The following is a 55514-nucleotide window of genomic DNA, read 5'->3' as shown; positions in this document are numbered from 1 at the left end:
CGTAGGCGTCGAGCGCGCCGTCGGTGACGCTGGCGGGCACGCTGACCACTTGGATGCTGGCGAGCGCCAGATACGCCTGGAGCGCCTCCCTGGCCTCCGGGATCGGCAGGCCGAGGCTGCGGGCCACCACGACGGTGTTCGCCCATACCGCGGGCGGCGTGGTGATGCGGCGCGGCGCCCGCTGGAGGCGGGCCACAAGAATCCGCGCCTCGGCTTCGTCGGTGAGGATCGCGATCAGCGCGGAGGCGTCGACGAACATCAGCGGCCTTCGCCGTAGAGGCTGTCGATGAGCGCCTTGTCGACGGGCTGTCCCGGCCCGGAACCGGCGCGCTGCTTCAGTTGGCGCACGAAGGCGACCGACTGCTCGACGAGATCGGCCTTGCCTTTCTCGCGGGCGATCTCATTCTGAAGCGCCTGCCGGACTGCTTCGGTCTTGGTGCTGCGCGCCAACGCCGCGAGCTCATCGGCCAAAGCATCGACCTGCGGATCCTTGACGTAGAGCGGCATGAATATCCCGCGCGGGCCGAAAGGCTCGAAAGGGTAGAGCAATGCCGAGGTGGCCCGCCGACCAGCTTCTCCGGCACGGCCCGGAACTCCCGCTGGCGGAGCAGGTCCGGCGCTACCAGCACAACATTCGCACGATCCGGGAGGTCGGCTGCGTGGTGCCGCGCTCGGCCTATGTCGACACGCTCGATCCGGTCGAGATCGAGATGTGGTTCGTCGACAGTGCGGAGAGGAAGCACCGACTGAAGGCGGCGATCCAAGGCTTGGCCGCCCTGCCGCCGGAGCCCGAACCGGAGTGAATGGAGGCCTCGGCCGAAGGCGGAGCAATTATAGATTTGACTTCTATCGCTTACGCGCGACGATGGCCTGCATCCGGTCGATGGTTACATCTATCTCGACAGAGAAACCTATCGTGCGTAATTCACTAGAGATCGATGATGGAACAAGACGGATCTTTCGATAGCTGCTTTTACGAAGATGCCATCCATTGTTCGAACGGAGATAAACAAGATCGTTTACTACGACATGCTCGGGCTCATACAGCAGCGCGCATAGCATAATACGCCGGTCGTCTGCGCGCACTGGTATAAATCGGTCGGCACCGGTCAGCTCAACCGAGAAATCTCGAAACGTCAGTGCGAGCCGGCCATTGGGACGTAATGTGTGGTAGGCATCGTGCAACAGCTTCGACACATCGGCTCGATCATCAAGGTGGGTGAGTGTATCCCCCATGCAGACAATGGCGTCGGCACCCTCTGCACCAACGATTGACTTAAATTCACGCAAGTCTGCAAGTTGAGCATCGATGGATCGACTGCCGGTAACAGACTTTAACTCATCAAGCAGTGCCTGACTTGTATCTAAAGCAATAACTGATTGGCACCCAAGATCACATAGAGCCGCTGCTCGATAACCTGGACCGCAGCCAAGATCGAGAGCCACGCCTTTCGACACGGCTAGCATTACAGTTGCAGGGTAAGACTCCTATTTGAGGGTTTTCGGATGGGAGAGTGCGATGCCCTCAGCCTCGCTCGAGCCCACGCTTGAACTCTGGTCGACGACCCTGCGGCAGACCAAGCAGCGCATCCGCCCGCTGTTTGCCGCCCCGAGTGTCGCCGCCTCGGCCAACGCCTTCCTGGACGGACTGCTCGGCGGTGAGCGGCGCAAGACCGGCTGGATGCGCGCCGAAGCTGCCGGTGACCCGGGTCCCTGGCGTCAGCAGGCCATCCTCGGTCGCACACACTGGGATGCAGAGGCGCTGCGCGACGTGGTGCGCGACGTCGTCGTCGAGACGCTCGCTTCACCGGATGCGGTTCTCGTGATCGACGAGACTGGCTTTCTCAAACAGGGCAAAGCCTCGTGCGGGGTGGGCCGGCAGTACACGGGCTCGGCCGGCAAGATCACCAACTGCCAGATCGGAGTGTTTGCCTCCTACGTCTCGGATCAGGGCCATGCCTTCATCGATCGCCGGCTGTACCTACCCAAGGCTTGGACTGAGGATCCAGCCCGGCTGCGAGCCGCGCATGTGCCCGAGGCTGTCGCGTTCGCCACCAAGCCGAGATTGGCGCTCGCTATGATCGAGCGGGCCGTCCGGGCAGAGGTGCCGTTCGCGTGGGTAGCGGCCGACAGCATCTACGGCGTGGGCGAGATCGAACTGGCGCTGCGGCGGGCCTACAAGGGCTACGTGCTCGGCGTCACCGGTCAGCATCGGTTCTGGTCCTGGGACGCAAATCTCGACCTTGCGGGCACCGCCGAGGACATCGCCAAGGGTATCCCCGACCAAGACTGGCTGCGCCTCTCGGCCGGAGCGGGCACCAAGGGAGCGCGGCTGTTCGACTGGGCCTATCTACCGCTGGCCACACTCCGGGCTGACGCGCTCGACGCCGCGCTCGATCAGAGCTTGTGGACGCGCGGCCTGCTGGTGCGGCGCAGCCTGTCGGATGGGGCGCTGGCGTACTTCACGACTTGGTGCCCGGCCGGTACCCCGGTCGAGAAGCTGGTGATGGTAGAGGGCCGCCGCTGGGCGATCGAGGACGCGTTCGAGACCGCCAAGACGGAACTCGGGCTGGCCCACAACGAGAGCCGTTCGTGGCACGGCTGGCACCGGCACGTCAGCCTGGTGATGCTGGCCTTCGCGATGCTGGCGCGGGTGCGCCGGCTGGCCAACGGGCCACCCCCAAAAACGACGCTCATCGCCAAGCTCGCAGGTGCCGTGGTCCATTCAGGAGATCCGGCGCGTGGCGATGCGGCTGGCGCAACGGCGCATTGAACCCGCCTTCGTGCTCGCATGGTCAGCTTGGCGACGCGCCCATCAAGCTACCGCTCGACAGGCCCATCTCAAAGCGCGAATGCAACTGTAATGCTAGGGTCTGTCGTCGCCTGAACGTCCTGGGAGTGTGAGCGTTTTCCGTCCTCTGGATGGAGCGGGCTGATGCTGAACGACGCGCAGTGGGCGGCTCTAGAGCCGCTGGTGCATGCCTGCCGGCCGAAGGCGAAGACCCCGCCGCAGGACCTGCAACGCACGCTCTCGGCCATCCTGTGGCGGCACCAGAACGGGGCCAAGTGGCGCGCCATTCCAGACGAGTTCGGGCCGTGGTGGCGGGCGGCGCAGATCTTCATCCGCTGGGCGCGCGCCGGGGTGTGGGAGCGCCTGCTCGCCCTGGTGCAGGAGCGCGGCGTGCAGCTCGGCATGGTGTTCCTCGACGGCACCAACATGCGGGCGCACCAGAAGGCGGCAGGTGCGGCCAAAAGGGGGGATCTGCGACCGAGCGAGACGGTCGTGAAGCGCTTGGCCGGTCTCGTGGCGGGTATGGCACCAAGGCCTGCGTGATCGCCGACGGCGCGGGCCGCGCCGTCGCCTTCCGCCTCGCGCCGGGACAGGCGCACGAACTGCCCCACGCCGTGCCGTTGCTCGACCAGTTGCCCGGCGTGCCGCTGTGGGTCGTGGCCGACCGCGGCTACTCCAGTCACGGCTTCCGTCAGCACATCCGCGACGTGGGCGCCAAGCCGGCCGTCCCCACCAAGCGCAACGAAGCACCCACCCGCTGCCCGGACTGGATCTACACCAACCGCAACCGCGTCGAGCGCCTCTGGGCGCGGCTGAAGGAATGGCGGGCGGTGGCCACCCGCTACGAGAAGACCGCCGCCAGCTTCACAGGCGTCCTCTGCCTCGCCGCAGCCTGCGATTGGATCAAGTGACAACAGGCCCTAGGAAGCCAAGCACCTCCAACAACTTGCGCTGCTCCGCAACCTTGTCCAAAAATGTCATTCCACTCATCCATAAATAATGACTGGCTAGCAAATCTTCGTAGTGGCGCTGAACTTCGCTCATGAGCGGTGCTCCATGGATCAGATTGTCGGCTCGCGGCTATCGACGATCTCCGTCTCTTGTCCAAGCCCATGGGACGGGGAGGCCCGACGACATGCACGACGGGCGAAGGCTCTGCCGCGGCAACGAACCGATCCCGTCCTGCTCACCGACTGAAGAGCACGGTCCAGGGGCAGGCCGCCCTGCCGCGTGAACCCGAGGCGGATTGAGCAAAGGCCTCGGCCGGGGCAATCCCCCGGCCCGGCGCACGCCGCTCTCATTCGCCGTGGGGGTCGAACTCGTGGATCACGCTCGCCGGGTCGCCGTCGAACTCGTCGCTGGGCATGACGCCGTAGCCGCCGTCGGTGACAAAGAGGGTGACGCAGACCATCAGCGACTGGGCCAGGTGGTAGGCGCTGCTGCGGGCGAGGGTGAGATCGTGCGCCATGGTGCGGCTCCCGTCCTGCGGCGGGGACCGTCCCCGCTCGACAGGCGCCCGAGCGGAGCGGACCCCTTGAGGGTTGATCGTGGAAGGCCCCGGGAGTGACCAAGGGTCAGCGCCGATCAGAGCGGGGTGGCCCCTGCACGACGCGCCGAGGTATGCGCCGTCGTCGGCCTCTCGTGATGTCGTCGCCAGCGTTGCCGGATCTGAGCGGGTCGGGCATCTCTCGGATGGAGCGCCAGAGCTCTGTTGCCGTCACGATGGCCGCGAAGGCTTGGTGGCGGGGGCGATCCCTCGCGCAACCAAGCGTGGCAAACCGCAGCTTCGGACTGGATCGCGTCCGCACGAGCGCCTACGATCCGGTCAGGGTGGTACGCGCCGCCCTGGGGCGTGGAAACCCCTTGTCTGACGGTATGGCGCCGGCCGTGACGGCGCCGGATTCCTTGACCTTCTTGGTCGGGGAGCCTGCGACGCATGTCCAGGCGCCCCGCTGCTAAAGGTCGTAGGGACCGTTCAGACACGGTTTTCCAACTCCCCGACTATGGGTGGTCGAGTCTCGTTAGCGGGGGCGCACCGCGGACACGGGCCTGCAGGGGTGGTTCGATGCACCGCCCGCACGATCGCGAAACCCTGGAAGCGCGGACGATCGAGGCCCAGCGCCTCTACATCAAGGCCCTCGTCGAGCTTGAACGGGTGCAGGACGGGATCGATGAAGGGTCGCGGATCGTCACCCATGGCGACCTGATCCAGGCCGAATGCCTGCTCGCCGAGCGTCGTTTCGCGCTCGTGGATCTGCTGAGCGAGCTCGGCTACACGCCGAAAGGCTTCACCGCCAAGCTGCCGCGCAGGTCAGGCAAGGGCGGCCACCGGCTGGACGCGACGTCCGATCCGGACATCGCCGCTCTGCGCCTCTGCTACCTCGCATGGCGGGGCAATTCCGTCTCGGTGGACACCGGACGGTCGATCCGCTCGATGCTCAACCTCGGCAGTGTCCTGATCCTGCTCGGAGCCCTTTCCGAAGAGGACATGGCGGCGGAGGAGCCGAGCGGAGAGGCCATCCCCAACTGACCCCTGCGAGGCGGGGATGTGCTGGCTGCGCCAAGCGCGGGACCGTGCGCGGGTCCGGGCAAGAGCCCGGATCATGGTCGCGCGCTATGGCGGCCCGGCCTACTGGCTGGCCCGGGATCGGGCTCGGGCCGCGCGCGGCGCGGATGCGGCCCGGGATCGGTTCTGGGGGAAAGTGGCCGTCGAGATCGCCCCGCTCGACGGTCGGGTGATCGGACTCGGGACCGGCGAACGCTGGCGCTAGGGCCCGGCCCCGCAAGAGGATCGGCGCGCCCCTCGTTCGAGGAGCGCGCCGTAAGTCGGTTCAAGTCTTGGGACAGAACGAGAGCGGATATAGGTAGATTTCTGCCCTCAAGCTACATTTATCAGTCACTTCCGGCACCATTATCACGCAATTAATTTGCGCATCATGCCTTTGGATTGTTCATGTCGTCATTCTATTTTCATTTAGTTCAGAATGCAGCAACGGGAGACGTAAGGCCGCCAGTCCTCACAAATCGAGGTCCTGTTGGAGGAAGCGGGCCGGGATGTCCTCCTCCCTGCCCTGCCAAGCGATGCGTCCATCCTGCCAAATCGTGACGAAGCCGCCGCTGCGAGGGATCGGGGGCGGCGGAGCCGCCTCGAAGTTGTCGCAGCCGAACTCGGCCGAGGTGGCCGAGAAGGGCGGCCGGGGATTGTTGCCGACCAAGACGCGGTCGCAGGCGCCCGTCGGCCGCCGGACGCGGCGGCGGGACAGACCGAGGTGGAACCACTCGTAGGCCCGCTGCTCCTCGTCCGAGGGCGCCATCCAGTGCCGGCAGTGCTTGCACCGGCCGGGGCGCGTGTCGGCCGGCTCGTCGAGGGCCGGCCCGCCGTTGTGCCCGACGCGAGCGGTCATGATCGCCCTCCCCGCTCCGAGGCGGCCTCGATCAACCAATGTCGAAGATCTCGCCGCATCAAGCCGATCGGCCCGTTGATGACGGTGATGCGGGCGTCCGGCCGGACGCAGCCCATGGTGACGAAGCCCGCCACGAATGCCTGCATGACGTCGAGGTAGAGCCGTCCACCCACCAGCGCGACATCCTCGAACGGCTCGGCGCCATACCCTGTCATCGAGGCGATCTCGGCGCCGGCGTGCATGCCGCAGGTGTCGGGCCGCCGCGGCGAGGGCGGGCGCGGCCATCGCGTCGTCACGCCGCCGGCGATCATCCGCTCGGCGAGATCCTGGGTCAGCCGCGCGTCGTAGTCGGCGATCGGCGTCGCCGCGTCGCGGAAGCCGTAAAGCGCCGACAGGAATGCGACCCGGGCCCGCCGGCCCTCCGGGTCGGCGGCGCGCAGGGTCCGCCACAGCGGGCCGTCGTAGCGCGCGAGTGCCGGGATGCGGTCGGGATCGGGGCGCTTGGTTGCCGAGCAGGCAAGGACGAGAAGACGGGGCACCGGCTTAGCTTTCGCGACGGGCACCGGAGCCTCTCTCCGGTCGATCATCCCATCGCGAAGCCCCTGGCCTCCTCCGACTCTTGAGCCCGGTCCCAGTTAGGACCGGGCGACCGGCCTGAGGTAAGGGGCCGGGATGTCAGCTCCCCACCCCGTCGCCACCGACCCTGCACCGAATTTTCACTCCTGGCGCGACCGCATCGAGCGCATGAACCCGGCGACGTCCCCCTGCCCCGGCCTGCATGGCGAGACGTGGCAGAGGGTCCACGCGGCGATGCTCGACTTCCTCGAGCGCTTCGGAGCGGAGGCGGTGGATCTCGGCTGGAGCGAGCTCGACCTGTTCGGGATCCATCCCACGGTCGGCACCGTCCGGGTGGACCATTGTGGTGCCCTGGTGCTGGGCGGGCGCACGGTGCAGTGGATCAATTCGACCCGGATCGGCTTCGGCGACCTGACCTACTATCGCGACACACCCGGTCGGCCGCGGGACATCCCGATCTGGGCTTATGGGGGCTGAGGCGATAGGCCGGGCGCGAACACCGCGAGCGTGAGGGAACTGCGATGAGCCGTCGGATGTGGGCCGTGCTGGGGCTGGCCGTCGGCTGTATGAGCACGCTGGCGAGCCGGCCGGCGTCGGCCGAGCGGTTCGATGGCGACCGCCTGATCGTCATCGACGGCGATACCGTCGCCCTCCCCTGCGCCGTGCCCGTGCGCGGCTGTGCCGAGAAGGTCCGTTTGAGTGGGATCGACACGCCGGAGGTGTCTCGGCCGCGCTGCGAGGCCGAGCGGATCGCTGGCCTGAAGGCGAAGGAGCGCTTGGCCCGCCTGATCCGCGGACAGGCCGTCGAGCTGGCGCGCGCCGGCGAGACCGATCGCTACGGCCGGACGCTCGGGACGTTGCGGGTGCCAGCGGGAGAGGTCAGCGCGATCCTGATGCGGGAGGGCCTGGCGGTGGCCTACCGGCCGGGCCGGAAGGCTTGGGAGGAGCGGGCGGATCACTGGTGCCGCTCGGATCGGCGCTGAGGAGCCGGGCGACCGAATTCCGAGGGACGACGAGGCGCCGGGGGGATTCCTCGGACTCTCTGCCGTGCTAGCGTGGCCGGACCGTGCCGATCCGCCCCGAACACCGCCACTTCTACCCGATCGACTGGCCGCAGCTCTCGGCGGTGATCCGCTTCGGCCGTGCCGGCGGGTTCTGCGAGCGCTGCGGACGCCCGCATGGGCGGGTCATCGTCTGCGTCGATGACGGGAGCTGGTACGATGCCGACGGCGGCGTCTGGCGCTCGGGCCGGGGGCGCATTCTGCGGCGCATGCCAGACCTGGCGAGTGCCCGGCTGACCCGGCCGATCCTGGCCGCCTGCCACCGCGAGCACGACACCAGCCGCAACGGCCCCGCCGATCTCGCCGCCTGGTGCCAGCGCTGCCACCTGGAGCACGACCGGCCGGAGCACATCCGGCGGCGACGCCTGACCTTCCTGCGCCGCCGGGCGCTGGGGGACCTGTTCCTCGGGCTGTATCCGGTGCTCTGATGACAGTCGAATCCGACAGGTCACGCCTAGCCGCGCTGATCGATGGGAAGGACCGTGCGCTGCTCGCCGCGTTCCTGCGCGACGAGGGGACCGACTTTGCCCTCAAGCGGCTTCCTATTACCCACATCCTGGTGATGCTCGGGCGAACGTGGCACCGAGCATGATGTCGGCGAGCCGGGCGAAGCCGCGCCACATGACGAGATTGCCGGGCGGCGGGTCCCGTGAGCGGGCGAGGTAGCCGCCGAGGCGCGCGACCTTCACCACGTAGGCCGAGAGAGTTCGCCCGCCGGCCGCCCGATCGGGGACGAGGCGATCGAGCAGCGCGATCTCGGCAGCGGTGACGGCCAAGCGCGGGTCCGCACCCGGCGCCGCGCGGCCCACCATGGTCGTCCAGAACACCCGCCACGCCAGGATGCAGAACACCGCGATCAGCTTGACGAGGCGCTCGGCCGTGCGCAGCCGTGCATCTTCGGCGCGGCAGCCGGTCTTCAGGATGTGGTGGAACACCTCGATCTTCCACCGCCGGGCATACCAGCGCAGTTTCTCGACGGCTTGGTCGGGATCGTCGACGGGCAGGTCGGTGATCAGCCGCCAGTCGATCGCGGGGCGGTCCTTCGGCGTCCCCGGCTCGCGGGCGTGGAGGACGGTGAGCGACAGCGCGGGATAGCATTTTTGCTTGCCGATCGGCGGCGGCACTGTGATGCGGCGGTAGCGCAGTTCGACCGCGGCCGTGCCGAGCCGCCCCGCCCGGTCGCGGACCTCGACGCGATGCAGGCCCTGGACGGCGACCTCGCTCATCGCGTCGGTGATCGTGTGCCGACCGTCGCCGGCCAGCCGGTCGACGCAGCTGCGCACTATGAAGTGCGTGCCGAGGCCGTGGGCCAAGCAGAACAGCTCGTAGATGTCGCTCTCGCGGTCGCCGACGTGGACGCAGCGGCTCGGCGCGCCGAACAATCCAGGGCTTCGAGGCCATGCTCTGGCTCCTCAAGGGCTTTGGGTTTGCCGGCGCGTGGAGTGTGCGCGAGCGGAATTGGTTGCTCGGGCTCTAGCTCAAAGTAGGGATAGATGTGTTACATGGTGTCGACGCCGTCAGAGGCGGATAGAACGCTACCGAATTTTACAGTTGACGTTCGGCCGAGCTGCAACAAGCCGGGTTCTCAGAACCAATTGATCTCCCAGCCTTAACTATGAAAATTAGTCTAAGGTTATATTTGAACAGCGATTATGCCCGATCTGGACTGGACGAGCTTAGGAGATCCTCTCGAAACTTTGCGTCGAGACGCTGCATGAAGTGCTCAGCACAGCACATGTGTTTGTGCATTTCAACGCTGACCGCATCTGCATCCTCCGCGCGTAAGGCAGTGACAAGTGCCCGATGGCTGGCAACGTTGTGACTTCCAAAGGCTTCGTGTTCAACTAGGCTTTCACTGCGAAACTCAACCAAGTCGCGTAGCAGGCTGTTTAGGAACCGACACATAAACACTAGCAAGTGATTATCACTTGCATCACATAACATGTCGTGAAAATCGACCTCAATAATACGGCCAATCCTGCGCTGACCGCTCGTGTTAGCTGCCTCGCACTCTGCAATATTTGCCTCCAGACGTTGGAAGTCATGAGGCTTCAAGCGCCCGATCACGCTGATGCTCAGCGCTACCTCCAAACTGCGGCGTAAGGCGTAGACATGGGCAAAATCAAGTTCCTGGAAGTGGAAGAAGCGACGCAATTGTTGTGCGGCGGCATCAGTGGAGATCGGGCGGATTTCGGCGCCGCCATTCGGACCGGACTGCATCGCCACAAGGCCCTGGACCTCGAGAGCCTTCAGTGCTTCTCGGATCGTCCCCTTAGCGCAGCTATAATGCTCCATCAGGGCACGTTCGTTCGGCAGGCGGTCACCCGGCAGCAAACGGTCGCGGGCGATGCGCCTACACAGGTCCTCGGCAATCTGGTCGGAGAGTTTGATGCGGCGCATCGGCGCCGGGTTCTGCTTCATCCTTGGACCGGGCGCAGTCATTGCGGATTCCAGGCCACGTTTTGGTCCAGAGGAAAGATCGGGCGGGCGAGCTTCTCGAACGTGAACAGCCCGTAGTCGGAACTGGTTACGCCGCGGCTCGCGCACTCCACGACGGTACATGCGATTGGCTCGAAGACGGGTCGACAGTACATCCGCGATTTTAGGATCAGGACTCGTGCCGTGGCCGGGTTGATTCCGCAAGCGGTGAACACGCCGAGGTCCCATGGCTCGTGCGGCTGCTCACTGACAAGGATGCGGGCCCTCCCCGTATCGATCACCGCCGCCCGGCCCATGCTGCAGCGCTGTCCCGTATAGGTCGGGCCGGTGATACGATATTCGCCGTCGCCGACCGCTGCCACGGTGCCGGCGACTGTGAGGGGCAACCTAGGGCCGAAACCCGGCAGGGGGACGCGATTGCCGATCTCCAGTTCGACCCGGGCGCCGACGCCGGCCGCGTGCAGGATGGAGACGGCGCGGGGGTCGCAGATCGGGCCGGCAACGATGCCCTCGAGGCCGGCCTCGAGGGCGTTGGCGAGCACGTCCATCACGTCGCAGGTGCCCCCCGACATGCAGTTGTCGCCGTGGTCGAGGAGAAGCACCGGGCCGTCGCCCGGCCCGGCTAGCGCAGCCTGTGCCGCTGCGATGGACTCGGCCAGGGGCGCCTCGTCATAGACGAAGCTTTCGCGGTTGCCCCAGAGCCCTGCGGCGAGGTCTCGGGCTGCCTCGTCGGCGGCCTCCTGACTTTCCGCCGTGACCGTGACGGAGACACCGGTCTCGGCGAGATCCGCAAGGGAGAAGCCGCCGAAGATCGTGGCCGCCAGTACGCCGGGACGGGTCTCGACTGTCTGAGCCGCCAGGACGGCGTCTCGCATCGGTCCCGCCACGCGGGTGTCCATGCGCAGGGTGTGGGCGAGCATCGGAGGATGTATCCAGGCCCTAGCCGGCCGTAGCCCCTCGTCGAGCATTCGTCCGACGATGCCGGCCACGCGCTCGCCGGTCTCGGCCATGTCAACGTGCGGGTAGGACTTGAAGCCTGCCAGCACGTCGCAATTGTCGACCACCCGGCCGGTGATGTTGCCGTGAAGATCCAGAGCGACCCCGATGGGCGTGCCGGGCGCGATTTCGCGGATGCGGGCGAGAAGCTCGCCCTCCCCGTCGTCGTGGCTCTCGGTCACCATCGCCCCGTGAAGGTCAAGGAGGATGGCGTCGCAGCCGGGGCGGATCGCCTCGAGAAGCGCGGCGCAGAGCGCCTCGAAGGCGGAGTCCGCCACGGGTCCGCTCGGATTCGCTTGAGCCGACACCGGCACCGAAACGACTGCCCCGCGCGCCTGCGCGAACCGAATGAAGGCGCCTAGCGCCGTGGAGGCGTCCCGCCCGGCCGCCAGGGCATCATCCCCCCAGAGCGGATTGAAGCTGGTAAGCGGGGTCGCGAGGGGCGAGAACGTGTTGGTCTCGTGGTTCACCCTGGCTGTGACGATACGCATGAACGCGCCTTCTTGAGCGGCGCATCAGGCCGCCGAGCTGCTTGTGCGGGAATCATAGTCGAGCACGGCGTCGAGGAGAACCTGTGCGCCGGCCGCGCATTCCGATGGCGTCGTCGATTCCGCCGGGTTGTGGCTGAGGCCGCCGGCGCTCGGCACAAACACCATGGTGGTCGGCACGAGGCCCGCCAGATGCGCCGCGTCGTGGCCGGCGCCCGAAACGATATCGCGGGTGGCGTGCCCGCCCTTATCGGCCGCGCGCCGCACGGAGGCGATGCAGTCGAGATCGAAAGCGACCGGGGCGGTCCGGGCAATGGGACGCAGCTGCGAGGCGAGGGACAGGTCGCTGGCGATGCTGTCGAGCACCTCGCTCATGGCCGCCTCCATGGCGTCGAGCACGGCGTCGTCGGGGTGGCGCAGATCCACGGTGAGAAACACGTGGCCGGGGATCACATTGTGGGAGTTGGGCGTCACGCAGAGGTGGCCGACCGTGCCGACGGCGTCGGGGGCGTGCGCGTGCGCCGCGGCATCCACCGCTTCCACGAGGCGCGCGGCGCCGAGGAGCGCATTGCGCCGCATCGCCATCGGGGTCGAGCCGGTATGGGCGGACTGCCCCTCCAGGGTAACCTCGTACCAGCGCATGCCCTGCACGCCCTGCACGACGCCGATGGTAGCCCCTTGCGCCTCCAGGATCGGCCCCTGCTCAATATGGAGTTCGAACATCGCGCCGAACGGCACGGAGCCCGGTGCCGCCACGCCGCGATAGCCGATGGCGTCGAGCGCTGCGCCGAAGCAGGTTCCCGCCGCGTCCTCACGGGCCTCGGCCCAGTCGCCGGCATAGATGCCCGCATAGACCCCAGAGCCGAGCATGGCGGGGGCGAAGCGCGCGCCCTCCTCGTTGGTCCAGTTCACCAGCAGCAGCGGCGCCTCGGTGACGTAGGCGGCCCCGTCCAGGGTGCGGAGCACCTCGAGCCCGGCGAGCACGCCGAGCACACCGTCGAACCTGCCGCCGGTGGGCTGGGTGTCGAGGTGGCTGCCGAATGCGATGGGCTTCAGGTCCGGGTTCCGGCCGGGGCGCAGGGCGAACATGTTGCCCACCGCATCCACCGTGAGGGTGCAGCCGAGCGCTTCGACCTGGACCCGGAGCCAGTCGCGCACTTGGCGGTCCTCGTCGCTCAGGGTCAGGCGGGCAATGCCGCCGTCGGAAGTGGCACCGATGGCGGCGGTCTCGGTCAGGGTGTCCCAGAGGCGCTCGGCGTTGATGGTGAGGTTCGACATGGATGTCCTGGGTTCGCTGCAGTTCACGCCGCCTTGACGCCGAGGAAGCGGTCGCGCGCCGCCTCGTCGGCCATGAATTCGCCATTGGCGGCCGCGTAGGCGACGCGGCCGAGTTCGAGGATGTAGTGGCGGTCGGCCAGCGCGGTGCAGACGGCCAGATTCTGCTCCACCAGCAGAATCGGCACGCCCGCCGCCCGGATGGCACGGATCTGCGTCACGATCTCCTCCACGATGACGGGGGCAAGGCCCTCCACCGGCTCGTCGAGCATGAGGAGCTTCGGTCCGCTCAGGAGCGCGCGGGCGATGGACAGCATCTGCTGCTCGCCTCCTGAGAGCTGCGCGCCCCCGTTGCGGCGGCGCTCCTCCAAGCGTGGAAACATCGCGAAGATGTCCTTGAGCGCCCAGGGCGAGCCCTTGCGCTCGGCGATGGCCAGGTTCTCCTCGACGCTGAGCAAGCTGAAGATGCCGCGATCCTCCGGCACGAGGGTGAGGCCGGCCCGGGCGATGCGGTGGGCGGGCCAGCCGGCGACCTCGGTGCCCTGAAAGCGCACGCTGCCCCAGCGCGGGGTGATGAGGCCGCATATGGCCTTCAGGGTCGAGGTCTTGCCAGCGCCGTTGCGCCCGAGCAGGCAGACGATCTCGCCGTCCCGCACCTCCAGGCTGACGCCCTGGAGGATATGGCTCTTGCCGTAGAAACCCTGGACCCCGTCCAGGGCGAGGGCGATGGGGCCGCTCATGGCACGAGGTCTCCCGTGATCATGTTGCCGAGATACGCCCGGCGCACCTCCGGGTCGTCGCGGACCCGGCCCGGCGGCCCCTCCACCAGCACGCGGCCGGCCCGCATCACCGTGACGGTGTCGGAGATGTTCATCACAATGCCCATGTTGTGCTCGATGAAGAGCACGGTGTGGTCGCGTCCGAGGTCGCGAATCAGCACCGTCATCGCCGCAATGTCGTCGATGCCCATGCCGGAGGTCGGCTCGTCGAGGAGGATGACCTTCGGCGCCGCCGCCATCGCCATCCCGACCTCGAGGCGCCGCTGCTGGCCGTGCGACAGTTCGCCGGCCGCGCGCAGGGCCACCCGTGTGAGGTCGAGGCGCTCCAGCATCGCCTCGGCCATGGCCAGCGCCGGCCGGTTGGCTTCGGTCCGGCGCCAGGGGGGCAGCGCCTGCCAGGGCGTCTTGCCCTGCGCTGCCAGTCGCAGGTTCTCGCGCACGCTCAGGGTGGGGAACAGGCTGGTGACCTGGAAGGAGCGGGCGAGGCCGAGGCGCACGCGCTCGTGGTCCGACGTGCGGGTGATGTCCCGGCCGCCTAACGTGATGCGCCCGCCCGAGGGCGCGATCCGGCCGGTCAGCGCGTGGAACAGCGTGGTCTTGCCGGCCCCGTTCGGCCCGATGATCGAGTGGACGCTGTTCTCGGCGATGCGAAGGGTTACGTCTTGCAGGGCGACGAAACTGCCGTAGCGGACGCCGAGCGCTTCGGTGGCGAGGAGGGGCGCACTCATCGGGCGACTTCCGGTGCGTGGGCGACGGGGGGGGGCGTTACGACCGGCCGGGCCGGGTCGTCGGGCGGGGGCGCCTGCGTCACCAGGGCGATGGCGCGCTCGATCAGGCCCCAGAGGCCGCGCTGGAGGAACAGCGTGATGACGATGAGCAGGAGGCCGAGGGCAAGGAGCCACCGCGGCCAGATCTCCGAGAGGGCGTCGGCGGCCAGCAGATAGGCCCCAGCGCCGAGCAGCGAGGCGAACAGATTCGCGCTGCCGCCAATGATCGTCATGATCAGCAGGGTCTCGCTGGTGTGGTAGTCGATGTTGGAGAGGGGCGCGACGCCGATCAACATCGCGTGGAGCGCGCCGGCAAACGCGGTGACCGCGCCTGAGATCGCGAAAGCCGCGACCTTGAAGGCCCGCACCGGGTAGCCGATGGCGCCTGCCCGGGCCTCGTTGTCGCGAATGGCGAGCAGGGTTCGGCCGAAGGTCGACAACGCCACCCGCTGGAGTGCTGCGAAGAGGACGAGAAAGAGCACCGCGACGTAGGCGTAGTAGGTCCACGGATCGGTCAGGCGCGTGCCGACCAGGGTCGGGCGCGGAATGTCGAGGAAGCCGTTGTCGCCCCCCGTGATGCCGCTGAACGTGTAGGCCAGGAAGTAGAACATCTGCGAGAAGGCCAACGTCAGCATCACGAAGTAGACGCCCTGGCGGCGGATCGAGATCCAGCCCACCACCGCCGCCACGAGAGCGCCTACGCTCAACGAAACCGCAAGCATCACGGGGGCCGGCAGCCCGGCCCGGACAAGGCCGAGGCCGGCCACGTAGCTGCCGATCCCGAAGAAGATGCCCTGGCCGAAGGAGAGGAGGCCGGTATAGCCGAGCAGCAAGTTGCAGGCAGCGACCGCCAGCCCAAAGATCAGGATCTCGCTGGCGAGGGTGCCTGAGCGCATAACGAGCGGCAGGATCAGCACGGCGGCAGTTGCAAGGCCAAATTGGACAAGGGGCCGGTCGAGGACGGGGATCATAACAGATTTCTCCTCAGGCCCGGCCGAGCAGGCCGCGCGGCATCGCCATGATGATGCCGGCCATGCCAAGATAGATCACGAGGCGCGCGCCCTCGGGCCAAAGCGTCGCCATCAAGCTCTGAGCGACGCCCACTAGGATGCCGGCGGCGAGCGCCCCTGCGTAGCTGCCCATCCCGCCGATCACCACCACCACGAAGGCGATCCCGAGCGCCTCGACGCCCATGAAGGGCTCGACGCCCCGGATCGGAGCCGCGAGCGCACCGGCGAGCCCGGCGAGCCCCGCACCGAGGGCGAAGACGGCCGTGTTGATGCTCAACGTATCGTAGCCGAGCAGCGCCATGTTCTGCGGCGATTCTGATCCGGCCCGCACGATGGCTCCGAGGCGCGTCCGATCCAGGAGCCACCACAGGGCGGCGGCGAGAATCACCGTGAAGCCGATCACGAAGAGTCGGTACTCGGGATAGATGAAGTCGCCGAGGATCATGACGCCGCTCAGTTCGTCGGGCGCCACTACGTTACCGCCGAGCGGCCCCCAGACGATGATGACGAGTTCCTGCACCACGAGCGCGAGCCCGACGGTGACGAGGATGTGGAAGGTGTGAGGCAGCTTGTAGACCCGGCGTAGGAGCAGCCGTTCCGTCATTCCGGCAAGCGCCGCGACGATCACGGCCGCCATAGGCATCGCCACCCAGAAACTCAGACCCCGCTCGACCCCTTCGTAGGCCAAATAAGCGCCGAGCAGGTAGAATGCCCCGTGAGCGAAGTTCACGAATTGCAGCAGCCCGAAGATGATGCTCAATCCTACTGCTAGCAGGAAATAAAGCAACCCAAGTCCGACGCCGTTCAGGATCTGAAAGAGATAGGTCACGCAAGGTCCTAATGTTGGACTTCAACACTCACCCTTGCTGCATCTTGCAGCCGGCAGCTTCGGGAGAAAGGAACGACTTGCCGGCATTTACGACGTTGGCAAAGTCGTCCTTATCCTTCATTGCGGACTTCGCCTTGCCCTTCAGCAGGTAGTAGTCCTTGATGACCTGGTGATCGGCGGCACGAATCTCCTCATGCCCCGTCAGTCCAGAATAGCCGAGGCCCTCCAGAGCTTTGATGACAGCAGGACCTTCCGCAGAGCCGGCCTTCGCGACTGCGTCGAGGAGCAGCTTGGTGATCTGGTAGGAGCCGGCGAAGGAGTAGTTCGGCGTCATCTTCGCGCTTTCACGGAGCTTTGACACCAACTCCTTGTTGAGGGGCGAATCGATGCCGTGCCAGTACTGCGCTCCGAAGTATACGCCCTCGCACAGGTCTGCTCCCAGAGCCTCGAATTGCTCCAGGCCTGAAGCCCAGGCCAGCACAATGGTCATGCGCTTCTTGAGGCCGAAGCTGACGGCCTGACGGAGCGCATCCGAAGATTGCGAACCAAAATTGAGGAGCAACAGCACGTCGGGCTTGGCTGCGATGGCATTGGTCAGGTAGCCGCTGAATTCCTTCTCGGCCAGCGAATGGTAGCTGTTGCCGACATGTTCGATGCCCTTCTCCTGGAACACCACCTTGGCGGCGCTCAGCAGGCCCTCGCCGAACACGTATTGCGGTGTGATGGTGTACCAGCGCTTGGCCTGCGGCATCTGCTCGATCAGCGGCCGCACGGTCTGCGCGATAGCCCCGAAGGTCGGCACGCTCCAGCGGAAGGTGCCGCGGTTGCAGTCCGAACCGGTGATCTCGTCCGCCCCCGCCGTGGTGATGAAGACGCCCTCAGACTTCGTCGCTTCCTTGCCCATCACCAGGGCTTCCGATGATAGAATGCCGCCGGCGAACAGACGCGTTCCCTGCGCCATGGCCTCCTGCAGCTTGCGAGCTGCCGGTGCCGGCTTGCCCTCGGTGTCGATGTCCGTGACCACGATCTTGCGCCCGAGCGCCGCGGCAGCCTTCCGGGCGGCAAACGCAGCGCCAAGGGATGCGAATTTGCCGTTGGCGGCGAAAGCTCCGGAGATGGGCAGCGGTGCCCCGATGACGAGAGGCCCATCGGCCGCGCGGGCACTTCGCAGCAAACCAGGAAGCGCGACGCCGGAAACGGCGCCGGCACCGACAACCAAGGAACCCTTTAAAAATGCGCGACGATCTTGCATCCCACCTCCCTCGAACTCTGAATTTTATGAAATGATTCGAACTATACGCATAGAATGATGTTTGCTCCGCTCCGTCAAGCGGGGAGGCTATGTATGGCACCCCAGTAGTATGAAATTTGAGCGATTGCTCTGATTTCAGGCACGGTCGCCCTTGCAGGCGGCAAATCCGAAAAAATCGGCGTCAAAACAAATATAGCATCCGCTTTTATCAATACGGCACGGGCGTTCCGATTGGCGCCCGAGCCGAACTGCCGGGCTACGGTCGTGGCGGCCGAAGGTGGCATTCCTTCATTGCCTCACCCACTCCGGGATCAAAGGTGCCGAAAAGTTCAAAGTGGTTCGTATTGATTCAGAGTGCCTCATAAAACTCCCGATCATCGCCGCTTGCCCTGAACACGACAGCGCAACAGGAGTTTTGTGAGAAACAATCAGAACGTTGGCGGCGTGCAAGCACTGACCACCTCGCAGGCGACCGGACCGATGCAGCGGAAGCGATGAGGACGGCGGCTCTCGAAGAAGTAGGCGTCGCCGGGACCGAGAATCCGGCGCTCGTCGTCCACGAACACTTCGAGCCGGCCCGATAGGATGATGCCGCCCTCCTCGCCGTCATGGACGAGGGGCACCCGGCCCGTATCGGCGCCGGGTTCGTAACGTTCCCTGAGGATCTGCAGCGATCGGCCGAACAACGTATCTCCGACCTGACGGTAGGAGATCGGTCCCTTGCCGATCTCGGTGAGTTCGTCGGCCCGGTAGAAGGCCTTGCGCGGGCTCTCCGGCTCGACCGCGAAAAACTCGGACAATCCGATGGGGATGCCGTCGAGGATGCGCTTCAGGGCGCCGACGGAAGGGTTCACCCCGTTCGACTCGATGAGGGAGATCGTCGAGTTCGGCACACCCGTGCGCTTGGCGAGGGCGCGTTGCGAGAGGCCGTGAAGGCCGCGAACGTAACGAAGCCGTGCACCGAGATCGATGCTCATTGAAACCTCGCTGAGCCGCAGCCGTGTTAGGGATGTTCAGGATTTGCAAACATCTGTCATGGCGGCCCAAGCTTTTCAAGCACATGGCGCGGCAGAGAAAAGGACTTGTTCGCGATGCACGATCGGTGCTTTTTCCCAGCCCATCGACGTCAACCCGAAGGATTGCCATGGACCCGCACACCGCTACGAATTCACCGGGCCTTGACGCCTACTGGATGCCGTTCACAGCCAACCGCCAGTTCAAGGCGGCACCCCGGATGCTCGCATCCGCCAAGGACATGCACTACACGGCTACAGACGGGCGCAGCGTTCTCGACGGAACCGCCGGCCTCTGGTGCGTCAATGCCGGGCACGGACGCCAGGACATCGCCTCGGCGGTGGAGCGCCAACTCACCACCCTTGATTTCGCGCCCTCGTTCCAGATGGGGCACCCCGCCGCCTTTGACTTCGCCGAGCGACTGGCCGCCATCGCGCCGGGCGGCCCCGAAGCGAAGCTCGACCGGGTATTCTTTACCGGTTCGGGGTCAGAATCCGTTGATACCGCCCTCAAGATCGCGCTCGCCTACCAGCGCGCCATCGGCCAGGGCACGCGCACCAAACTGATCGGGCGCGAGCGCGGCTATCACGGGGTCGGCTTCGGCGGCATCTCGGTGGGGGGCCTCGTCAACAACCGTCGCGTCTTTCCGCTTCTGCCGGGCGTCGATCACCTGCGCCACACCCACGACCTGGAGCGCAATGCCTTCACCCATGGCCTGCCGGAGCATGGGGCGGACCTCGCAGACGACCTCGAGCGCCTCGTCGCCCTTCACGGGGCCGAGACCATCGCAGCCTGCATCGTCGAGCCCGTCGCCGGCTCCACGGGCGTGCTTCTGCCGCCCAAGGGCTATCTCGAGCGTCTGCGGGCGATCTGCGACCGGCATGGAATCCTGCTGATCTTCGACGAGGTCATCACCGGGTTCGGCCGCCTCGGCACGCCCTTCGCCACGGATTACTTCGGCGTCGTTCCCGACCTCGTCACCACCGCCAAGGGCCTCACGAACGGCGCCCTGCCGATGGGCGCCGTGTTCTGCGCGCGGGCGGTGCACGATGCGATGATGCACGGCCCCGAGGCGGTGATCGAGCTGTTCCATGGCTATACTTATTCGGGGCACCCGGTGGCCTGCGCCGCCGGCCTCGCCACCCTCGACATCTACGAGCGGGAAGGCCTGCTGACGCGCGGTGCCGAGCTTGCGGACGCGTGGGCCGGCACGATGCATGGCCTGCGCGCCGCCGGCCACGTCATCGACATCCGCACCATCGGCCTCGTCGCCGGAATCGAACTGGCGCCCCGGCCCGGTGCGCCGGGCGCACGGGCCTACGACGTCTTCGTCGATTGCTTCGAACGCGGCCTGCTCATCCGCGTTACGGGCGACATCATCGCCTTGTCGCCGCCGTTGATCGTGGACCCCGAGCAAATCGACACGATGGCGTCGATGCTGGGCGATGCCATCGCCCGCGCCGCCTGATCTTTCGTCAGTTTCTGCCCTTCAAGGATTCTTCAATGACCACTGTGATCAACCACTACATCGGCGGGAGAACCGTCGCCGGCACCAGCGGGCGCAGCGCTCCCGTTTTCAACCCCGCTACGGGCGAGGAGACCGGCCGCGTCGCCCTCGCCGACACGGCGGACGTGAACGCCGCGGTCGCGGCCGCCAAGGCCGCCGCCCCCGGCTGGGCGAAGACCACACCCCTGCGCCGCGCCCGCATCCTCAACGCCTTCCTGCGCATCGCCGAGGACCGCACCGACGAGCTCGCCGCCCTCATCACCGCCGAGCACGGCAAGGTGCTCTCCGACGCGCGCGGCGAGATCCAGCGCGGGCTCGAGGTGGTGGAGTTCGCGACCTCCGCGCCGCAACTCCTCAAGGGCGAGGTGACGGAGAACGTCGGCACCCGCGTCGACAGCCACTCCCTGCGCCAGCCGCTCGGCGTGGTGGCCGGCATCACGCCGTTCAACTTCCCCGTCATGGTGCCGATGTGGATGTTCCCTCTGGCGCTCGCCTGCGGCAACTGCTTCGTCTTGAAGCCCTCCGAGCGCGACCCGTCCCCCGCCCTGCTGGTGGCCGCCTGGCTCAAGGAGGCGGGCCTGCCCGACGGCGTGTTCAACGTGGTCCACGGCGACAAGGCGGCAGTGGACTCCCTCCTCCGCCATCCCGACATCGCCGCCGTCAGCTTCGTCGGCTCGACCCCGATCGCCCGATACATCTACGCCACGGCTACCGCCCAGGGTAAGCGCGCCCAGTGCCTCGGCGGCGCCAAGAACCACATGATCGTGATGCCCGATGCCGACCTCGACCAGGCGGTGGACGCCCTGATGGGCGCGGCCTACGGCTCGGCCGGCGAACGCTGCATGGCGATCTCGGTGGCGGTGCCGGTGGGTGAGAAGACCGCCGACGCACTGATCGAGCGGCTGATCCCGAAGGTGCGTGCGCTGAAGGTCGGCCCCGGCACCGACCCGGACTCCGAGATGGGTCCGCTGGTGACGCGCCAGCACTACGACAAGGTGCGCGGCTACATCGACCAGGGGGTGGCCGAAGGCGCCGAACTCCTCGTCGACGGGCGCGACCTCAAGCTCCAGGGCTATGACGACGGTTTCTTCCTCGGCGGCACGCTGTTCGACCGCGTGACGCCCGACATGACGATCTACAGGGAGGAGATCTTCGGCCCCGTCCTCGCCGTGACCCGGGCGCCCGACTACGCCACCGCCGCGCGCCTCATCAACGAACACGAGTTCGGCAACGGCACGGCAATCTTCACCCGCGACGGCGACGCCGCGCGCGAGTTCGCCCACGCGATCGAGGTCGGAATGGTGGGCATCAACGTGCCGATCCCGGTGCCGATGGCGTTCCACTCCTTCGGCGGCTGGAAGGCCTCGCTGTTCGGCGACCACCACATGCATGGCCCCGAGGGCGTCCGGTTCTACACCCGGCTCAAGACCATCACCACCCGCTGGCCGACCGGCATCCGGGCCGGCGCCGACTTCGTCATGCCGACGATGAGCTGAAGGCGGGGCTAGCATCAAGTACAGGGCGGGCTACGGAGGATCGGAGCCCGCGAACGTGATCGGCCGGCTGTTGCGACATCGTCAGCCGGTCGATCGAAGCAAAATCATGCGTTCGGTGCGCCCCGCACCTAAGATCATCGGGGCTGATGGTCTCATCAAGCTCGTTCAATGGCATGTCTGAGGCGATAGAGCATCGTCCCGAAAGGTGGTTGCCGGCTTCCGGAACAGATGATGCGAAAACAAGAGCCTAAAGCGTCGTCCTAAATCAGGTATCCAGGACGATGCTTTAGACATGACGACTATGCCGCGAGAACGCCCCATGGCACGCATCCCCCGGGCAGCCCTCGCAACGCTGCGGACATCGCGTGCTCGGCCATCGCGCCAAAGACCCGTGCTCGCTCGACCCGAGCGCCGTCCGTGCGCCGAAGGGTCTGTCGTAGGGGACACCACGGCCGAACGTTGCCGCGGCCTGCCCCGCCCGCAATGGCTCGCGGAGTTCCGCCACGTTCTCCCGTCTGCTCGAAACCCGGCTTGGGCTCGCATCCGACGGAGCGTGCCTTCGAGCATCATCCCGAAAGGTGGCTGCCGACTTTCGGAAAAGGATGATGCAAAAACAACAGGATAGAGCATCGTCTTGGATCCTATATCCAGGACGATGCTCTATCGCTCAGGCGAGAGAGCCCGAACTCCTCGGGCTCGACGAAATGACGTCCGTGGGCCGTCACACGCCCCTGGCGTAGCGGGCCAGGGCGAAATCTGCGGCCGGGATCGGCGGGGCGCTGCCCGAGACCACGTCGGCGAGCACGCGGCCGGAGCCGCAGGCCATGGTCCAGCCCAAGGTACCGTGACCGGTATTGGTGAAGAGGTTGGCGAACCGTGTCGGACCAACGATCGGCGTGCCGTCCGGTGTCATCGGTCGCAGGCCCGTCCAGAACGTGCCCGCCGTCGGATCGCCACCCCCCGGGAACAGATCGCGGACCGAGCGCTCGAGGGTCGCCCGGCGAGGTCCCCGCAGGGTGTGGCTGAAGCCCGCGAGTTCGGCTGTGCCGCCAACCCGGATGCGGTCGCCTAGGCGCGTGATCCCGACCTTGAAGGTCTCATCCATTACCGTCGAGACGGGAGCCCCCTCGGGGTCCATGACGGGCAGCGTCAGGGAGTAGCCCTTCACCGGATAGACCGGGAGGTCGATCCCGAGGGGCCGCAGCAGTATCGGCGTGTAGCTGCCCATGGCGGCGACGTAGGCGTCGGCGGTGAGCACGTCGCCCGTAGCGGTGACGATCCCCGTGACGGCCTCGTCGGCGTCGCGCAGGCCGGCGATGGCCGTGCCGTAGCGGAAGGTGACGCCGAGCTTCTCGCAGAGTGCGGCGAGGGAGGTCGTGAAGAGGTAGGCGTCCCCGGTCTCGTCGGCGGGCAGCCGCAGGCCTCCGACGATGGTTGCGCCAACCCTCGCCAGAGCCGGTTCGGCCTGGATGCAGCCGGCGACATCGAGAACCTCGTAGGGGACCCCGTAGGCGTCGAGCACCGCCGTGTCATTGCCGACCTGATCGAGCTGCTTGGCCGTACGGAAAATCTGGAGCGTGCCCTTCTCGCGGTGGTCGTAGGCGATGCCGGTCTCGGCCCTGAGTTCGCGCAAGGCATCGCGGCTGAACTCGGCGAGGCGGACCATCCGGCCCTTGTTGCGGGCGTAGGCCTCCTCCGTGCAGTTCGCCAGCATCCGCGCGAGCCAGCCGTAGAGCCGCGGCTCCACCCGGGGCCACATCACCAGGGGGCGATGCCGCATCATCAGCCATTTCAGCGCCTTCACCGGGATGCCGGGCGCGGCCCAGGGCGCCGAGTAGCCCGGGGAGACTTGGCCCGCATTGGCGAAGCTGGTCTCCAGGCCGGCACCGGGCTGGCGATCCAGAACCGTCACCTGATGGCCGGCGCGGGCGAGGTAATAGGCCGAGGTGACGCCGACGACGCCGCCTCCGAGGATCATGACGTGCATGGATGATGCCCTCAGGCGTCGAGATAGTGACGGTGGAAGCGATGGCCGAGGCTCGTGAGAACCTCGTACCCGATCGTACCAGCGGCGTCGGCCACGGCATCGAGGCTGCGCGCCGGGCCGACGACCTCGATCCAGCTTCCCGGGGCGACGGCGCCGGGGGGGGCATCCGTCGCGTCGATCACGATGCTGTCCATCGAGACGCGGCCCAGAATGGGCAGGCGGTGGCCGTCCTGCCAGACCTCGCCGCGGCCCGATGCGCTGCGCAGGAAACCGTCCGCATAGCCGATGGCCACCGTAGCCAAGCGGCTGTCGCGCGCGACGCGCGCCGTGTGGCCGTAGCCCACCGCGGTCCCGGCCGGCACCTGCCGGACCTGCATCACGCGAGCCGCGAGACCGACAACGGGCCGCATGGGGTTGGGGCGTCCGGGCTGGGGGGCGATCCCGTAGAGTGCGGCTCCCGGCCGGATGAGGTCGTAATGGAAGTCCGCGCTCAGAAATGTGCCGGAGGAAGCCGCTAGGCTCGCAGGAACCCCGGACAGGCGGGCTTGGAAGGCGTCGAACACCATCCGTTGCGCGGCATTCGCCGGATCGTCCGGTTGGTCGGCGCAGGCGAGATGGCTCATCACGAGGCGCAGGTCGAGGCCGTCGAACCCGCCCGTGTCGAGGCAGGCGGCGGCCTCGTCCGGGGAGAAGCCGAACCGGGCCATGCCGCTGTCGATCTGCAGGATCGCCGGCAGGCGTCGTCCGAGCCGGGACGCGAGGGCACACCAGGCGGCTCGCTGCCCGTCGTCGTTCAGGACCGGCGTGAGATCGTGCGCATGGCACTCCGCCTCGGTGCCGGACGGAAGGCCGTGCAGAACCGAGATCCCGGCGGCCGGTCCGAGTATCTTGCGCAACGAGAGGCCCTCCTCGGCATGGGCCACGAAGAAGGAGCGGCAGCCCGCCCGCGCCAGGGCGGGGGCGACGCGTTCGATCCCCAGACCGTAGGCATCCGCCTTGACGACGGCGGCGCACGCCGCCCGCGCAGCCATGGCCTGCAGGGCGCGGTAGTTGGCGGCGAGCGCCGCGAGGTCGACCGTCAGGACGGCGCTGGTCGTCGCCGGTACGGGAGGTCCAGCGGATGCGATGGGAGCGGTGCGGGCAAGGGCAGGCAAGGCGTCCGTCCGGAACGGGTTATCGGTACGGCTACGCTACTGCATGATTCATCGAATTTCTCATCAATCCGTCGAATAAGATATACGATTTGACGGAAAAAGGGTATATGCTTCGACGATATCGGACATTCTGTGATAAGGTCATGGACGACATCGATCGGCGGATCATCCGCATGCTCAGGGCGAACGGCCGCATCAGCAACGCGGACCTCGCAGATGCCGTGGGTCTATCGGCATCCGCTTGCCATCGACGGATGGGCTTGCTGGAAAGTTCGGGGGTCATCCGCGGATACACGGCGCTGATCGAGGCTCCGTCCGAGGAGGGCGGACTGGTCGTGCTCACGCAGTTCACCCTCGACCGGCAGACCGAGGAGTTTCTCAACCAATTTGAGGCCGCGGTGCGCCGCTGCCCGGAGGTTCAGGATTGTTATCTGATGACCGGAATCGCCGATTATCTGGTCAAGCTTAAAGTGAAAGATGCGGCCGATTACGAGCGCTTGCACAAGGAGGTGCTCTCTCGGCTTCCCGGTGTCTCACGGCTGCAATCCAGCTTCGCGATCCGGACGGTTGTGTCGCCAGCGAGTAGCATTTGATCTCGTAGAATTTTCAAATCCTTCAATTGAAGATCAAGCTCTCCCCAATATAAACATTCCAAATGTGAATAAACAGTGTAATGAAATCCAATGACAGCGATTTCAGACTGTGCACGATTGTTGAGGCAGAAATACTGTGCTCTGGTTACGTTTACTGGCCTGTCTCCTGAAATAGTCCTTCCAAAAGTACGGCTTCAAGCCGTGTGGAAGATGTCATCATGGAACGGAAGAAGCATAAAACTAAAGAGATTGTTGCGAAGCTGTGCTAAAACGGAGGTGCATCACGCTTAGTATCTGGGACCAATAGGTTCGCACCCTGGCCGATGTTGTGATGAAGCGGTGTGGGGCTCCCACTTTTATCTTATCCGCGAGCGAACGTTCCGCACCCGACTCTACGAATTCATTCGCGCTCGCTACGAAGCCGACCATTGGCGAGAGGCTGGCCCGCCTACCGGTCCGGAATGTCAGGCGCCCGTGCCGCCACCATTCGATTACGCCAAGCCCTTCGTCATCGGCACGTTGAAGATCTGCCAAGGCTTCGGATATGCTGATCCCCTTAACGAGCCTGCCGCGATCACCCGTTGATACCAAGACAACCACGACGCACCGTTCCGCGCAGCATCCCCGGTTGCACACCTCTTATGTCGGCAGGGAAGGCAGACTCGCACGGTACCAGCCAGGAGGTCGCGCGGAACAAACCACATGCCACGGTCAGCCGGGTCCGGACTCGGCGGGGGTCGGCTCGGCCCGATTGCGGGCGGTCCGGGGCCGGCCGCTCGGCTTGGCCGGCTCCGGTGCCTCGAACAGGTCCAGCGTGGCGCATGCGGCCAGCGCCTGCGTCATCTCGGCCTCCATGAAGGCGATGAACGCGCGCACCCGCCGGGCCTGATGCAGGCGGGCCGGATAGACGAGGCGGACCCACCGGTCGCGCCCGCCCCACCAATCCGGCAGGATGCGGACGAGGCGCCCGGCGCGCACGTCCTCGACCACGTCCCAGGCGGCCTTCATGGCGATGCCGCCGTCCGCCAGCGCGGCGGCGTGGCAGATCTCGCCGTCGATGCCGCCGACCGCCGAGCGGATCGACACGTCCACCGACTCCCCGCCGCGGCACAGGCGCCAGTGCGTCGGCCGGGGATCGCCCACCGTCAGGCAGGCATGGTCGGCGAGGTCGAGTGGGTCGCGGGGCGTTCCGACGCGGGCCAGATAGGCCGGGGAGGCGCAAAGGATGCGCGCGTCCGGCACCAGGGGCCGGGCGATCAGGCGGCTGTCGACGAGGGGGGCCTGCCGCATCGCCACGTCGATGCGGCGCTCGACCAGGTCGAGGACGTCGTCGCTGGTCAGGACCTGGACCGAGATGCCGGGATGGCGGGCGAGGAAGCGCGGCAGGCGCGGCGCGATCTGGCGCTGCGCGAAGGCCGCGGTCGCGGTCACGCGCACGACGCCGCTGGCCCCGTCGCCGGCGACGTCCTCCGCCGCCCGAATGGCCTCCAGGGCGGTCCGGCACCGCACGAGGAATTCTCCGCCCTCCTCGGTCAGGCCGAGCTGGCGCGTAGTCCGCTGGAGCAGACGGACACCGAACCGCCCCTCGAGGCGCTTGAGGCGCTTGGAGACGAGGGTGAGGGAGACGTCGAGGTCAAGCGCGGCCCCGGACAGGCTGCCCGCCCGCACGATGGCGTCGAACACGCGGAGGTCGTCGATGCTGTCCAGCCGGCCCATAGCCGCATTAGAGCGCGGGCGGAACGGACTGCAAGGCGCCGTCCGGGCCAACTCCTTCATTCACATTTGATAAGCGAAGAGATCGCGTGCGCATAGAAACTGCCGACGCAGCGGGCGCTTGGCCCGCGGGACTCGACCGACCCGGCGCTCAGAGCGCGGTGATCAGGGCGACCGCGCCGAGCACGACGCCCGGAGCATTGGCGAAGGAGACCGGCCAGTCCCGACGCAGCGCGCCATAGGTCGTCCACAGCCCGCAATTCACCACCGTGGCGAGCGGCTGGAGCACCGAGCCCTTCTGACCGGCGAGGTTGAGCTGGATCTGGTCGAGATAGGAAACGAACATCAGCACGCCGGTGACGGTCGCGATCCAGCCGAGCCAGCGCACGAAGCGCTCGGTGCCGCCGTCGCGGCGGTCCGGCGTGCCGGCAGCGGGGGCCTGACAGGTCGGCTGGGTATGGGCGAGGGTCATCGCGAACGGGGTCCCGTTGTGTCTGTCGAAGAATCGAGGGGGCCGGCCGCTTCCGCACGGTACGGTCCGAGAACCGTTCGCCGTCGTCGTGCCCGCGCTTCGAGCTTCAACGCCCTCAACGCGCGTCGAGGGCCTGGCGAACTGGCCGGAACGGAAAGACACCCTCCGCGATCCGGCGACGATGATCGTTGGGCCGACGCCCTATGTCGGGTACGGCAGCGGTTCGGAACGGGGCATGTCGAGGCGATGGACATCAGTCGGCGCGACCTGGGGAAAGCTCTCGGCGGCGTCGTGCTCGTGGGCGCGGCGAGCGATGCGCGGGCGGCCGACGGTCTGCCGGGCGGCGTCACACTGATCCGGGGCGGCTACGTCATGACCATGGATGCCGGGCTGGGCGATCTGCCCGGCGCCGACATCCTGGTGCGCGACGGACGGATCGCCGGGATCGGGCGGGGCTTGGCGGTGCCGGAAGGCGCCGTGGTGGTCGAGGCCGGCGGCATGGTCGTGCTTCCGGGCTTCGTTGATGCCCATACCCACGGCGCGATCAGCCAGATGCGGGGCCTGTACGGCAACACGCGCGAGACCGCCTTCTTCACCGTCACCAACCGCCTCCTGGCTCACTATACGCCGGAGGACACCTATATCGGCATGCTGCTGAGCGCGGTGGAGAGCGCCGCCTCCGGCATCACCACCACGGCGGACTTCTTCGACAACGTGCGCGACCGCGCCCATGCCGAGGCCGGCCTTCGGGCGCTGCAGGATGCGCCCGTCCGGGCCAGGCTGCTCTACGGCATGAAGAGCAAGACCGACGCGGACCCCATCGATCTCGCCCATGTCGCGGAGTGGCAGCAGGGATGGGCCGAGCGCTCCGTCGGCGGCCGCCTGTCGCTGGGCCTGGCGTGGCGCCTGCCGCAGGACCTCGACGATGCGGCGGCCTGGGCGATCAAGGCCAGGGAATGGGAGACGGCCCGCCGCCTCGACCTGCCGATGCAGGTCCATGTCAGCGGCACCGTCCCGGGCCGGGCGACGGCGATGTTCGATGCCCTGATCGCCCGACGGATGCTGCATGCCGGGCTGCAGGTCGTCCACGGAACCGATGCGCGCGACGACCAGCTCGCCGCGTTGGAGGAGGCCGGCGCCGGCCTGGTGGTGACGCCGCTGACCGAGCACCGGGTCGGTTACGGCCCGACCCGGATCGACCGCTTCGATGGCATCCGGCGTCGCGGCTTCGGCATCGACGGCAGCGCCCTCGCCGGCGCCACGGACATGTTCGCCCTCATGCGCCTCGCAGCGCTCACGCAGGCCGGCGCGGCGCGCGACGAGACCGCCGTCCGGCCCCGCCACCTCCTCGAATGGGCGACGGCCGGCGGTGCTCGGGCCCTCGGGCTCGACGCACAGACCGGTTCGCTCGTGCCGGGCCGCGCCGCCGACCTGCAACTCGTCCGGCTCGACTCCCTGAACCTCGCGGGCTTCGACGGGGGCGACCCGTCGGCCCTGCTGGTCTATTCGGCCCGCCCCGAGGACGTCGCCGCCGTCATGGTCGAGGGCCGCTTCGTGAAGCGCGACGGCCGGCTCGCCGGCTTCGATGCCGCGACGCTCCTCGACCGGGCGCGCCAGTCCCTTCGAGGCGTCCGCGCACGGGCAGGCTGACTACCCCCCGCGCTCGGCTAGAATATTACCAGCGGCGCCGCACTCTCCAGAGGCGTCGCGCCCTGGATCGCGCGATGGGGCACCCGGTCTGAGGGCCGGGAAGCCTCGCCACGGGCGCGCTTCACGGCCTCGTCCAGCGCCTGCGAGGCCCATCTGCGCGCCCCGGACGGGCGCCGGTCCGCAATTCGCCGGCCCCGTGATCCCATCGGCCGCTCAACGGCGGCGCCGACGAAGACTTCGCCCAACGGACCGAGGGCTCTTGCCCGGCGGCCCCGGTCCGGGCTCTCGCCGAACGTGCAAGAATCCCTTGCCGCAGTCGCGAGCAACGCGCGATGGCAGCCCCGGTTTCCGGACGTTCCCATCAACAATCAGATTGAGCAACACCACGGCCAAAGCTGCACCGAGATTTGCCAGGATGTGAAGGCCATCGCGTTTCCAGCGATCCGAACCGCGGCCTGGAAGGCCGAGGCCGGCACGCCTGTCTTAGAAATCGTACGGCACTCTTTCGGCTTGCGACCCATCCAGCCATGAAGACCGCCGTTGGCGCATCCCGAGAGCGGTCAGTCGTCAGTCGTCCAGCAACTCAGGCTGGCGGCAGTGAGCGGACCCCGACCATTTGACCAGAAGCGGGCATTCAATATGCGACCCAGGTGTGTTGTATAGGGTACAAACTGGCGCAAATTCATCTGTGTCTATATCGTTCCGGCAACATGCTCTACTGACGATTCATCGTGTGACGACGGCATTCGGTCAAATGAATGCCGTCATCCGCTTTGGCGTGATCAGTTCGTGCGTTCGAGATAGCCCGCAGGAAGTTGGCCGGGGGCCGCGTTGATGACCTCGTCGTTGTCGCGGCCACGCCGCTCCATAAATGTGATCTTGGCGAACTCGCCGATGACCACGTATGGGTATGCCGGGCCTTCGTCTCGGAAGCGGTGCATATCTTCCATAAAGTCATTCTGGTAGCAGATCGTCTTCTCGGGATGTGCTCCTTCACCCGCGATCCACTGCGGGAAGAAGATGGTGCCGTGCACCAGCCGGCGCTTCGTATCAAAATACAGGCTGACGCAGGTGCCGGTGGGCTCGTGCCAATCGATTTTATACATGTCCGGCGCGAGTTGGACGAGATCGATCGCTTGGTTGGTCACCCAGCGGCCACCGACCAAGCCTTGGTGTATTCGGTAATCGCAGGTCTTCTCGTTGCGAGCATACCATTCATATTTCCAGCCATTGGCATATGTATAGATAAAATGAGTTCCAACGAAATCAGACAAGTCGCTTGATAAGTCAAGGCCAAGATCGTTTGACATCAGTATTTTCCCAGATTATCACAGATAAATTGAGTGCTGTAGTGTGTAATTTGTAGAAGTTGTTCGCTCTATTGAACGAACGCTATGCCCATAAAGCAATATCTCTTCAAATGCAAATATCGATCTGCCTGATCACCAATTTAGCTAGAGGCTGGTGTGAACCTGAGAGTGTAGGCCTCAAAATTAGGAGGCATGACCTTCTCGCTCGCTGCCTACCCGTCCGACGTTTCCAATAACGAATGGGCGCGGGTCGCCCCTTACCTGACGCTGCTCCGCGAGGATGCGGGGCAGCGTGAGTACAGCTTGCGCGAGGTGTCCAACGGACTGCGCTACGCACGTCTTTCCGCCTGACACGTCCGAGGGCGCCAAGCTCCCGATCTTACATGACTGTTCCCGAAAGCCGCGATCCGCCTTTCGGAATGTTGCGCTATGCGGCGCGCAGGCTCTCCAAGAACCTCGTAACCTGATCGGAGAGCTGCTTTGACTGGCGCGTGAGGTCAGAGGCCGCACCGAGCACTTGGTCGGCTGCCGTACCGGTCGCCTCGGCAGCCTGGGCCACGCCGGTGATGTGGCCCGTCACCTCCTGCGTGCCGACGGCCGCCTGGGCGACGTTGCGCACGATCTCCTGCGTGGCTGCGCCCTGCTCCTCCACCGCGGCGGAGATCGATGTCGCAACGCCGCTGATCTCCCGGATGCGCATCGCGATCCCGCTGATCGCGCCCACGGCCCCATCCGTCGAGCCCCGGATCTGCGTTATCTGAGCCGAGATCTCATCAGTCGCCCGTGCGGTCTGGTTCGCCAGTTCCTTCACCTCGGCGGCCACCACGGCGAAGCCCCTTCCCACCTCGCCGGCCCGCGCGGCTTCGATCGTGGCGTTGAGCGCGAGCAGATTGGTCTGCGCTGCGATGGCGGAGATCGTGGCGATTACGTCTCCGATCCGCGCCGCCGTCGTGCTCAGATCCTGCACCAGCGCGCCGGTCTGCGCGGCTTCGCCGACCGCCGTCTGCGCCAGTTGCATCGATCCGTCGGCCTGCCGCCCGATCTCCAGTACCGACGATCCGAGTTCCTCGGCCGCCGCCGCGACGGTGTTAACGTTCATCGAGGCCTGCTCGGCGGCCGTGGCGACGTCGATGGACCGGCTGGCCGTCTGCGTCGCGGTTCCGGCCATAGTCTGCGCCGTCTCCTGGAGCTGCGCCGCAGCGGCCGCGACCATGCCGATGATCCCGCTCACATCCTGCTCGAAGGAATCGGCCATCTGCCGCATGGCGTGCTTGCGCTGCGCCTCGGCACCGGCCCTGGCCAGGGCTGCCTCTTCCTCAAGGCTGCGGTTCTGGACTAGGTTCTTTTTAAAGACCGCCACGGCCTCGGCCATCGCGCCGATCTCGTCGCGTCGCTGCAGGAACGGAACGCTCACGTCGAGCTGATTGTGGCTGAGCCTTTCCATCGTATCCTGCATCGCCAGCAGGGGCTTGACCACGCGGAACTGCGTGATGGCCAGGCCGCCGAGCGCGACGATCAGCACCGCCACGATGCTGGCGACGGCGAACAGCACCGCGCGCTCGGCACTCGCCGCCGCCCCCTCGGTCACGGCGATCACCGCGTCCATGGCAGTCGTTGCGACCGCGAGCACGGTGAGATGACGCGCATCGGTGTCGCGCTGGAAGTCTTTAAGCGGCATTGGGAACGTGCCGGTAACGAGGCCGTCGCCCATGGCTTGGCGCAACGCGGCGCTCTCCGGCGAGAACATGCTCGTCTGCGCCGTTGTGTAGACTTGCCGGAGTTCGTCCGGAACGCCCGGACGGCTCATCAGAGCCCTGACATATCCCCAATGCGCCTCGGTCCTGCCGAGTTCGGTGGCGACGAACGCCGCTTCGGCCGGTGCCAGCGGCTTGCCCCCTGCGATGACCCGGATGATGGTCGCGTAGACGCCTCCGACGGCGGAACGGGTGTGCCAAGCCGCCGCCTTGATGTTCACAAGGTAGGCGGCGGCTGGCGTCATCCGCTTGATGTTCTCGCCCACGTGCCCGGAGAGCTGCCCGAAGCTCCCGAGGGTCTTGTCCGCCTGCGCCGTCAGGGTTCCGGCGAGGAGGGCATCCCGCGCGCCAACCTCCTTTGTTAGCGCTTCATCGACCGGCGACCTAAGCAGGGTCAGCCGATGATACTCGGCGCGCGCTTCGATCAGGAGCGCATCGAAGGCGCCATCGTCCAGGTAGCGCGCCTGCGCCGCGATCGATTTTAGATGCTTCTCGATATCGGACCGCGCCTTGCCGATTCTCTCGCGAAGCGCTCCCGCTTGATCCGGCCCGACCTGAAGCGCTTGAGCACCGATCCCCCGCTCCAATCTCAGCGCCTGCATCGTCTGGAGGATGGCCTTGTCTGCCACCGCGCTATGCCTGGACGCCTCCGATGTCCTGACGACAGCCAAGGCTTCAAGAAGGTGATTGCCGACGCTGCCGATTAGAACAATACTGAGCAAGCCGACAACGGCGAACAGGCACGTTCGAACGGAAATAGATTTATCGTGCATATTGCATAACTCGATGTTGAGATTCATGTTTTGCGGGGTATTGGTTGGGATTGGTTAACATATATTGATATTGCTGGATGGTTTTATTTATAACATCGACAGGGAGTGAGTAAGCTGCTCTCCGTCTAACAGTAGGGTAGCCAGGCGCGTGCCGACGTCGAGGCAGAGTCGACCTCGGCTTCGGAACGGGGTGTTGATTAGGGATGGAGTTCCGCTTGAGCTGCCCACCGTTGCGGCGGGCCGAGGCGCGACGGCTTCAGAACACGGAGAAGCTCAGGCCAGCGAGGAATGAGGTGAATTGCGCCCCGGGAACGACGCGAGAATTGGCGCCGAGCAGATTCTTCTGATGCAGGACGCCGATGAAGGCCTTCATGCGATTGGGCTTTTGGTAGAGGAGTTCGCCGAGGTCGAGGACGAGGTTGCTGCGCATCAGAACCTCGGCCTTCAGCCGTCCGCCCTTCGGGTCGTCGCCGCGGGGCGGGTTGTAGGAGGCGAAGCCCGTCAGCGACAGCGGCAGGCCCGTGAACGTCAGTGGCACCAGATAGGTCGCTTCGACGCGGGGCACGATGTCCGTCCCAGTCTGGCGAAGGGGCGGCAGCAAATCGGCAAAGCGGAACCAATCCTTCTGGGCAAACACCGCGAGGTTGAAGAAGCCGATTGGGACATCGAACGAGAAGCTGAGGCCGCCCATCGCCCGGGTCCGCAGCAGCGACAGCCGCGTGTTATCACTCTGATGATCGACGCCGTAGGCCAGCGACACGTCCTTGATGATGCCGGGCAGGATGAAGAGCGGCGTTCCCGCCATGGTGTTGCCGCTCAAGGTGCCGCGATAGCTCAGGAATAAGGTGGTCTGGCCGTAATCGAAGGTCGTGGCCAGTCCGGGATAGGGCGGTCTGCCGGCCGGGATCTGCGAACCGTAGCGCCGCAGGTCGATGTTGAGGAAATTGGTGCCGTATTCCCAGCCATGGAGATGGGTGAGGCTCAGCATGTTGCCCGGAGCGCTGCGGCCTTCGATGGAGCGTCCGGCTCGGCCACCGGTGACGCCCGGCTGCCGGAGATCGTTCAGGTATGTGTAGGTCACCTGCGTATCGCTGAACCGGAAGAAGGGCGAGGAAGGTTTTGGAGGTTCGGGACCTAGGGGGGCGCCCGACGGGCCCTGGATCAGTTCTTCCGCCTGCACCCAACCCGGCGTAACGCTTGTAAAGAGCAGCAGAGAATTAACTAGAAGCGCCCCGGCTCGCACCAAACTGCCCCATCCGCCTCGCGTGGTTCTCCGGTGAAGCGCCAGCGGACGCTTCAAGGGTAAGCCGACAGTCATTCATCCCTCCTCAAATCATGTCTTCACAACTCCCGCTCTGTTTGAGTATCATATGTTATTTTTAGGTTAATAATCTGATAGGGCGCGTCCGTCTTGCGAGAGAATTTAATTCTATCTATCTGCTGGATTTTATGTAAGCGCGCTCATCTGGATGATCGATACCCCATTCGCCGGAAGAATCCGGGATCCGAGTACTTCCGTCAAAAAGTCCGGCTTCCCGGCCGGTGAGAGAGGTCATGACCTGACCAGTATTTTGGACCGAGCCGAGTGAGCGACTGTCTTGCTGGTCAAGCGGGTTGCCATGGCGTTCCGTCTCTTAGGATGGCGTTGAGGATGGTGATCAGCTTCCGAGCGGTGGCAATCAGGGCGACGAGCTTGGGCTTGCCGGCTGCGATGAGCCGGTCGCGGAAGGTTTTCAGCGCGGCGTTGTGACGGCTGGCCACCAGGGCACCCATGAACAGCGCCGTGCGAACAGGTGCGCGGCCGTCTGCGATGAAGCTCCTCCCTCGCCACCGACCGGATTGCCGCGTCCAAGGGGCCAAGCCGACCAGCGCGGCGACTTGCTTTCCGTTGAGACTTCCAAGCTCGGGCAGCTCCGCGATCAGGGTTCGTGCGATCGTCGGTCCAACACCAGGAACGGAGGTCAGGAGGGTCTCCTTCCTGCGCCATTCAGCGACCGGTCTACCTCTGCATCGATCGAGCGGTCGATTACATCCTGCTCCTGCTCCAATGCCTCTATGACGCGCCGGACGCTGTCTCGAATGCACGATGGAGCTTGGCTCGCTCGCTGCCGCTCGGACGCGATCAGCCAAGGCCTGAGTCTTGGCATCGGCCCGAGCGCGAACGGGTGGGTTGGTGGCCGCCGCGAACGGGGCGATCACGGTGGCGTCGATGCGGTCGGTCTTGGCGCGTTGGCCCAAGGCGTGAGCGAAAGCACGGACCTGTGCTGGGTTCACGATCACGGCTGGCAGCCTCCAGGTGGTGAGAGCACGTGCCACCATGGCTTCCAAACCGCCGGTTGCCTCCAGGACGACGAGCTTCGGCTTCAGGGGCCGGAGGCGTTCGCACAGTTGCTCCACGCCCTCGGTCGTACGGTCAACGGCGAAGTTCGCTCCAGAGGGATGAACGTGAATATCGAGGCGGTCACGGGCCACGTCGATCCCGACAACAGGAGCGTCCATCTGATCCCATCCTTGCGCAAGCGGGCTTCGCGTTGAGCGGCCCAAGCGACTGTTCGGGTTCGATGGAACGGCGGGCGAGGACCCTGGCTCACTTGCGGGCTTGGTGGCCCCAGAGGCTAACGGTCTCTCACCCGCAACCGCGCCGAGGAGCATACCCGGCGAGGTTGGGATCAAGTTACAAGAGGCTACTGCATGGCCGCTGCCATGGGTAGGCGGAAGGCTAGATCAGGGAAGCTGACAGGCGCGGGCGGCCGGTAGCCCAGGGACGAGTGCGGCCGGACACGGTTGTATGTGTTCTGCCATAGGCCAATCACGACCTGTGCTTCTCTCAGCGAGTAGAAGATCTCCTGCCTCAGGCACTCGTCGCGCAGCTCTGTTCGGAGATCTCCGCCTCCTTGCACGCCAACGCCAAACTCTTGCCCTGAGCTGTCTCCACCTCGATCTGGCGCAGCTTCAAAACGACCTGCTCCGCGCTCGTCTTCTGTCCTCGCCGCATGTCCAACTCCTTCGGTCCTGGCTGATCCTCTCAATCAGCCCGGTCCAAAGCCATCGGGTCAGGTCACCTCCCGCCGAGGCCGAAGCGCGCTACTATGCCCAGACCGAAGTCCAAACCTTGGCAGCCTGACCCAAACCAAATGGCCTCCGGGAAAACCGGGGCGGTTCAGCTGGCGCCGTGCCCTGCGGGCTGGAGCGCCTGCACCGGAGATGTCGTCCCCCTGGGCTTCATCCCGCTGGCGCTGCCGGCACCGCCCTCCCCTGTCCGGGCCGAGCCGCTCCGCCCCAGTGCCATCGAGATCGAGATGGCCGGCGGTCATCGGCTGCGGGCCGAGGCGGGCGTGGAGGTCGTTCTCCTGCAGGGTCTGATCGCAACGCTGCTGGGCCGATGATCCCGGTCCCTTCCGGCTTACGGGTCTTGCTGGCACCCGCGCCGACATCGTGCGGATCATCGGGACGGCCAAGGTGCTCGACCGGGCCAAAACCCGCTGTGGGGAACGAGCGCTCGCCTGGAATCACGCCGTGCGCCGTGACCTCGCGAAATGAACCCCCCCTCCCCTATCGCCCTCCCCGCCCGGCCCCGATTCCCGGGAACGTCGGGCGCGGGGATGCCCCAACCACCTGCCCGTCGGCGGAGGCCGCCATGATGCACGCCTTGTCACGGCTCGACCCAGCCATCGCGCGATGGGCCCGGGCCACAAGGCGCCGTGACATGCTCACCATGGTCAAACGCATCACCGCCGGGATCACCGGCCATTTCAAGACGCGGATCACCGAATGGTTTGCAGCCGTTCTGCTGTTGCAGCTTGGGTGGACGCTGGTCAGTCCCCCCGCGTCGTTTCCCCCGTCCACCGCGTGGTCCGTGATGGCGGCACGGATGCCGGAGGAAACATGGGGTGCAATCATGCTGGCCATCGCCGGCACGCGCTTGCTCGCCCTCGACATCGACGGGACGTTCCGGTCGTTCCGTTACTGGCCTGCCCCCTGAAAAGTGATCCTCCTTGAAGGAGGCTTTTGAGCCTTTGTGGAGTTGACCCCGTTTGTGGTCCACGACCTACGCAAGTTCTCGGGCTGTAATGAGGGTCCCCCGGATCTTGGTCCGGCCGAAAGGTGAGCCTCCGGGTCTCATTCGGCGGGCTGCAGGGCCGCCGCCAGGGCGAATTCCTGGGGCGTTCGCCACCCCAGGGCGGTGTGAGGACGCCTCTCGTTGTAGTGCCGCCGCCACGTCTCGATCTTGCTCCTCGCGTCAGCCAACGACAAGAACCAGTTCGCGTTCAGGCACTCGTCGCGCAGGCGGCCGTTGAACGACTCGACCAGTGCGTTGTCGGTCGGCTTGCCAGGGCGCGAGAAGTCCAACGTGACACCGTTCTCGTAGGCCCAGCGGTCGAGGGCTTTCGAGACGAACTCAGGCCCGTTATCGACTTGAATCGCGCACGGTGCTCCGCGCAGCAGCGCCAAGCGGCCGACGACAGCCACGACCTGTTCGCCTTTGATGCCCTGGTCGACCTCGATCGCCAGAGCCTCGCGCGTGAACGTATCGACGACCGTCAGGGCCCGCAGCCGGCGGCCGTCGAACAGCGCGTCGGAGACGAAGTCCATCGACCAGCGTTCGTTCGGCTGGAGCGCAGCAGGCTGACGCTCACGGTGTGCCGCGCTGACGTGCCGGCGCGGTCGCTTGAGCCGCAGGCTCAGCCCCTCGTCCCGGTAGAGACGGTGGACCCTCTTGTGATTCACCCGCCAACCCTCCCGGCGCAGCAGGATGTAGATTCGGAAGTAGCCGTAGCGCACCCGGCTCTTGGCCAGATCACAGATGCGCATCCGCAGCGGTGCCTGATCGGGCTTGGTCGCGCGGTAGCGGATGCTCGACCGGCCGACGCCGAGCGCGGCGCAGCCGCGCCGCTCGCTCACGGCATCCAGGCGAGCACGAGCAGCCTGTCGCGCTTCTTCGCCCGGCCTGTCCCCGACGCTGCCGACCGAGGGCTCGACCCCCGCCTCCGCCAGCCGCTCCGTGTAGCGTACGGCGAGGTATTGCGAGCCCCTGTCGCTATACAAGGTCCGTCAAGCCGAGCGGGACCAGGGCCAGTGGCCCGGACCAACGACGGACGAGCGCGAGCGGATCAAAGCACTGGAGCGCGAGAACCGCGAGTTGCGCCAAGCCAACGAGATCCTGAGGAAGGCGTCGGCCCATTTCGCGATGGCGGAGCTCGACCGCCGGTCGCGGACATGATCGCCGTCATTGACGATCACCGGGAGGCCTACGGGGTCGTCCTTCGAGAGCCTCAGGATGAGGCCGATCTGCCGCGTGCTGCCGATCGCCCCGTCAACCTATCACGCCCATGCCGCGCGGCGGGCCGATCCCGGCAAGCTGCCGGCTCGGGCTCGCTCGGACGCGGCGCTCATGGTCGAGATCCGGCGCGTGTTCGAGGAGAACTTCCACGTCTACGGAGTGCGGAAGGTCTGGCGGCAACTCGGTCGAGAAGGGATCGCGGTGGACCGTTGCACGGTCGCCCGGCTGATGCGGGTCATGGGGCTGCAGGGCATCGTGCGGGGCAAGAAGGTTCGCACCACCATCCCGGACCCGGCCGCGGCCTGCCCGCTCGACCGGGTGAACCGCCGGTTCAAGGCCCCGCGTCCCAACGCCTTGTGGGTCGGCGACTTCACCTACGTCGCGACCTGGACCGGCTCTGTATACGTGGCCTTCGTGATCGACGCCTATGCCCGGCGCATCGTCGGTTGGCGGGTCTCCCGGGCTCCATGCCGCCTTCGTGCTCGACGCTCTGGAGCAGGCCCTGCACGAACGTCGTCCCCTCCAGGGCGGCGGGCTCGTGCACCATAGCGACAGTCAGAAGATTGGCGCCAGTTCCCGGGCGGTCTGCCCCGCACTCTGATCGACCGATCGTGTCTTCCCCCGGACCTGTCGGCCGCCCGGGAACGCCCTGCGGTGAGGTTTTACCTCGCCGATGCCTGTGACCCGAGAAGGGCGTGGCCTGGTTCCATCGGCAACGGGTCCTGCGTGCTGACGAGCGCCTGAATTTGGCTCTTCTCGTCGACCGAGAGCACGACGGCATGGGCGGTTGGGTCGACGTAGAGCCCAACGACATCGCGCAGTTTAGCGGCGAAGGCCGGGTCGGTGGAGAGCTTGAACTGCCGGACCCGATGCGGCTGCAGCCCATGCCCACGCCAGATCCGTTGCACTGACGAGACGCTGATGGCCGCGACCTTGCTCATGGCGGCGGCCGTCCAATGCGTGGTCTCGCCGGGCGGCTCTTCCTGCGTCAGAGCCACCTCCGGCCCCAGCGGCGGGATGCGCGCCGGCCGCGTCTTATCCCGCAGGAGCCCTGCGACGCCTTCCTGCGCGAAGCGGTCCTGCCAGCGCCAGACCGCCGTCTTGGAGACGCCCGCCTCACGCATGATCGCGTGCGTCCCGAGCCCATCGGCGCTAAGCAACACCATGCGAGCCCGCCAGACGTGCTTCTGTGGCGTGTTTCGATCCGCGACCAGGGCCTCCAACCGAAGGCGATCCGCGGCGGAGAGCTTGAAAGACGCGCCCGTGGCGCAGCAGCGCCCAGACGATGCGCGCCATCTTGGCTGCCAAGGCCACCACCGCCGTGTTGGTGTGCGCTCGCGCCAGCAACCCGCGCAGCCACTGCCCGAGCCGCGTGTCACCCTGCCGGAGCGTCTGCATCGCGGCCCGGGCGCCCTGGATGAGCGTCTTGCGCAGGTACTTGCTGCCGCGCTTGGTGATGCCGACGAGCTTGGGCTTCCCTCCGGTCGTGACCTGCCGCGGTACGAGGCCGAGCCAGGCTGCCAGGTCGCGCCCGCGCGCGAAGGTGGCCACGTCGCCGATGGCCGCAACCAGCGCGGTCGCGTTGAGCGCGCCGATGCCCGGGATGGTCGTCAGCCGCCGCGCGTTCTCGTCCGTGCGCGCCTGCTCGGCGAACTCGGCATCCAGCGCGGCGATGCGCCGGTCGAGGCTCTGCCAGCGCTCGCGCACCTCCGCCACAAGGGTGCGCATGCGCGCTGTGAGGGAGGAGACCGCCTCCGTGTCGAGTAACTCGGTTAGACAGGCAGCCAGCTTGGCCCGCCCCTGCGCTACGACATAGCCGCGCTCCAGAAGGATGGCGCGGACCTGGTTCATCAGCGCCGTGCGCTCGCCCACGAGCTGGTCGCGGACCCGGTGCAGGGTCTGCACGTCGAGCTGCGCCTCGGATTTGAGCGCCACGAACCGCATCGTTGGGCGGGTGGCCGCCTCGGCGATGGCTTCGGCGTCGCGGTCGTCGTTCTTCTGCGCCTTGACGTACGGGCGCACGTATTCCGGCGACATCAGTCGGACCGTGTGCCCCTGCTCCACGAGGGCTCGGCCCGTGTGGTGCGCACCGCAGCACGCCTCCATTGCCACGACGCACCCCGGCAACTTCGCGCTGAAGGCGATCACCGTCTCGCGCCGCATCCGGCGGCGCAGCACGACCCGCCCAGTCCCGTCCAGCCCGACCAGGCTGCAGCTGTTCTTGCCCAGATCGATCCCCAGCACCGCGATCGTCATCGTCCCGCTCCGTCCCTTCAACTTAGCGACCCTGCAAGGCTAGCAGGGCAGCCCGGTGAGGGGCGGGCCATCCATAAAGGGGGGGCTGCCACCGGCCCGAACCCGACGGACCGGGGCAAGCCGGGCACGAAGCGCCACCTCGTCATCGACGCCGGCGGCACGCCGCTGGGGGTGAGGCTGACGGGGGCCAACCGACACGACAGCCCGGAGATGGCACCGACCCTCGATGCCATCCCGCCACTGAGCGCGGGCCGGCGCGGCCGACCGCGCCGACGCCCTGACAAGCTGCACGCCGACAAGGCCTACGATGCCAAGGCGCGCCGGCAGGAGTGCCGGGCGCGCGGGATCGTTCCGCGCATCGCCCGCAAGGGCATCGAGAGCAGCGAGAGGCTTGGCCGACACCGATGGGTGGTCGAGCGCACCTACGCGTGGTTCAACCGCTTCCGCCGCCTGCCCATCCGCTACGAGCGCCGCGCCGACATCTAGGAGGCCTTCACCACCCTCGCGGCAAGCCTCATCACACTCAACCAGATCTACCGGTTCTGTTAGGCGCTCTTAACCACCAGCAGCACGGCGTGCGAGTCGGCCGCGGCTGAGCGCCTGCAGCACCGGCCCCAGGCTGAACTCTCCTCGCCGCTGCCGGTCGACCAGCGCGCGCAGGTAGCCCCCCGGCGCCTTGATGTGCTCAGCCCGCTGCAGGATCGCTGCAAGTGTCACCGCTGCCGCATCATCGCCCATCACCTCACGGGCTTCGCCCCAAGCATGAGGGCTGATCCCAAGTATGGACCGGACGAGACCTGCGGTGTCGATGAGATCCCGCCAGGAGCCGATGCCGCCCCGAGCGTAGCTCCGAATGTCGGGGCATGCGTCTAGGACGAGACCGAGTGGGTAAGTGGTGCGGGTCGGGAGGTGAGCGGTGGCCGCCCCCTGCCCTGCCTCACCGCGTGCGGCCGGCGCGCCGTTTACCGGACCGGGCGATGTCGATCCCTTCCCCCCCATCTTGGAGGCTGGTTCATAACTAAAAAGTTCGGGGTTTGAATTCTGACAGTGCCGCTCATCCTGACCGGCATTGCCGCTCGAATTCGAGACTTCTTGATGCGCAAGCAACAGCTTGCCCACGTCGGCCGCCAGCCCAGCCAGGGCCTCTGCAGTCGCGTCCAAATTGGCGCGGGCAGCCACGCGGGGCAGGGCGCCCAGGATCGCGCCGTAGCGGGCTCTCAACGGCTCCGCGGCGCCCGGCGCGCCCTCCGCCGCCTCCAGAGCCTGGATCAGCTTCACGCAGTCCCGGCGCAGCAGCGTAACGCGCTCGCGGACCACGCGCAGCGCCATCGCCGCGGCGCGCACGGTCTCGGCTAAATCAGCGAACTCGGACGCGCGGGCGACAAGCGGGGCGAGGTCGAAGCCGTAGGCCTGTGCGACTTGGCCCCCTGCCCCGCGCCGGCAGTAGCGCTTTCCATTCGGGCTATCCCGGCGGATGACGATGCCGGCCTCTACCAGGGCGGCGAGATGGCGCCGGATCGTGGACTCGGCCATACCGCGCGTGCGCGAGCCCAGCGCCCGGTTCGACGGGAAGACGACGAGCCCGGGCCCCTCCCCGATCTGCAGCGCGGTCTCTGGCAGGAAGCTTGCCAGCGCGTCGAGCACGGCGAGGCTCGGCGACGAGAGGCCGAGCTGCGCGCGCGCCTCGGTGATGTCGCGGAGCACGGTCCACTTCTGGACGGTGGTCTCGCGCAGGCAGCAGTCTGCGTTCGCCTGCGCTCGCACTTGCGCAGCCGTCAACGATCGCCGCCCGAAGGGCGTCGTAATGTGGAGCATGCTCGGATCGAGTACCGGGCCAAGATGGGGCGTTCGCCGTCACGCAATCACGCGCGGTCGGCGGTGTTCAGCCTTGCGATGTGCCGGGAGATGTGATTCTCTGGGTCTGCCAGGACTACAGAGAGGGGGTCTGCCGCACTTCGGTTCGGTGGGCCCTTTCTTTTGACGGTGTCCTCGTCTCCTTCCTGTTGGTGGTGGATCGGCGGGGTTAGCCCTTGCTCGCCCGGTAGGCGGCAAGGATCTCGTGAAGCCGGCCGGCAAGGTAGTCGCCGAATCCGGGCTCGATCTTCTCGTCGGTCGTCACGCGCACGCCGGACGTGCTGCGCTCGACACGGGCGAATTTCATCCCCTTGGAGTCTTTCATCGTTTCACCCTTCGGCTTGCGAGCCGGCTTCGGCGCCGCGGTGAGCGCGGTCAGCACCACGGCGAATCGCTCGTCCGACGGCTTACCGGCAAGGTCCGGGGAGGCGAGGGCGGTATCGACCTGCTCCGGTGATGCGCCCTGAATCCGGTCGGCGAGCGTGAGCCAGCGCGGGCGGCCGATCTTCGGCGCTGGCCCGATCGCGGCGAGCACGGGTGCGGGGATCGCCTCCGCCACCGCGAGGTAGTTCACGAGGTCCGGGCGATGAACGCCCATGGCCTTCAGGATCACCTCACGCGCGACGCCGGCCTGCTCCATGTTCCGGGCGAAGTGGGCCCGCTCGATGTAACTCAGATCCTCGCGGGCCAGGTTCTCGGAACCCTGCGCCACGACCAGTTCGGCGTCGCTCAGGTCTCGCACCACAGCCCGGACTGGCTTGCCGATCTCGCGGGCCGCGCGCGTGCGGCGGCGCCCGTAGGCGATCTCGTAGCGTCCCGGCGCCGCTGGATGCTTGCGCACAAGGATCGGCGTGTGCTGGCCTTCCTCCCGGACCTGGTCCACGAAGGCGGTAAAGGCCGCATCGGTGGCGTCCGGCACCCGGTCGGCGATGGCGGACGGGTCGCAGAGGTTGGGGTCCAGTTCGACAACCCCGTCTTCCGCGAGAGCGGGGGCTGTCTGCGCGAGCCAGAGGGAAGCCATGGAACGCGCAGCCCCAGATCGCTTCTCAGGCGGGGGCGGGGCTGTAGCACCTGCTACAGGGGGTGAAGCCGTTGATTTCTCAGCATCCGCGGGGTGCGGGGCATCTGCCTGGATCGGCGAGCCCATTATCGCGGAAAGGCGTTTCTTCTGGCTCATGCGCGGCCCCACGCCCGGCCGATCAAGCTCTCGATCTCGCCGTTCACTGCGTCGAGCGCGTCAAGGGCGCGCCGGTAGGTCGATCCCGTCACTTCGTCGCGGCGTAGCGGGGTCTCGTAGACGGTCTGCCCGCGTAGTCCGGAGTTCGCGACTGCGGCCGAGTCGAGCATGGCCTTCGTCAGCACGCGCTCGCCGAACAGCCCACGCAGCATCGCGACAACCTCCGTCTGTGGGGTGTCGTTCGGCTCAAATCGAGTGACGAGGTAGCGGAACCAGTCGTGGGCCGGCGCGCCGCCCTGGGCGCGGACCGGCTCCATCAGCTCGTCCATCATGGTCAGGAATTGCCGCATGCTCGAGACATCGAGCATCTGCGGGTGGATGGTGATGAGGAGCGCCGTCGCGGCGGCGAGCGCCGAGATCGTGAGATAGCCGAGCCGGGGCGGGCAATCGATCACCACGGCGTCGTAGGCGTCCGCCACCTCGCTCAGCGCCAAGCTGATCCGAGCAAAGAAGGGGGGCTCGGTGTCGCCAGGCTGCCGCCGTGCCAAGTGCATCGGTGCCTCGAACTCGAACACCTCAAGCTCAAGGTCGGCTGGCACGAGATCCAGGCCGGTGAAATAGGTCTGCCGGATCACCTCCTGCATGCCCCGTCGCTCCGCCCCGTAGCGGATCGCGTCATAGATAGTGGGGTAGGGGGTCGCCTCGTTCTCCGGCCGGACGCCGAGCAACGTAGAGAGCGAGGCCTGTGGGTCGAGATCGATCGCCAACACGCGGTAGCCGCGCAGCACGAGGGACTGCGCGAGGTGGGCCGCGGTCGTGGTCTTGCCGGACCCGCCCTTGAAGTTCACGCAGGCGATGACTTGCAGGTGCTCGCCTGCTTCGGCATTTCGATGTGGCTGGTAGCGCCGGCCGACCCGGTCGATCTCGTGCAGATGCGCGCGGAAGGCGTGGATGTCGGCAAGCGTGTAGAGCCGGCGCCCGCCCGGCGCGACCTCGGGCTCGGAGACGAGCAGATCGGGCGAGAGTTGCCGGATCCGGCTATCGGTCACGCCGAGGATGCGTGCGACCTCGCCCGAGGTGAAGCGCCGGAGCGTCTTCGTCTCGGAGGGCGAGAACACGACGGCCGCGATCTCGCGCAGCTTCCGCTCAAGAAGGCGTGCGTCCTTCCCGGCTGTGGTGTTCGGCGCGGGCGCGAGGGGCCCGAGAGGAACGTGCTGATTCATGCTCCCGACTCGTTTGCGGTTTGGTGACGAATATCACCCTAGCACCGCAAGCGAGCATAGAGGACCGATTCGGTTTCGGGAGTCGAGTCCCGCGCAAGCCCGGCACAAGCTCGATCGCGGATTCGCGTGTGGAGGAACCCGCGGGTCGGACCTGCGTTCCGGACGCCTTGATGCAGGGCTCGGTTCGACAGACCAGCGCATCGACGATGCGGACCTGTCCGTGCTCCGGCTCCGCGATCAACACTGCGGATCGCAGGCGCAAGAGGTAGGTGTTGAAGGTACCACCAGACGCCGTGAGCCTAAGCGTATCCGCAAGGGCAGCGCGCGCGGTTGCCACCGGCCACGTCTCGGCGAGTTGCCAGAGCATCGACCCCGCGCCCGGGATACGCTCGGCCCAGAACGCGGCGAGGTCCGGTCCCGGCTCGGGCACGACCGGGATCTTCATCTCGCCGAGCGCAAGGAATCCTTCGTCCGTTGCGTAGAACAGGCTGCCGCGCTGTTCGATCCGGCACGCACCCCACAGGCGGGAACTCGTAGATCTTGAAGGTGTCGCCCGTGCGCTCCAGCCCAGCGGCGACCGCCCACTGCGCTTCCATCATGCCGGTAGGGTGCGCAGCCGCCAGCGCGGCGAGCGGGCGGCGCTCGGCACCGATGGTGGGACGGTGGAGGGCGGCGGCGCTGCGCTCTTAGGCAGGCCTGACTGCACGCTGCAGTCCGGGCCGCGTTGGCCAAGCCGCAGCGGCGTTGTCCGCGCAGGGTGCGGCTGGCGCAGCAGACCCATGAGGGGCCAGCCCGGCGCCGCGGACGCACCCTGAGCGCCGAGGGCCCGACAGGCCTCGGCAAGCGCGCGGGCGGCATCCATCAGTGTCCCCGCTTGGCGGGTCAGGTCGGTAGAGCGGTCGCACATTTCAGCGCGCCCCGCCTCCCGCCAGGCCGCCTGCCCGCAGCTCCCAGCCGATCCGTGTCGGCAGGCATGGTGGCCGATGATGGAAAAGCCCGAGAGGGCGCGGGGCGTCGCCTCTCTGCGGGCCATAGCACCGACCAGGGAATTTTCGATGCCCACAATCAGGGAGTATCGGTTCTCTGTCACCTTGTGGGGCGGTGAGAATAAGAACGGGAGCCTTCGCTCTGGGCGGAGATTCGGAGGATTAGAGGTAGCCCGGATCCGCCCATGCCCAAACGTTTGCTCCCCTTCATTCCAGCCTCGCTGCGCGTCATCGCGGTCTCGCCCGAGCCCGAGCGGGTGACGGTGCTGGCAGTGCCACGATCGACTACGCCGAGCTGTCCAGCCTGCCGCAGGCGATCGGATCGCGCCCACGGCCACTACAAACGCTGCCTCGCCGATCTGCCCTGGCAGTGCCGCTCCGTCTGTCTGCGCCTGCACCTGCGCCGCCTGCGCTGCGGCAATCCTGCCTGCCCCCGCTGCACCTTCACCAAGAGCTTGCCGGACCTCGCGGTCCCGCATGACCGGCGAAACCGCGCTCCACTACGGCGCATCATAGGATTAGAATGCTGATGCCCGAGCAACGGCGGCCGGTGGCAGCGTTGGCGGGCAATCCAAGCGGTGCCCGGATGCGGCCGGAGGACCAGGGCTGGACTCAGGGCAGGCGGCCGCCCTCCAAGTCGACGATGATGCAGTCGGTAACCTCGCGATACACGTTGGTACGATCCGGCGTGGGCCGGGGAGGGGAGTGCGCCATCGGACAGACCTTCGCGACGAGCGGCCGCGGAGCCTCTCTCCCGACCTCTAAACCCGTCACGCGCCGCGCACTTGACCTCTCCCTCTCGACGGGGCGCCCAACGGCGACCGCAACAAGGGAGCGTGCGGGCAGCGCTCCGGCCCCATCGGTGCCGCAAGTCCTGCCAGCGCGCCGGTTGGCATCGGCTCAAGACGCGAGCGTCCCCAACGGGGCGGCACGTGACGGCGGACGAGGGCGAGCAGGGCTGCGGCAGTCTCGGCCCGCCCGCTGCAGGCCTTCACCGCGTCGGGATCGGGAGCGGGCACGCGGTCGATCACGGTGAGCCGTGTGGCGACCCGGGTGCCGTGCGGGGCGAACAGGCGCACGTCGAGGGCGGCGCTGAAGACGATGTGCGCGGTCCGATCGCGCCGCAAGCGAGCTAAGGCTTCGGCGCCGGTCGGGCGATCTGGCGCGAGCGCTTGCCCGGTGATCGCGACCAGACGTCTGCCCGGTGCGAGGCGGGCCAGGGCGGCGTCGAAGTGGCGTCGCGCAGCATCGGTGACGCGCCGCGGCACCCCATGGGCGGCGGCGATCAGCGCATCGGCCGTGGGGTGCCGCGACGCGAGGGGAGGGGACGCGGGACGGCAGGATGGCAGCAGACGAGATCATGGAAGGCTCCGTTGAGATGACGGCCGCGTCGCGGGCCTGCTCTTGCGCGCGCCTGCGACTTTCGCGAACTTCCCGACTGTGCCCGGCCTCTCCTGCGCCGTGGGTAACGCCGCATCGCCGCGGCAGCCCGGGCATGCAGAGCGACGCGCAGCCCATCTCGGGACGGGCAACGGGCGGCTCCCACCGGACCAGCGCACGGCCCGCTGCGCAGCGGGCCGGCGTCGGTCGAGGCGGAGGAAGGCCCTGGCGCTACTCGGCCGCTTGCGGCCAGGCTTCTGCCTCCGGCAAGGCGCTCGCGTCCGGGTCGGTCAGGAAGGCGGGAAGCACGGTGCCGGTCTCCGCGGCCGCGCCGTGGTCGACACCATTCCGGGGCAGGGGAGGGGGCTTCGTCGCCCTCCTCAGGCGTGCGCAGCGGCTGCGGCAGCCATCCGGTGCTGGCCACGAATCGTTCCGCTTCCGCGGCCATGTCGGCCTTGCGCAGATGGTCGATGAGTTGAACCGCCGTCTCGCCCTTCGCCTCTCGCACCGCGGCGAGGATGCCGGCCTTCGTCGTGCGCCCGAAATAATTCGCGACGTTCGGCGTGAAGCTGCGGGTCATGTCGAGGCCGACTTGCCGGGCGATCCGGTCGGCGGGCGACACGGCGCGGTCGAGCTGAGCGTGCGGCAGGATCACGGCATTGAGGCTGAGTGACGTGCAATGCGCGAGGAGGTCATGCCGGCTATCATGATCGGAGACGCGCAATGCCGACCAGAGATCCTGGGGCCGGGATGGTAGTTGCTGGGACCAACTGGCATGCCGCTCGGCGATCGCAGCCGCCGCCGGGTTGTCGGCAAGCCCCGGCACGGCGCTCGCCAGGGCGATGTGGCGCGCCTTGATCTCTAGGCATGTCTCCCTCGCGCCGCTCCCCCGCTAGAAGGTCCGGAGCGTAAGAGCATGCAGCAGAGCGAGCAATGCGGCGTCGGGATCGCGGGCGAGCGCGTCGCGCAGGCCGAGGGCGTGCACGCTCATCAGATCGGTCAGAAGCCGGTCGGAGATCACGGCCCCGGCCTGCAGCGGCGAGGTAGGCTCGACATTCAGCTGGCGCGAAGCGGGTTAGGCTGCGCCGTATGGCGTCCCAGAGATCTGGGATGGTTCGCGCCGCGGCGCAGCGCAGCAGCGCCTTCAGCTTCGCGAAGGCCATCTCGATCGGGTTGAAGTCGGGCGAGTAGGCTGGGAGGTAGAGCAGCCGGGCTCCCACCACCTCGATCTGCTCGCGGACGCCGCTGACCTTGTGGGCTGGCAGGTTGTCCATGACGACCGTGTCGCCGGGCTGGAGCGTTGGAGCGAGCACGTCGGCCACGTAGGTGCGGAAGGCATGCCCGTTCATGGCACCGTCCAGCAGCCAGGGTGCGGTGATGCCGCTGGTGCGCAGACCCGCCGTGACGGTGGTGGTTTTCCAGTGGCCCTGTGGCACGCTCATCCGGCAGCGTTCGCCCCGTGGAGCGCGCCCGTAGCGCCGGGCCATGGCGGTGTTGGCTGCGGTCTCGTCGATGAAAACGAGGCGATCTGGGTCGAGGTCGAGTTGGCCCTCGAACCACGCCTCGCGCGCAGCTCTCACGTCCTCCCGGTCCTGCTCGGCCGCGTGCCCCGTACTTTTTTTCGCGAGATGCCGTGGCGCTTGAAGAAGCGCGAGAGGCTACTCTGGGCCACGCAGATGCCGTGCTCGGCGAGAGCCGCACGGAGTTCGTGCAGGTAGATGCCGGGCTGCGCCTCGTAGAGGGAGACGATCAGGTCGGCCCGCGCCTCGATCTGGTGCGAGCGCTGATCACCGCCCATCGGCTTGGGCGCGACGTGGCCCTCACGGGCGAAGCGATCACACCACCGACTGGCGCTCGCCAGGCTGACCCCAAAGCGTTCGGCAGCTTTGTGCCGGGAGGCGCCGGCCGCGACGGCAACGACCACGCGCTGACGCAGATCGACGGACAGGGCTGAGGACATCGGCGCTCTCCTTCGCCGACCAACCCGTCACCTCGCTAGCCGTTTCATCACGCTCGGATGGTGCTCTAAGCGGCCTCCAGCGTCCGCCGCAGGAATGTGATGAGCCTGAGGTGGTGCTCGTTCTCATCCTCGCCATGCGGGCTGTGATCCTGGCCCGCCAACAGATGCACTTCCGGGGTGCGCCCAGCTTGCAGCAAGCGAGCTTCGAGCCGCTGAGTCATCGCCACCGACCACATTGCGTCCCGTGTGCCGTGGCTGAGGAACATTCACCGCTTGCCGAGCGCCAAAGTCCCATCTTCCATGAATGAAAAGACGATGCCGTGGCTTCGGAGCGCCTGGATTGTCGCTTGGCAGGCGCGCCGGGAGGCACTCACGTCTTCGTCTTCGAGCCGGCGAACGGTCGAAAAAGAAAGGCCAGCCGCTTCGGCGAGTTGCTGCATCGACCATCCGAGCAGGGCGCGACCCGCGCGTAGATGAAACCCGCGGACGAGCTGTTCCAGGCTCTGCCGCACCGCGCCGGGCGTCATCCCGGTGAGTTGAAGGGGCGCGATGTAGTTCACCCAGCCGTCTGGGCCGCCGGCAGCGTTCCGCATCGGCACCATCACCATCCGATACGGTCTGATCTCGCCGCTGGCCAGGATGAGACGGGGCTGTGTGTGGACGACCTGTCGCGCCAGATAGAGTTCGCGACCATGGTCGCGCCAGCGGGCGCGCTCCTCCTTCAAGACAGGGAGCGTCGGCTCCTCGAGCAATTCCTTCCGCGGCAGCCCGACCAGCTCCAGCCATTCTGGTGAGAAGTCGGTGTAGGGATAGACGGGAGTTGCGGAGGTGAACGCGCCGGTTTGCTCGAAAAGAGTCCTCTTCCGCCGACGTTCCGCCGCCTGTGCGCGCGCCAGCATCTCGCGGTCGCTCACATCGATCAGCACGCCCATGGCCTGCAGCGGACGCCCGTCAGGCGCCACAATCACCTCGCCACGGCTCATCACGGTGCGCATCGTCCCGTCCGGACGGATGATCCGGAAGGATTGCTGCGTCATCTGACCGGTTTGGAGCAATTCCGACGTCGAGGTGACGTTGTCCCGGTCCTCTGGGTGAACGAGGGCGAGGAGAAGGCCGTATTCCGGTCGGGCCGAATTCGGCTCGAGCCCGAGGATCCGGAACAGGCCCGGCGACCAGACATGCTCGTTCGCGGCGAATGTCCACGACCACGTCCCCGTTAGCCCGAAGCCTTCGACCAAGCGAAGGATACTCTGTGATGGAAGGGGGCGCGCAACGTTGATCATCGTCAGCGTTTGTTTAGCTGCTGAGGCAAAGTTGTGTCAGATCACGAAATTTGCTTTGACGTGTTTCTGAGATCGCTATGGTCTTTTTTTTGCTGAATTCGGCTGTACCAAGCTAAGGTTGCAAGCGAAGCGGCGATTTCAGATATGGGACGTCTGCTTCTTGGCAGAGAGCCAGGGTCTGCTCCCCACCGAGGCTGTGTGAAAACGTAGCGGTTCTGATAGTCTCTGTGGGACAGCGGAGGCGTGTATGGCGCGGTTCATCTGTGGTGCGGATCGCCACCAAGTCACGCTGTTGCCGAACCGGTTGGACGACTATGTGTCCGAAGACAATCCGGTGCGCGTCGTCGACCTGTTCGTAGACGAGCTCGATCTCACGGCCCTGGGCTTTGCGAGCATGATGCCGGCCGCGACCGGACGGCCCGGGTACCATCCCGCGACGCTGCTGAAGCTCTACCTCTACGGCTACGTCAACCAAGTTACTTCCAGCCGCCGTCTGGAGCGTGAGGCCGGTCGCAACGTCGAGCTGATGTGGCTGACCGGCCGCCTCGCCCCCGACTTCAAGACCATCGCCGACTTCCGGCGCGATAATGGTCCTGCGATCCAGGCCGCCTGCCGCCAGTTCGTGGTGCTGTGCCGACAACTCGGCCTCCTGGCCGGTGGTATCGTGGCTCTCGACGGCAGCCGCTTCAAAGCGGTGAACACGCGTGATCGCAATTTTACCCCGGCGGCGGTCCGGCGCCGCATCGAGCAGATCGAGGCCAGCATCGCGCGCTATCTCGCCGCCCTCGACACCGCCGATCGCCAGGAGGACGAGGTCGCCCACGTGCGCAAGGTGCGCATCGCGGAGCGTCTGGACGCCCTGCGGACGCGGATGCGCGAACTGCAGGCGATGGAGACGCTCGTCGAAGCCGCCCCCGACCGGCAGATCTCGCTGACCGATCCGGACGCGCGGGCGATGGCCACGCGCGGCAAGGGGACGGGGATGGTCGGCTACAACGTGCAGGCGGTCGTCGACACCGAGCATCATCTGATCGTCGCCCACGAGGTCATTAACGTCGGGCACGACCGCACCCAACTGGCGCACATGAGCCGCCAGGGCCAAGTCGCAACCGGGCATGAAGCGCTCAGCGTGCTGGCTGACCGCGGCTACTTCTCGGGCGAGGAGATCCTAGCCTGCGATCAGGCCGGCATCGCGGTGACACTGCCCAAACCGCTGACCTCGGGTGCCAAGGCGGAAGGGCGCTTCGGCAAACAGGACTTCGTCTACGAGGCGGAGACGGATACCTACCGCTGTCCGGCCGGTGAGCAGCTCCCCTACCGCTACACGAATGTTGAGGGTGGGCTGACGCTACGGCGCTACTGGACGACAGCCTGCCACGGCTGCGCGCTCAAGGCGCGCTGCACGCCAGCCAAGGAGCGGCGGGTGACGCGCTGGGAGCACGAGGCGGTATTGGAAGCCGTGCAGCGCCGGCTCGACGCGGATTCTCACGCGATGCGCACGCGGCGGCAAACGGTCGAACACGTGTTCGGGACGCTCAAGGGCTGGATGGGGGCGACCCACTTCCGGACGCGACGGTTGAAAAACGTGGCGACCGAGATGAGCCTACAAGTCCTGGCCTATAATCTGAAGAGGGTGCTGGCGATCCTCGGAGTTGAAACGCTCCTCAGCGCCCTCCGGGCGTGAGAGCACGCCGCACCTCGCGCACCATCTCCGCTCCGCACCGATAGACCAAAACGCGTTCTCACACAGTCTCCACCCAATACGGACCTTCAACGCCGCAGCTCGAATGTCCGCTCGGGATCAGCAGCGGCGGTCTGATGTGCGAGAGGGGAGGGGACAAGTTTGCCCTCATGACTTGAGCACGCCCTCCGCCACCTCGATGAAAGAAGCGGTGCCATTTGGGTTTGGCCAGGGGGTGTCATCTCAATTTTGCGCCTACACCATGTGTCAACGCTAATCAGAAATGGCACCGCTTCCGCAAAGTAGACATGACACCCCTCTTAGAAGGCACAGAGGGGAGGGGACACCGCAGCGAAGCGGGTCGGGGTGGCGAAGCTGCGGTGTCACCGGATCCAGATCGACACGGCCGGGTGCCCTCACCCGCTCTTGAACATGTGCCGGTCCACCTGCCCTTGCCGACGAGGCGCCTTCTGTGAACGGTTTTGATCCCGCTCCTGCTGCCGCTCGGCAATGAACGCCAGGACCGCACCCAGGCGCTTGTTCTCCACGATCGCCGCCTGATCGACATGGCGTATCCGATCGAAGGTGCGAAACGGTAAATCCAAGCCTTGATGTCGGATCGCGAAGCGTCCGTCCGGATAATCGATCACCTGCACACGCTTACGAGCAAGGGGGCGCGTGACAGCAGTCGGCTCCAAGATGAATGTGACCTTGTCGTACTGGAGCGTAAGGCTGTTCGTGACTGTTCTCTCCTCTTTCCAAGCAAACACATCGTCCAGAATGATATCGCCCTGAAGCGCTCGATGGGCGTCTCGCTCATCGAAAGGCGGCTTGCCGAAACGAGCGTTGTGATCGGCTATAAATCCGACCAGAAACTTGTTGCCATCTTCCATCGAACAAATTTCTGCAAGTCGCATCTCCTTGATCAAACGATCCTGCAAGGTGCCGAATGCTCTCTCAATACGACCCTTCGCTGAGGGCGTGTTCGCGCACATGATGTCGATGTTGAGTTCGTCCAAGGCGCGTCCAAATTGGGTCATGCCTGTCCCGCCAGCGGCATCCCGCTTGCTGACACGAAAGACCGCGTGCTTGTCGGAATAGAATGCAGTAGGGCGCCCATGCTTCAACAGGTAAGCCCGTGTTTCTCGGAGATAGTCGAATGCAGACTCCGAATGCACAAAGGCAGCGTGCATGATCCGACTCGTTGCGTCGTCGATGAACGCAAGCAACGTGCATTCCGGCCCACGACTCTCAAACCAGTAATGCTTCGAGCCATCGATCTGAATCAATTCGCCAACACGGTCGCGACGAAGCCGGGGCTGATGTACGGAAGGGAGGCGGCGCCTACGATCCAACCACAGACCGTCTTCCATCATCCACTTGCGCAACGTTTCACGAGAGACTGGACAATCATGTAGGTTGGCGAGCTTCTCACAGGCGAGGGTAGGGCCAAAGTCCGAATATCGCTCTCGGACAATGCTCATGGCCAACTGACGCACTTCATCGGGCAGGCGATTGTTGCTCGGCCGACCGCGCCGCTTCGAGATCAGACCGGCTGCGCCTTGCTTCCGAAATGCCGCGAGCAGGCGAAAAACCTGCCGCCGCCGCAGCCCCATCAGATCGCAGGCATCATCGATAGCAAGGCGCCCAGCCTCGACGTCGAGCAGAACATCGAGGCGCGAAAATTCCTTGCCGCTCATGGACTTCAACCCCATCGCGCGCACCCTCCACATCCATCAGAGGGAGAGGGGGTGCCGTTTCAACTTTGCCAGGGGGTGTCATCTCAATTTTGCGCCTACACCATGTATTCGCATAATATACGTTATGGAACCGAAGCACCTGATATTTATAGTTGATCTCTGACCCGATCCGCATCGCACGTCAATTTGAGAAGCGTCTGTACTCCGAAACCGCGCTCTGGCAGGGCAGGGGCCCTCAGAAGTTCACGGAAAGGGTGCCCCCCTCCCCTACCCCGATGGCCCTGGGGACCGCTTCTATCGGCCCCTTCAGTAGCGGGTCAGGAGTTCTCCGCAGCCTTGTTCGGCTTCGCGCTATAAGCGGAGGTTTGCCACCTGCTTGGAAGCGGACGTTCCGCATGCGACCCGACGCGGTCGTTCACGACCGACGCGTCTGCCCCTACAAGCGGACGTAGCAGAGCGCTGGATAAAGACGGCACATGACCACGACATTGTTCCTTCCCGGCGCGTCAGGCAGCGCGACCTTCTGGCGGCCGGTGGCGCACGCTGCGGGGCTGGACGGCGTGTTCCTCGCATGGCCGGGGCTGGGAGCAGAGCCGGCCGATGCCGGCGTGAACAGCGTCGATGATCTGGTGGTGTTAGCGGCAAGCCACGTCACGGAGCCGGTCAACATCGTCGCGCAGTCGATGGGCGGCATCGTCGCGATCAGGCTGGCCCTCATATTCCCCGACCTTGTGAGGCGCTTGGTGTTGGCCGTCACTTCCGGGGGAGTACCTGTGACCGATTTAGGAGGATCGGACTGGCGTGCCGACTATTTCGCGGCCTTTCCTACTGCTGCTGGTTGGATCGCTACCCCCGTACCAGATCTATCGGAATCGATGCGGAGCATCAAAGCGCCGACCCTTCTGTTGTGGGGCGACGCCGATCCGATCAGTCCCGTCCCGGTGGGTGAACGATTGGCTGCTCTCATTCCGGATGCACGATTGCGTGTCGTCGAGGGGGCCAACCACGATCTAGCCCAAACGCACCCGAAAGCCGTCGCCGAGGAGGTGCGCAAGCATCTGACGGCGAGCGGGTAGCCCTTTCCCGATCAACGATCGTTTTCAGAAAATCCACCCCGACCATTAAGGGGCAGCTATCGACGAATTCCGTGCTCAAAGCGGTCGGATTGCTTTCCACCCGACCCGGTCGTACAGCGGACCGTCAGGACCCGACCCGACCTTGTCGTACGAGGTGCTGGAAGCGCCGCCCGAAAGCAGACTCGGCGCATGCGGCGATAGCGCGGGATGAGCCTTATGCTGTCCGCACAGTGCTGAGGAAGCGGGCGACCTCGGCGCCGAGATGCTCGGATTGGCGCGACAGCTCGGCGGCAGCGCCAAGGACCTGGGTCGCGGCAGCCCCTGTCTCCTCGGAGGCCTGCGCCACGCCGGCGATATTGCTGGTGACCTCCGTCGTCCCTACGGCGGCTTGGCTGACGTTGCGCACGATTTCCTGCGTCGCCGCGCCCTGCTCCTCCACCGCCGCCGCGATCGAAGTTGCGACGCCGCTGATCTGCTGGATACGGTTGGTGATCCCGCCGATGGCCGACACGGCCTGGTCCGTCGACGCCTGGATGCGCGCGATCTGACCGGCAATCTCTTCGGTCG

48 protein-coding genes, 12 pseudogenes and 1 other annotated feature (2 of these 61 cut by a window edge) are annotated in these 55514 nt (G+C 66.4%); of the genes and pseudogenes, 22 read left to right on the top strand and 38 right to left on the bottom strand.

Annotated elements, in window-relative coordinates; translation table 11 throughout:
• Both J2W78_RS23895 and J2W78_RS23890 read right to left on the bottom strand, forming a co-directional pair.
• On the bottom strand, positions 1 to 259 hold the 5' portion of the coding sequence (locus J2W78_RS23895; protein ID WP_209688091.1) for a type II toxin-antitoxin system VapC family toxin. 137 nt of this gene lie to the left of the window's left edge; 259 of the gene's 396 nt are visible here — the first part of the coding sequence; its start codon is at positions 257 to 259; its stop codon lies off the left edge, out of view.
• A complete protein-coding gene (locus J2W78_RS23890) occupies positions 259 to 507 on the bottom strand; it encodes a type II toxin-antitoxin system VapB family antitoxin (protein WP_209688090.1) in 249 nt (82 codons plus the stop codon). The genes J2W78_RS23895 and J2W78_RS23890 overlap by 1 nt, the downstream gene beginning before the upstream one ends.
• Before the next feature lie 41 nt (positions 508 to 548).
• On the opposite strand from J2W78_RS23890, the gene J2W78_RS23885 reads away from it, so the two are divergent.
• Positions 549 to 803 (top strand): hypothetical protein, encoded by a 255-nt coding sequence (locus J2W78_RS23885; protein WP_209688089.1) that lies wholly within the window; start codon positions 549 to 551, stop codon positions 801 to 803.
• 43 nt (positions 804 to 846) lie between these two features.
• Here the strand turns inward: J2W78_RS23885 and J2W78_RS23880 are convergent, their stop codons facing one another.
• Positions 847 to 1446, bottom strand: a complete 600-nt coding sequence (locus J2W78_RS23880; RefSeq protein WP_253374201.1) for a methyltransferase domain-containing protein — start codon at positions 1444 to 1446, stop codon at positions 847 to 849.
• A gap of 73 nt (positions 1447 to 1519) precedes the next feature.
• Between J2W78_RS23880 and J2W78_RS23875 the strand changes: the two genes are divergently transcribed.
• The gene (locus J2W78_RS23875; protein ID WP_253374200.1) at positions 1520 to 2773 is read left to right on the top strand and encodes an IS701-like element ISMch7 family transposase; all 1254 of its coding nucleotides are present in this window, start codon (positions 1520 to 1522) and stop codon (positions 2771 to 2773) included.
• Between the two features lie 162 nt (positions 2774 to 2935).
• A protein-coding gene (locus tag J2W78_RS23870; protein ID WP_153876776.1) for an IS5 family transposase occupies positions 2936 to 3702 on the top strand; the annotation gives its coding sequence in 2 pieces (ribosomal slippage) (positions 2936 to 3251 and positions 3251 to 3702; 768 coding nt in all).
• On the opposite strand, the gene J2W78_RS23865 is transcribed toward J2W78_RS23870, so the two are convergent.
• Positions 3695 to 3835, bottom strand: a complete 141-nt coding sequence (locus J2W78_RS23865) for a hypothetical protein (protein WP_209688086.1) — start codon at positions 3833 to 3835, stop codon at positions 3695 to 3697. The genes J2W78_RS23870 and J2W78_RS23865 overlap by 8 nt on opposite strands.
• A 253-nt stretch (positions 3836 to 4088) precedes the next feature.
• Positions 4089 to 4259 (bottom strand): hypothetical protein, encoded by a 171-nt coding sequence (locus J2W78_RS23860; RefSeq protein ID WP_209688085.1) that lies wholly within the window; start codon positions 4257 to 4259, stop codon positions 4089 to 4091.
• A 597-nt stretch (positions 4260 to 4856) separates the two neighbouring features.
• On the opposite strand from J2W78_RS23860, the gene J2W78_RS23855 reads away from it, so the two are divergent.
• Both J2W78_RS23855 and J2W78_RS23850 read left to right on the top strand, forming a co-directional pair.
• On the top strand, positions 4857 to 5321 hold the full coding sequence (locus tag J2W78_RS23855) for a hypothetical protein (RefSeq protein ID WP_209688084.1): 465 nt from the start codon (positions 4857 to 4859) through the stop codon (positions 5319 to 5321).
• A 73-nt stretch (positions 5322 to 5394) separates the two neighbouring features.
• Positions 5395 to 5562 carry a hypothetical protein gene (locus J2W78_RS23850; RefSeq protein ID WP_209688083.1) on the top strand — a complete coding sequence of 56 codons (168 nt, stop codon included), beginning with the start codon at positions 5395 to 5397 and terminating at the stop codon, positions 5560 to 5562.
• Between the two features lie 246 nt (positions 5563 to 5808).
• On the opposite strand, the gene J2W78_RS23845 is transcribed toward J2W78_RS23850, so the two are convergent.
• Both J2W78_RS23845 and J2W78_RS23840 read right to left on the bottom strand, forming a co-directional pair.
• Complete coding sequence (locus J2W78_RS23845) at positions 5809 to 6195, bottom strand: hypothetical protein (RefSeq protein ID WP_209688082.1); 387 nt, start codon at positions 6193 to 6195, stop codon at positions 5809 to 5811.
• On the bottom strand, positions 6192 to 6734 hold the full coding sequence (locus J2W78_RS23840) for a hypothetical protein (protein ID WP_209688081.1): 543 nt from the start codon (positions 6732 to 6734) through the stop codon (positions 6192 to 6194). The genes J2W78_RS23845 and J2W78_RS23840 overlap by 4 nt, the downstream gene beginning before the upstream one ends.
• Positions 6735 to 6867: 133 nt before the next feature.
• Between J2W78_RS23840 and J2W78_RS23835 the strand changes: the two genes are divergently transcribed.
• From J2W78_RS23835 to J2W78_RS23825, 3 genes are all read left to right on the top strand, one after another.
• Complete coding sequence (locus J2W78_RS23835) at positions 6868 to 7248, top strand: hypothetical protein (RefSeq protein WP_253374199.1); 381 nt, start codon at positions 6868 to 6870, stop codon at positions 7246 to 7248.
• A 44-nt stretch (positions 7249 to 7292) separates the two neighbouring features.
• The gene (locus J2W78_RS23830; protein WP_209688080.1) at positions 7293 to 7754 is read left to right on the top strand and encodes a thermonuclease family protein; all 462 of its coding nucleotides are present in this window, start codon (positions 7293 to 7295) and stop codon (positions 7752 to 7754) included.
• Positions 7755 to 7837: 83 nt separating this feature from the next.
• Complete coding sequence (locus tag J2W78_RS23825) at positions 7838 to 8260, top strand: hypothetical protein (RefSeq protein ID WP_209688079.1); 423 nt, start codon at positions 7838 to 7840, stop codon at positions 8258 to 8260.
• Positions 8261 to 8377: 117 nt separating this feature from the next.
• On the opposite strand, the gene J2W78_RS23820 is transcribed toward J2W78_RS23825, so the two are convergent.
• Positions 8378 to 9145 (bottom strand): IS4 family transposase, encoded by a 768-nt coding sequence (locus tag J2W78_RS23820; protein WP_253374257.1) that lies wholly within the window; start codon positions 9143 to 9145, stop codon positions 8378 to 8380.
• 53 nt (positions 9146 to 9198) lie between these two features.
• Here J2W78_RS23820 and J2W78_RS23815 point away from each other — a divergent pair.
• A pseudogene (locus tag J2W78_RS23815) lies at positions 9199 to 9309 on the top strand (IS6 family transposase); the annotation flags it as partial.
• Between the two features lie 173 nt (positions 9310 to 9482).
• Here J2W78_RS23815 and J2W78_RS23810 read toward each other — a convergent pair.
• The 9 genes from J2W78_RS23810 to J2W78_RS23770 form a co-directional block, all read right to left on the bottom strand.
• Positions 9483 to 10253: a FadR/GntR family transcriptional regulator gene (locus J2W78_RS23810; protein ID WP_253374198.1), complete on the bottom strand. Its 771-nt coding sequence runs from the start codon at positions 10251 to 10253 to the stop codon at positions 9483 to 9485.
• 17 nt (positions 10254 to 10270) lie between these two features.
• Positions 10271 to 11758 (bottom strand): M81 family metallopeptidase, encoded by a 1488-nt coding sequence (locus J2W78_RS23805; RefSeq protein ID WP_209688069.1) that lies wholly within the window; start codon positions 11756 to 11758, stop codon positions 10271 to 10273.
• Between the two features lie 24 nt (positions 11759 to 11782).
• Complete coding sequence (locus J2W78_RS23800) at positions 11783 to 13033, bottom strand: Zn-dependent hydrolase (RefSeq protein WP_209688068.1); 1251 nt, start codon at positions 13031 to 13033, stop codon at positions 11783 to 11785.
• A 23-nt stretch (positions 13034 to 13056) separates the two neighbouring features.
• Positions 13057 to 13770 carry an ABC transporter ATP-binding protein gene (locus J2W78_RS23795; RefSeq protein WP_209688067.1) on the bottom strand — a complete coding sequence of 238 codons (714 nt, stop codon included), beginning with the start codon at positions 13768 to 13770 and terminating at the stop codon, positions 13057 to 13059.
• On the bottom strand, positions 13767 to 14537 hold the full coding sequence (locus tag J2W78_RS23790; protein WP_209688066.1) for an ABC transporter ATP-binding protein: 771 nt from the start codon (positions 14535 to 14537) through the stop codon (positions 13767 to 13769). The genes J2W78_RS23795 and J2W78_RS23790 overlap by 4 nt, the downstream gene beginning before the upstream one ends.
• The gene (locus J2W78_RS23785; protein WP_209688065.1) at positions 14534 to 15547 is read right to left on the bottom strand and encodes a branched-chain amino acid ABC transporter permease; all 1014 of its coding nucleotides are present in this window, start codon (positions 15545 to 15547) and stop codon (positions 14534 to 14536) included. The genes J2W78_RS23790 and J2W78_RS23785 overlap by 4 nt, the downstream gene beginning before the upstream one ends.
• 13 nt (positions 15548 to 15560) lie before the next feature.
• The gene (locus J2W78_RS23780; protein WP_253374197.1) at positions 15561 to 16415 is read right to left on the bottom strand and encodes a branched-chain amino acid ABC transporter permease; all 855 of its coding nucleotides are present in this window, start codon (positions 16413 to 16415) and stop codon (positions 15561 to 15563) included.
• Positions 16416 to 16443: 28 nt separating this feature from the next.
• The gene (locus J2W78_RS23775) at positions 16444 to 17667 is read right to left on the bottom strand and encodes an ABC transporter substrate-binding protein (protein WP_209688063.1); all 1224 of its coding nucleotides are present in this window, start codon (positions 17665 to 17667) and stop codon (positions 16444 to 16446) included.
• A 428-nt stretch (positions 17668 to 18095) separates the two neighbouring features.
• Positions 18096 to 18644, bottom strand: coding sequence for a cupin domain-containing protein (locus tag J2W78_RS23770; RefSeq protein WP_209688062.1), 549 nt, complete (start codon positions 18642 to 18644; stop codon positions 18096 to 18098).
• Positions 18645 to 18811: 167 nt separating this feature from the next.
• Here J2W78_RS23770 and J2W78_RS23765 point away from each other — a divergent pair, with 167 nt between their 5' ends.
• Entirely contained in the window at positions 18812 to 20149 is a 1338-nt protein-coding gene (locus J2W78_RS23765) for an aspartate aminotransferase family protein (protein WP_209688061.1), read from the top strand.
• 35 nt (positions 20150 to 20184) lie between these two features.
• On the top strand, positions 20185 to 21684 hold the full coding sequence (locus J2W78_RS23760) for a CoA-acylating methylmalonate-semialdehyde dehydrogenase (RefSeq protein WP_209688060.1): 1500 nt from the start codon (positions 20185 to 20187) through the stop codon (positions 21682 to 21684).
• A 721-nt stretch (positions 21685 to 22405) separates the two neighbouring features.
• Here J2W78_RS23760 and J2W78_RS23755 read toward each other — a convergent pair.
• Positions 22406 to 23671 (bottom strand): D-amino acid dehydrogenase, encoded by a 1266-nt coding sequence (locus tag J2W78_RS23755; RefSeq protein WP_209688059.1) that lies wholly within the window; start codon positions 23669 to 23671, stop codon positions 22406 to 22408.
• A gap of 11 nt (positions 23672 to 23682) precedes the next feature.
• A complete protein-coding gene (gene alr, locus J2W78_RS23750) occupies positions 23683 to 24825 on the bottom strand; it encodes an alanine racemase (RefSeq protein ID WP_253374196.1) in 1143 nt (380 codons plus the stop codon).
• Between the two features lie 143 nt (positions 24826 to 24968).
• On the opposite strand from alr, the gene J2W78_RS23745 reads away from it, so the two are divergent.
• Positions 24969 to 25418 (top strand): Lrp/AsnC family transcriptional regulator, encoded by a 450-nt coding sequence (locus J2W78_RS23745; RefSeq protein WP_209688058.1) that lies wholly within the window; start codon positions 24969 to 24971, stop codon positions 25416 to 25418.
• 711 nt (positions 25419 to 26129) lie between these two features.
• On the opposite strand, the gene J2W78_RS23740 is transcribed toward J2W78_RS23745, so the two are convergent.
• Together J2W78_RS23740 and J2W78_RS23735 are read right to left on the bottom strand one after the other, a co-directional pair.
• Entirely contained in the window at positions 26130 to 27134 is a 1005-nt protein-coding gene (locus J2W78_RS23740; protein ID WP_253386692.1) for a LysR family transcriptional regulator, read from the bottom strand.
• Positions 27135 to 27282: 148 nt separating this feature from the next.
• Positions 27283 to 27603, bottom strand: coding sequence for a SemiSWEET family transporter (locus tag J2W78_RS23735; protein ID WP_209688056.1), 321 nt, complete (start codon positions 27601 to 27603; stop codon positions 27283 to 27285).
• A gap of 246 nt (positions 27604 to 27849) precedes the next feature.
• On the opposite strand from J2W78_RS23735, the gene J2W78_RS23730 reads away from it, so the two are divergent.
• The gene (locus J2W78_RS23730) at positions 27850 to 29253 is read left to right on the top strand and encodes an amidohydrolase family protein (RefSeq protein WP_209688055.1); all 1404 of its coding nucleotides are present in this window, start codon (positions 27850 to 27852) and stop codon (positions 29251 to 29253) included.
• 782 nt (positions 29254 to 30035) lie between these two features.
• Here J2W78_RS23730 and J2W78_RS23725 read toward each other — a convergent pair.
• Entirely contained in the window at positions 30036 to 30563 is a 528-nt protein-coding gene (locus tag J2W78_RS23725) for a phenolic acid decarboxylase (protein ID WP_253374194.1), read from the bottom strand.
• Between the two features lie 192 nt (positions 30564 to 30755).
• On the opposite strand from J2W78_RS23725, the pseudogene J2W78_RS23720 reads away from it, so the two are divergent.
• A pseudogene (locus J2W78_RS23720) lies at positions 30756 to 30896 on the top strand (transposase); the annotation flags it as partial.
• A gap of 94 nt (positions 30897 to 30990) precedes the next feature.
• Here J2W78_RS23720 and J2W78_RS23715 read toward each other — a convergent pair.
• From J2W78_RS23715 to J2W78_RS23695, 5 genes and pseudogenes are all read right to left on the bottom strand, one after another.
• Entirely contained in the window at positions 30991 to 33117 is a 2127-nt protein-coding gene (locus tag J2W78_RS23715) for a methyl-accepting chemotaxis protein (protein ID WP_253374193.1), read from the bottom strand.
• Positions 33118 to 33346: 229 nt separating this feature from the next.
• Complete coding sequence (locus tag J2W78_RS23710) at positions 33347 to 34171, bottom strand: hypothetical protein (protein WP_253374192.1); 825 nt, start codon at positions 34169 to 34171, stop codon at positions 33347 to 33349.
• 524 nt (positions 34172 to 34695) lie between these two features.
• Positions 34696 to 35589, bottom strand: a pseudogene (locus J2W78_RS23705) (IS110 family transposase).
• A 185-nt stretch (positions 35590 to 35774) separates the two neighbouring features.
• A pseudogene (locus tag J2W78_RS23700) lies at positions 35775 to 35960 on the bottom strand (integrase core domain-containing protein); the annotation flags it as partial.
• Positions 35960 to 36085, bottom strand: a pseudogene (locus J2W78_RS23695) (IS3 family transposase); the annotation flags it as partial. The pseudogenes J2W78_RS23700 and J2W78_RS23695, both read right to left, overlap by 1 nt.
• Positions 36086 to 36224: 139 nt before the next feature.
• On the opposite strand from J2W78_RS23695, the gene J2W78_RS23690 reads away from it, so the two are divergent.
• Complete coding sequence (locus J2W78_RS23690) at positions 36225 to 36476, top strand: hypothetical protein (protein WP_253374191.1); 252 nt, start codon at positions 36225 to 36227, stop codon at positions 36474 to 36476.
• 251 nt (positions 36477 to 36727) lie between these two features.
• Complete coding sequence (locus tag J2W78_RS23685; RefSeq protein ID WP_253374190.1) at positions 36728 to 37072, top strand: hypothetical protein; 345 nt, start codon at positions 36728 to 36730, stop codon at positions 37070 to 37072.
• A gap of 137 nt (positions 37073 to 37209) precedes the next feature.
• On the opposite strand, the pseudogene J2W78_RS23680 reads toward J2W78_RS23685, so the two are convergent.
• Positions 37210 to 38007, bottom strand: a pseudogene (locus J2W78_RS23680) (IS3 family transposase); the annotation flags it as partial.
• A 130-nt stretch (positions 38008 to 38137) separates the two neighbouring features.
• Between J2W78_RS23680 and J2W78_RS23675 the strand changes: the two are divergent.
• Positions 38138 to 38924 (top strand): annotated as a pseudogene (locus tag J2W78_RS23675) (IS3 family transposase); the annotation flags it as partial.
• Positions 38266 to 38404: a sequence feature (AL1L pseudoknot), on the top strand. Its footprint overlaps the pseudogene before it by 139 nt.
• A 139-nt stretch (positions 38925 to 39063) precedes the next feature.
• Here J2W78_RS23675 and J2W78_RS23670 read toward each other — a convergent pair.
• Together J2W78_RS23670 and J2W78_RS23665 are read right to left on the bottom strand one after the other, a co-directional pair.
• Positions 39064 to 39594, bottom strand: a pseudogene (locus J2W78_RS23670) (IS630 family transposase); the annotation flags it as partial.
• 22 nt (positions 39595 to 39616) lie between these two features.
• Positions 39617 to 40627 (bottom strand): annotated as a pseudogene (locus J2W78_RS23665) (IS110-like element ISMmg1 family transposase); the annotation flags it as partial.
• Between the two features lie 75 nt (positions 40628 to 40702).
• Here J2W78_RS23665 and J2W78_RS23660 point away from each other — a divergent pair.
• Positions 40703 to 41176, top strand: a pseudogene (locus J2W78_RS23660) (IS5 family transposase); the annotation flags it as partial.
• Positions 41177 to 41182: 6 nt separating this feature from the next.
• On the opposite strand, the gene repC reads toward J2W78_RS23660, so the two are convergent.
• The 3 genes from repC to repA all read right to left on the bottom strand — a co-directional run bounded on the left by repC (position 41183) and on the right by repA (position 44881).
• A complete protein-coding gene (gene repC, locus J2W78_RS23655) occupies positions 41183 to 42442 on the bottom strand; it encodes a plasmid replication protein RepC (protein WP_253374189.1) in 1260 nt (419 codons plus the stop codon).
• Positions 42443 to 42650: 208 nt separating this feature from the next.
• Positions 42651 to 43502, bottom strand: a complete 852-nt coding sequence (repB, locus tag J2W78_RS23650) for a plasmid partitioning protein RepB (protein ID WP_253374188.1) — start codon at positions 43500 to 43502, stop codon at positions 42651 to 42653.
• A 152-nt stretch (positions 43503 to 43654) separates the two neighbouring features.
• Positions 43655 to 44881, bottom strand: a complete 1227-nt coding sequence (repA, locus tag J2W78_RS23645) for a plasmid partitioning protein RepA (protein WP_253374187.1) — start codon at positions 44879 to 44881, stop codon at positions 43655 to 43657.
• Between the two features lie 1171 nt (positions 44882 to 46052).
• On the opposite strand from repA, the gene J2W78_RS23640 reads away from it, so the two are divergent.
• The gene (locus J2W78_RS23640; RefSeq protein WP_253374186.1) at positions 46053 to 46397 is read left to right on the top strand and encodes a transposase family protein; all 345 of its coding nucleotides are present in this window, start codon (positions 46053 to 46055) and stop codon (positions 46395 to 46397) included.
• A 240-nt stretch (positions 46398 to 46637) separates the two neighbouring features.
• Here J2W78_RS23640 and J2W78_RS23635 read toward each other — a convergent pair whose 3' ends face one another.
• Entirely contained in the window at positions 46638 to 46994 is a 357-nt protein-coding gene (locus tag J2W78_RS23635) for a hypothetical protein (protein WP_253374185.1), read from the bottom strand.
• A 368-nt stretch (positions 46995 to 47362) separates the two neighbouring features.
• Between J2W78_RS23635 and J2W78_RS23630 the strand changes: the two genes are divergently transcribed.
• Positions 47363 to 47920, top strand: coding sequence for a hypothetical protein (locus J2W78_RS23630; RefSeq protein ID WP_253374184.1), 558 nt, complete (start codon positions 47363 to 47365; stop codon positions 47918 to 47920).
• A gap of 355 nt (positions 47921 to 48275) precedes the next feature.
• Here J2W78_RS23630 and J2W78_RS23625 read toward each other — a convergent pair.
• Together J2W78_RS23625 and J2W78_RS23620 are read right to left on the bottom strand one after the other, a co-directional pair.
• Positions 48276 to 49207: pseudogene (locus tag J2W78_RS23625) on the bottom strand (IS630 family transposase); the annotation flags it as partial.
• A gap of 266 nt (positions 49208 to 49473) precedes the next feature.
• A complete protein-coding gene (locus J2W78_RS23620) occupies positions 49474 to 50445 on the bottom strand; it encodes a PAS domain-containing protein (protein ID WP_253374183.1) in 972 nt (323 codons plus the stop codon).
• Positions 50446 to 50737: 292 nt separating this feature from the next.
• Here J2W78_RS23620 and J2W78_RS23615 point away from each other — a divergent pair, with 292 nt between their 5' ends.
• Positions 50738 to 52174, top strand: a complete 1437-nt coding sequence (locus J2W78_RS23615; RefSeq protein ID WP_253374182.1) for an IS1182 family transposase — start codon at positions 50738 to 50740, stop codon at positions 52172 to 52174.
• Positions 52175 to 52587: 413 nt separating this feature from the next.
• Here the strand turns inward: J2W78_RS23615 and J2W78_RS23610 are convergent, their stop codons facing one another.
• Positions 52588 to 53886 (bottom strand): ISNCY-like element ISMex6 family transposase, encoded by a 1299-nt coding sequence (locus tag J2W78_RS23610; RefSeq protein ID WP_043767036.1) that lies wholly within the window; start codon positions 53884 to 53886, stop codon positions 52588 to 52590.
• A gap of 461 nt (positions 53887 to 54347) precedes the next feature.
• Between J2W78_RS23610 and J2W78_RS23605 the strand changes: the two genes are divergently transcribed.
• Positions 54348 to 54947, top strand: coding sequence for an alpha/beta fold hydrolase (locus J2W78_RS23605; RefSeq protein ID WP_253374181.1), 600 nt, complete (start codon positions 54348 to 54350; stop codon positions 54945 to 54947).
• A gap of 214 nt (positions 54948 to 55161) precedes the next feature.
• Here the strand turns inward: J2W78_RS23605 and J2W78_RS23600 are convergent.
• Positions 55162 to 55514: pseudogene (locus tag J2W78_RS23600) on the bottom strand (methyl-accepting chemotaxis protein); its annotated part runs 19 nt beyond the window's last position; the annotation flags it as partial.

The organism is Methylorubrum extorquens (genome assembly GCF_024169925.1).
Taxonomy (GTDB): Bacteria; Pseudomonadota; Alphaproteobacteria; order Rhizobiales; family Beijerinckiaceae; genus Methylobacterium; species Methylobacterium extorquens_A.
Note: the sequence above shows the minus strand (reverse complement) of the source record. Positions and strands in the feature narration are given on the sequence as shown.

Excerpts from the sequence above, each read along its gene's own strand:
- J2W78_RS23685 (WP_253374190.1), top strand. The coding sequence starts at position 36,728 with ATGATGCACGCCTTGTCACGGCTCGACCCAGCCATCGCGCGATGGGCC.
- J2W78_RS23830 (WP_209688080.1), top strand. The coding sequence starts at position 7,293 with ATGAGCCGTCGGATGTGGGCCGTGCTGGGGCTGGCCGTCGGCTGTATG.
- J2W78_RS23640 (WP_253374186.1), top strand. The coding sequence starts at position 46,053 with ATGCCCAAACGTTTGCTCCCCTTCATTCCAGCCTCGCTGCGCGTCATC.
- J2W78_RS23775 (WP_209688063.1), bottom strand. The coding sequence starts at position 17,667 with ATGCAAGATCGTCGCGCATTTTTAAAGGGTTCCTTGGTTGTCGGTGCC.
- J2W78_RS23850 (WP_209688083.1), top strand. The coding sequence starts at position 5,395 with ATGGTCGCGCGCTATGGCGGCCCGGCCTACTGGCTGGCCCGGGATCGG.
- repC (WP_253374189.1), bottom strand. The coding sequence starts at position 42,442 with ATGCTCCACATTACGACGCCCTTCGGGCGGCGATCGTTGACGGCTGCG.
- J2W78_RS23725 (WP_253374194.1), bottom strand. The coding sequence starts at position 30,563 with ATGTCAAACGATCTTGGCCTTGACTTATCAAGCGACTTGTCTGATTTC.
- J2W78_RS23790 (WP_209688066.1), bottom strand. The coding sequence starts at position 14,537 with ATGAGTGCGCCCCTCCTCGCCACCGAAGCGCTCGGCGTCCGCTACGGC.
- J2W78_RS23765 (WP_209688061.1), top strand. The coding sequence starts at position 18,812 with ATGGACCCGCACACCGCTACGAATTCACCGGGCCTTGACGCCTACTGG.
- repA (WP_253374187.1), bottom strand. The coding sequence starts at position 44,881 with ATGAATCAGCACGTTCCTCTCGGGCCCCTCGCGCCCGCGCCGAACACC.
- J2W78_RS23715 (WP_253374193.1), bottom strand. The coding sequence starts at position 33,117 with ATGAATCTCAACATCGAGTTATGCAATATGCACGATAAATCTATTTCC.
- J2W78_RS23800 (WP_209688068.1), bottom strand. The coding sequence starts at position 13,033 with ATGTCGAACCTCACCATCAACGCCGAGCGCCTCTGGGACACCCTGACC.
- J2W78_RS23885 (WP_209688089.1), top strand. The coding sequence starts at position 549 with ATGCCGAGGTGGCCCGCCGACCAGCTTCTCCGGCACGGCCCGGAACTC.
- J2W78_RS23875 (WP_253374200.1), top strand. The coding sequence starts at position 1,520 with ATGCCCTCAGCCTCGCTCGAGCCCACGCTTGAACTCTGGTCGACGACC.
- J2W78_RS23845 (WP_209688082.1), bottom strand. The coding sequence starts at position 6,195 with ATGACCGCTCGCGTCGGGCACAACGGCGGGCCGGCCCTCGACGAGCCG.
- J2W78_RS23805 (WP_209688069.1), bottom strand. The coding sequence starts at position 11,758 with ATGCGTATCGTCACAGCCAGGGTGAACCACGAGACCAACACGTTCTCG.
- J2W78_RS23745 (WP_209688058.1), top strand. The coding sequence starts at position 24,969 with ATGGACGACATCGATCGGCGGATCATCCGCATGCTCAGGGCGAACGGC.
- J2W78_RS23740 (WP_253386692.1), bottom strand. The coding sequence starts at position 27,134 with ATGGGCCGGCTGGACAGCATCGACGACCTCCGCGTGTTCGACGCCATC.
- J2W78_RS23755 (WP_209688059.1), bottom strand. The coding sequence starts at position 23,671 with ATGCACGTCATGATCCTCGGAGGCGGCGTCGTCGGCGTCACCTCGGCC.
- J2W78_RS23760 (WP_209688060.1), top strand. The coding sequence starts at position 20,185 with ATGACCACTGTGATCAACCACTACATCGGCGGGAGAACCGTCGCCGGC.
- J2W78_RS23770 (WP_209688062.1), bottom strand. The coding sequence starts at position 18,644 with ATGAGCATCGATCTCGGTGCACGGCTTCGTTACGTTCGCGGCCTTCAC.
- J2W78_RS23835 (WP_253374199.1), top strand. The coding sequence starts at position 6,868 with ATGTCAGCTCCCCACCCCGTCGCCACCGACCCTGCACCGAATTTTCAC.
- repB (WP_253374188.1), bottom strand. The coding sequence starts at position 43,502 with ATGGCTTCCCTCTGGCTCGCGCAGACAGCCCCCGCTCTCGCGGAAGAC.
- J2W78_RS23890 (WP_209688090.1), bottom strand. The coding sequence starts at position 507 with ATGCCGCTCTACGTCAAGGATCCGCAGGTCGATGCTTTGGCCGATGAG.
- J2W78_RS23615 (WP_253374182.1), top strand. The coding sequence starts at position 50,738 with ATGGCGCGGTTCATCTGTGGTGCGGATCGCCACCAAGTCACGCTGTTG.
- J2W78_RS23860 (WP_209688085.1), bottom strand. The coding sequence starts at position 4,259 with ATGGCGCACGATCTCACCCTCGCCCGCAGCAGCGCCTACCACCTGGCC.
- J2W78_RS23690 (WP_253374191.1), top strand. The coding sequence starts at position 36,225 with ATGGCCTCCGGGAAAACCGGGGCGGTTCAGCTGGCGCCGTGCCCTGCG.
- J2W78_RS23795 (WP_209688067.1), bottom strand. The coding sequence starts at position 13,770 with ATGAGCGGCCCCATCGCCCTCGCCCTGGACGGGGTCCAGGGTTTCTAC.
- J2W78_RS23855 (WP_209688084.1), top strand. The coding sequence starts at position 4,857 with ATGCACCGCCCGCACGATCGCGAAACCCTGGAAGCGCGGACGATCGAG.
- J2W78_RS23865 (WP_209688086.1), bottom strand. The coding sequence starts at position 3,835 with ATGAGCGAAGTTCAGCGCCACTACGAAGATTTGCTAGCCAGTCATTAT.
- J2W78_RS23735 (WP_209688056.1), bottom strand. The coding sequence starts at position 27,603 with ATGACCCTCGCCCATACCCAGCCGACCTGTCAGGCCCCCGCTGCCGGC.
- J2W78_RS23630 (WP_253374184.1), top strand. The coding sequence starts at position 47,363 with ATGCAGAGCGACGCGCAGCCCATCTCGGGACGGGCAACGGGCGGCTCC.
- J2W78_RS23785 (WP_209688065.1), bottom strand. The coding sequence starts at position 15,547 with ATGATCCCCGTCCTCGACCGGCCCCTTGTCCAATTTGGCCTTGCAACT.
- J2W78_RS23610 (WP_043767036.1), bottom strand. The coding sequence starts at position 53,886 with ATGGGGTTGAAGTCCATGAGCGGCAAGGAATTTTCGCGCCTCGATGTT.
- J2W78_RS23810 (WP_253374198.1), bottom strand. The coding sequence starts at position 10,253 with ATGAAGCAGAACCCGGCGCCGATGCGCCGCATCAAACTCTCCGACCAG.
- J2W78_RS23605 (WP_253374181.1), top strand. The coding sequence starts at position 54,348 with ATGACCACGACATTGTTCCTTCCCGGCGCGTCAGGCAGCGCGACCTTC.
- J2W78_RS23730 (WP_209688055.1), top strand. The coding sequence starts at position 27,850 with ATGGACATCAGTCGGCGCGACCTGGGGAAAGCTCTCGGCGGCGTCGTG.